The 54,397-nt window shown below is 63.9% G+C and carries 58 protein-coding genes (2 of these 58 only partly in view); 33 read left to right on the top strand and 25 right to left on the bottom strand.

The window, feature by feature from the left end:
* Window positions 1-1,590, top strand: partial view of a phosphoenolpyruvate--protein phosphotransferase gene (ptsP, locus tag FIU81_RS11615; protein ID WP_124111321.1) — the 3' portion only. The gene continues 675 nt to the left of window position 1, outside the view; the window shows 1,590 of its 2,265 coding nt (coding positions 676-2,265); its start codon lies beyond the left edge, outside the window; the stop codon is at window positions 1,588-1,590.
* Here ptsP and FIU81_RS11620 read toward each other — a convergent pair.
* Together FIU81_RS11620 and FIU81_RS11625 are read right to left on the bottom strand one after the other, a co-directional pair.
* Entirely contained in the window at window positions 1,587-2,360 is a 774-nt protein-coding gene (locus FIU81_RS11620; protein WP_124111320.1) for an EcsC family protein, read from the bottom strand. The two genes, ptsP and FIU81_RS11620, sit on opposite strands and share 4 nt — an antisense overlap.
* A 198-nt stretch (window positions 2,361-2,558) precedes the next feature.
* Complete coding sequence (locus tag FIU81_RS11625) at window positions 2,559-3,035, bottom strand: GNAT family N-acetyltransferase (RefSeq protein WP_124111319.1); 477 nt, start codon at window positions 3,033-3,035, stop codon at window positions 2,559-2,561.
* 67 nt (window positions 3,036-3,102) lie between these two features.
* On the opposite strand from FIU81_RS11625, the gene FIU81_RS11630 reads away from it, so the two are divergent.
* From FIU81_RS11630 to FIU81_RS11645, 4 genes are all read left to right on the top strand, one after another.
* A complete protein-coding gene (locus FIU81_RS11630; RefSeq protein WP_124111318.1) occupies window positions 3,103-3,708 on the top strand; it encodes a flavin reductase family protein in 606 nt (201 codons plus the stop codon).
* A gap of 105 nt (window positions 3,709-3,813) precedes the next feature.
* Window positions 3,814-4,467: a CatB-related O-acetyltransferase gene (locus tag FIU81_RS11635; RefSeq protein WP_124111317.1), complete on the top strand. Its 654-nt coding sequence runs from the start codon at window positions 3,814-3,816 to the stop codon at window positions 4,465-4,467.
* An 89-nt stretch (window positions 4,468-4,556) separates the two neighbouring features.
* On the top strand, window positions 4,557-5,564 hold the full coding sequence (locus FIU81_RS11640) for a zinc-dependent alcohol dehydrogenase family protein (RefSeq protein ID WP_124111316.1): 1,008 nt from the start codon (window positions 4,557-4,559) through the stop codon (window positions 5,562-5,564).
* A 94-nt stretch (window positions 5,565-5,658) separates the two neighbouring features.
* Window positions 5,659-6,078 (top strand): PA2169 family four-helix-bundle protein, encoded by a 420-nt coding sequence (locus tag FIU81_RS11645; RefSeq protein WP_124111315.1) that lies wholly within the window; start codon window positions 5,659-5,661, stop codon window positions 6,076-6,078.
* A 341-nt stretch (window positions 6,079-6,419) separates the two neighbouring features.
* Here the strand turns inward: FIU81_RS11645 and FIU81_RS11650 are convergent, their stop codons facing one another.
* The gene (locus FIU81_RS11650; RefSeq protein WP_124111314.1) at window positions 6,420-8,042 is read right to left on the bottom strand and encodes a SulP family inorganic anion transporter; all 1,623 of its coding nucleotides are present in this window, start codon (window positions 8,040-8,042) and stop codon (window positions 6,420-6,422) included.
* A gap of 435 nt (window positions 8,043-8,477) precedes the next feature.
* Here FIU81_RS11650 and FIU81_RS11655 point away from each other — a divergent pair, with 435 nt between their 5' ends.
* The 5 genes from FIU81_RS11655 (at window position 8,478) to FIU81_RS11675 (ending at window position 13,460) form a co-directional block, all read left to right on the top strand.
* The gene (locus FIU81_RS11655) at window positions 8,478-9,350 is read left to right on the top strand and encodes an S-methyl-5'-thioadenosine phosphorylase (RefSeq protein WP_124111313.1); all 873 of its coding nucleotides are present in this window, start codon (window positions 8,478-8,480) and stop codon (window positions 9,348-9,350) included.
* 175 nt (window positions 9,351-9,525) lie between these two features.
* On the top strand, window positions 9,526-10,077 hold the full coding sequence (locus tag FIU81_RS11660) for an adenine phosphoribosyltransferase (RefSeq protein ID WP_124111312.1): 552 nt from the start codon (window positions 9,526-9,528) through the stop codon (window positions 10,075-10,077).
* A gap of 7 nt (window positions 10,078-10,084) precedes the next feature.
* A complete protein-coding gene (locus tag FIU81_RS11665) occupies window positions 10,085-10,780 on the top strand; it encodes a type 1 glutamine amidotransferase (RefSeq protein WP_124111311.1) in 696 nt (231 codons plus the stop codon).
* Window positions 10,765-12,120: a glutamine synthetase family protein gene (locus tag FIU81_RS11670; protein WP_124111310.1), complete on the top strand. Its 1,356-nt coding sequence runs from the start codon at window positions 10,765-10,767 to the stop codon at window positions 12,118-12,120. The genes FIU81_RS11665 and FIU81_RS11670 overlap by 16 nt, the downstream gene beginning before the upstream one ends.
* A gap of 104 nt (window positions 12,121-12,224) precedes the next feature.
* Window positions 12,225-13,460, top strand: a complete 1,236-nt coding sequence (locus FIU81_RS11675) for a multidrug effflux MFS transporter (protein WP_216644253.1) — start codon at window positions 12,225-12,227, stop codon at window positions 13,458-13,460.
* Here the strand turns inward: FIU81_RS11675 and phaR are convergent.
* The 3 genes from phaR to FIU81_RS11690 form a co-directional block, all read right to left on the bottom strand.
* Entirely contained in the window at window positions 13,457-14,008 is a 552-nt protein-coding gene (gene phaR / locus FIU81_RS11680; protein ID WP_124111309.1) for a polyhydroxyalkanoate synthesis repressor PhaR, read from the bottom strand. The two genes, FIU81_RS11675 and phaR, sit on opposite strands and share 4 nt — an antisense overlap.
* A gap of 141 nt (window positions 14,009-14,149) precedes the next feature.
* A complete protein-coding gene (locus FIU81_RS11685) occupies window positions 14,150-14,602 on the bottom strand; it encodes a phasin family protein (RefSeq protein WP_124111308.1) in 453 nt (150 codons plus the stop codon).
* Window positions 14,603-14,877: 275 nt separating this feature from the next.
* Entirely contained in the window at window positions 14,878-16,680 is a 1,803-nt protein-coding gene (locus FIU81_RS11690) for a PHA/PHB synthase family protein (RefSeq protein ID WP_124111307.1), read from the bottom strand.
* A gap of 141 nt (window positions 16,681-16,821) precedes the next feature.
* On the opposite strand from FIU81_RS11690, the gene phaZ reads away from it, so the two are divergent.
* Complete coding sequence (gene phaZ, locus FIU81_RS11695; RefSeq protein WP_124111306.1) at window positions 16,822-18,150, top strand: polyhydroxyalkanoate depolymerase; 1,329 nt, start codon at window positions 16,822-16,824, stop codon at window positions 18,148-18,150.
* 223 nt (window positions 18,151-18,373) lie between these two features.
* On the opposite strand, the gene FIU81_RS11700 is transcribed toward phaZ, so the two are convergent.
* From FIU81_RS11700 to FIU81_RS11710, 3 genes are read right to left on the bottom strand one after another with little or no spacing between them, the layout of a single operon-like run.
* Window positions 18,374-19,348 carry an alpha/beta hydrolase gene (locus FIU81_RS11700; protein WP_124111305.1) on the bottom strand — a complete coding sequence of 325 codons (975 nt, stop codon included), beginning with the start codon at window positions 19,346-19,348 and terminating at the stop codon, window positions 18,374-18,376.
* A complete protein-coding gene (locus FIU81_RS11705) occupies window positions 19,336-20,073 on the bottom strand; it encodes an alpha/beta hydrolase (protein ID WP_124111304.1) in 738 nt (245 codons plus the stop codon). Before FIU81_RS11705 ends, FIU81_RS11700 begins: the two co-directional genes overlap by 13 nt.
* 17 nt (window positions 20,074-20,090) lie before the next feature.
* Window positions 20,091-21,365 (bottom strand): MFS transporter, encoded by a 1,275-nt coding sequence (locus FIU81_RS11710; protein WP_124111303.1) that lies wholly within the window; start codon window positions 21,363-21,365, stop codon window positions 20,091-20,093.
* Between the two features lie 122 nt (window positions 21,366-21,487).
* Here FIU81_RS11710 and FIU81_RS11715 point away from each other — a divergent pair, with 122 nt between their 5' ends.
* From FIU81_RS11715 to thrS, 3 genes are all read left to right on the top strand, one after another.
* Entirely contained in the window at window positions 21,488-22,246 is a 759-nt protein-coding gene (locus FIU81_RS11715) for an ArsR/SmtB family transcription factor (protein WP_124111302.1), read from the top strand.
* Window positions 22,243-22,641, top strand: a complete 399-nt coding sequence (locus FIU81_RS11720; RefSeq protein WP_124111301.1) for an MAPEG family protein — start codon at window positions 22,243-22,245, stop codon at window positions 22,639-22,641. Before FIU81_RS11715 ends, FIU81_RS11720 begins: the two co-directional genes overlap by 4 nt.
* Window positions 22,642-22,792: 151 nt before the next feature.
* Complete coding sequence (gene thrS, locus FIU81_RS11725) at window positions 22,793-24,739, top strand: threonine--tRNA ligase (RefSeq protein WP_124111300.1); 1,947 nt, start codon at window positions 22,793-22,795, stop codon at window positions 24,737-24,739.
* 180 nt (window positions 24,740-24,919) lie between these two features.
* Here the strand turns inward: thrS and FIU81_RS11730 are convergent, their stop codons facing one another.
* Window positions 24,920-25,249: an arsenate reductase family protein gene (locus FIU81_RS11730; protein WP_124111299.1), complete on the bottom strand. Its 330-nt coding sequence runs from the start codon at window positions 25,247-25,249 to the stop codon at window positions 24,920-24,922.
* Between the two features lie 144 nt (window positions 25,250-25,393).
* Here FIU81_RS11730 and FIU81_RS11735 point away from each other — a divergent pair, with 144 nt between their 5' ends.
* A complete protein-coding gene (locus FIU81_RS11735) occupies window positions 25,394-25,600 on the top strand; it encodes a cold-shock protein (RefSeq protein ID WP_124111298.1) in 207 nt (68 codons plus the stop codon).
* A gap of 42 nt (window positions 25,601-25,642) precedes the next feature.
* Here the strand turns inward: FIU81_RS11735 and FIU81_RS11740 are convergent, their stop codons facing one another.
* The 4 genes from FIU81_RS11740 to thyX form a co-directional block, all read right to left on the bottom strand.
* Entirely contained in the window at window positions 25,643-25,957 is a 315-nt protein-coding gene (locus FIU81_RS11740; protein WP_124111297.1) for a hypothetical protein, read from the bottom strand.
* Window positions 25,958-26,168: 211 nt separating this feature from the next.
* Window positions 26,169-26,561, bottom strand: a complete 393-nt coding sequence (locus tag FIU81_RS11745; protein ID WP_254695907.1) for a DUF2177 family protein — start codon at window positions 26,559-26,561, stop codon at window positions 26,169-26,171.
* 199 nt (window positions 26,562-26,760) lie between these two features.
* Complete coding sequence (locus tag FIU81_RS11750) at window positions 26,761-27,603, bottom strand: DUF3800 domain-containing protein (RefSeq protein WP_124111295.1); 843 nt, start codon at window positions 27,601-27,603, stop codon at window positions 26,761-26,763.
* Complete coding sequence (thyX, locus tag FIU81_RS11755; protein WP_124111294.1) at window positions 27,600-28,505, bottom strand: FAD-dependent thymidylate synthase; 906 nt, start codon at window positions 28,503-28,505, stop codon at window positions 27,600-27,602. The genes FIU81_RS11750 and thyX overlap by 4 nt, the downstream gene beginning before the upstream one ends.
* Before the next feature lie 124 nt (window positions 28,506-28,629).
* Between thyX and FIU81_RS11760 the strand changes: the two genes are divergently transcribed.
* The 3 genes from FIU81_RS11760 to FIU81_RS11770 are packed head-to-tail and all read left to right on the top strand — an operon-like array spanning window position 28,630 to window position 30,421.
* Window positions 28,630-29,064: a VOC family protein gene (locus tag FIU81_RS11760; protein WP_124111355.1), complete on the top strand. Its 435-nt coding sequence runs from the start codon at window positions 28,630-28,632 to the stop codon at window positions 29,062-29,064.
* Window positions 29,031-29,732 (top strand): DUF1194 domain-containing protein, encoded by a 702-nt coding sequence (locus tag FIU81_RS11765; RefSeq protein ID WP_413816207.1) that lies wholly within the window; start codon window positions 29,031-29,033, stop codon window positions 29,730-29,732. The genes FIU81_RS11760 and FIU81_RS11765 overlap by 34 nt, the downstream gene beginning before the upstream one ends.
* Window positions 29,729-30,421: a DUF1194 domain-containing protein gene (locus tag FIU81_RS11770; RefSeq protein WP_124111293.1), complete on the top strand. Its 693-nt coding sequence runs from the start codon at window positions 29,729-29,731 to the stop codon at window positions 30,419-30,421. The genes FIU81_RS11765 and FIU81_RS11770 overlap by 4 nt, the downstream gene beginning before the upstream one ends.
* On the opposite strand, the gene FIU81_RS11775 is transcribed toward FIU81_RS11770, so the two are convergent.
* The 3 genes from FIU81_RS11775 to FIU81_RS11785 form a co-directional block, all read right to left on the bottom strand.
* Window positions 30,415-30,912, bottom strand: coding sequence for a MarR family winged helix-turn-helix transcriptional regulator (locus tag FIU81_RS11775; RefSeq protein ID WP_124111292.1), 498 nt, complete (start codon window positions 30,910-30,912; stop codon window positions 30,415-30,417). The genes FIU81_RS11770 and FIU81_RS11775 overlap by 7 nt on opposite strands.
* A gap of 62 nt (window positions 30,913-30,974) precedes the next feature.
* Window positions 30,975-31,214: a succinate dehydrogenase assembly factor 2 gene (locus FIU81_RS11780; RefSeq protein ID WP_413816208.1), complete on the bottom strand. Its 240-nt coding sequence runs from the start codon at window positions 31,212-31,214 to the stop codon at window positions 30,975-30,977.
* A gap of 47 nt (window positions 31,215-31,261) precedes the next feature.
* Entirely contained in the window at window positions 31,262-31,648 is a 387-nt protein-coding gene (locus FIU81_RS11785; protein WP_124111290.1) for a helix-turn-helix domain-containing protein, read from the bottom strand.
* Between the two features lie 109 nt (window positions 31,649-31,757).
* Between FIU81_RS11785 and FIU81_RS11790 the strand changes: the two genes are divergently transcribed.
* Entirely contained in the window at window positions 31,758-32,162 is a 405-nt protein-coding gene (locus FIU81_RS11790; protein ID WP_124111289.1) for a hypothetical protein, read from the top strand.
* Between the two features lie 2 nt (window positions 32,163-32,164).
* Here FIU81_RS11790 and FIU81_RS11795 read toward each other — a convergent pair whose 3' ends face one another.
* On the bottom strand, window positions 32,165-32,992 hold the full coding sequence (locus tag FIU81_RS11795) for a DUF4198 domain-containing protein (protein WP_254695908.1): 828 nt from the start codon (window positions 32,990-32,992) through the stop codon (window positions 32,165-32,167).
* A 135-nt stretch (window positions 32,993-33,127) separates the two neighbouring features.
* Between FIU81_RS11795 and FIU81_RS11800 the strand changes: the two genes are divergently transcribed.
* On the top strand, window positions 33,128-34,348 hold the full coding sequence (locus FIU81_RS11800; protein ID WP_254695909.1) for a HupE/UreJ family protein: 1,221 nt from the start codon (window positions 33,128-33,130) through the stop codon (window positions 34,346-34,348).
* 77 nt (window positions 34,349-34,425) lie between these two features.
* On the opposite strand, the gene FIU81_RS11805 is transcribed toward FIU81_RS11800, so the two are convergent.
* Window positions 34,426-35,364 (bottom strand): UTP--glucose-1-phosphate uridylyltransferase, encoded by a 939-nt coding sequence (locus FIU81_RS11805; RefSeq protein WP_124111288.1) that lies wholly within the window; start codon window positions 35,362-35,364, stop codon window positions 34,426-34,428.
* 172 nt (window positions 35,365-35,536) lie between these two features.
* Between FIU81_RS11805 and FIU81_RS11810 the strand changes: the two genes are divergently transcribed.
* The 7 genes from FIU81_RS11810 (at window position 35,537) to FIU81_RS11840 (ending at window position 42,402) form a co-directional block, all read left to right on the top strand.
* Window positions 35,537-36,652 carry an NAD(P)H-dependent glycerol-3-phosphate dehydrogenase gene (locus FIU81_RS11810; protein WP_124111287.1) on the top strand — a complete coding sequence of 372 codons (1,116 nt, stop codon included), beginning with the start codon at window positions 35,537-35,539 and terminating at the stop codon, window positions 36,650-36,652.
* Complete coding sequence (locus tag FIU81_RS11815; protein WP_124111286.1) at window positions 36,649-37,428, top strand: HAD-IIB family hydrolase; 780 nt, start codon at window positions 36,649-36,651, stop codon at window positions 37,426-37,428. Before FIU81_RS11810 ends, FIU81_RS11815 begins: the two co-directional genes overlap by 4 nt.
* Window positions 37,429-37,455: 27 nt before the next feature.
* A complete protein-coding gene (gene ggpS, locus FIU81_RS11820; RefSeq protein WP_124111285.1) occupies window positions 37,456-38,940 on the top strand; it encodes a glucosylglycerol-phosphate synthase in 1,485 nt (494 codons plus the stop codon).
* A 110-nt stretch (window positions 38,941-39,050) separates the two neighbouring features.
* Window positions 39,051-40,286 (top strand): putative DNA modification/repair radical SAM protein, encoded by a 1,236-nt coding sequence (locus tag FIU81_RS11825; RefSeq protein ID WP_124111284.1) that lies wholly within the window; start codon window positions 39,051-39,053, stop codon window positions 40,284-40,286.
* Complete coding sequence (locus FIU81_RS11830; protein ID WP_124111283.1) at window positions 40,286-41,725, top strand: UdgX family uracil-DNA binding protein; 1,440 nt, start codon at window positions 40,286-40,288, stop codon at window positions 41,723-41,725. Before FIU81_RS11825 ends, FIU81_RS11830 begins: the two co-directional genes overlap by 1 nt.
* Window positions 41,722-41,991 carry an acylphosphatase gene (locus tag FIU81_RS11835; RefSeq protein ID WP_124111282.1) on the top strand — a complete coding sequence of 90 codons (270 nt, stop codon included), beginning with the start codon at window positions 41,722-41,724 and terminating at the stop codon, window positions 41,989-41,991. The genes FIU81_RS11830 and FIU81_RS11835 overlap by 4 nt, the downstream gene beginning before the upstream one ends.
* A gap of 111 nt (window positions 41,992-42,102) precedes the next feature.
* Window positions 42,103-42,402 (top strand): hypothetical protein, encoded by a 300-nt coding sequence (locus tag FIU81_RS11840; RefSeq protein ID WP_124111281.1) that lies wholly within the window; start codon window positions 42,103-42,105, stop codon window positions 42,400-42,402.
* Here FIU81_RS11840 and FIU81_RS11845 read toward each other — a convergent pair.
* Window positions 42,390-42,833, bottom strand: coding sequence for a low molecular weight protein-tyrosine-phosphatase (locus FIU81_RS11845; RefSeq protein ID WP_124111280.1), 444 nt, complete (start codon window positions 42,831-42,833; stop codon window positions 42,390-42,392). The two genes, FIU81_RS11840 and FIU81_RS11845, sit on opposite strands and share 13 nt — an antisense overlap.
* Window positions 42,834-42,875: 42 nt before the next feature.
* Between FIU81_RS11845 and FIU81_RS11850 the strand changes: the two genes are divergently transcribed.
* On the top strand, window positions 42,876-43,550 hold the full coding sequence (locus FIU81_RS11850; protein ID WP_124111279.1) for an NAD-dependent deacylase: 675 nt from the start codon (window positions 42,876-42,878) through the stop codon (window positions 43,548-43,550).
* A gap of 56 nt (window positions 43,551-43,606) precedes the next feature.
* On the opposite strand, the gene rpmB is transcribed toward FIU81_RS11850, so the two are convergent.
* A complete protein-coding gene (rpmB, locus tag FIU81_RS11855; protein ID WP_124111278.1) occupies window positions 43,607-43,894 on the bottom strand; it encodes a 50S ribosomal protein L28 in 288 nt (95 codons plus the stop codon).
* Window positions 43,895-44,001: 107 nt separating this feature from the next.
* Window positions 44,002-44,991 (bottom strand): methylmalonyl Co-A mutase-associated GTPase MeaB, encoded by a 990-nt coding sequence (meaB, locus tag FIU81_RS11860; RefSeq protein WP_124111277.1) that lies wholly within the window; start codon window positions 44,989-44,991, stop codon window positions 44,002-44,004.
* A 60-nt stretch (window positions 44,992-45,051) separates the two neighbouring features.
* Between meaB and hrpB the strand changes: the two genes are divergently transcribed.
* Entirely contained in the window at window positions 45,052-47,439 is a 2,388-nt protein-coding gene (gene hrpB / locus FIU81_RS11865) for an ATP-dependent helicase HrpB (RefSeq protein WP_124111276.1), read from the top strand.
* A gap of 2 nt (window positions 47,440-47,441) precedes the next feature.
* The gene (locus tag FIU81_RS11870; RefSeq protein ID WP_124111275.1) at window positions 47,442-47,642 is read left to right on the top strand and encodes a hypothetical protein; all 201 of its coding nucleotides are present in this window, start codon (window positions 47,442-47,444) and stop codon (window positions 47,640-47,642) included.
* Window positions 47,643-47,701: 59 nt separating this feature from the next.
* Here the strand turns inward: FIU81_RS11870 and FIU81_RS11875 are convergent, their stop codons facing one another.
* On the bottom strand, window positions 47,702-48,475 hold the full coding sequence (locus FIU81_RS11875; protein WP_124111274.1) for an ion transporter: 774 nt from the start codon (window positions 48,473-48,475) through the stop codon (window positions 47,702-47,704).
* A gap of 102 nt (window positions 48,476-48,577) precedes the next feature.
* Between FIU81_RS11875 and murJ the strand changes: the two genes are divergently transcribed.
* On the top strand, window positions 48,578-50,116 hold the full coding sequence (gene murJ / locus FIU81_RS11880; RefSeq protein ID WP_124111273.1) for a murein biosynthesis integral membrane protein MurJ: 1,539 nt from the start codon (window positions 48,578-48,580) through the stop codon (window positions 50,114-50,116).
* Here the strand turns inward: murJ and FIU81_RS11885 are convergent.
* A complete protein-coding gene (locus FIU81_RS11885; RefSeq protein WP_124111352.1) occupies window positions 50,113-50,796 on the bottom strand; it encodes a rhomboid family intramembrane serine protease in 684 nt (227 codons plus the stop codon). The genes murJ and FIU81_RS11885 overlap by 4 nt on opposite strands.
* Before the next feature lie 75 nt (window positions 50,797-50,871).
* On the opposite strand from FIU81_RS11885, the gene trpS reads away from it, so the two are divergent.
* The gene (gene trpS / locus FIU81_RS11890) at window positions 50,872-51,891 is read left to right on the top strand and encodes a tryptophan--tRNA ligase (protein ID WP_124111272.1); all 1,020 of its coding nucleotides are present in this window, start codon (window positions 50,872-50,874) and stop codon (window positions 51,889-51,891) included.
* Window positions 51,892-52,245: a cupin domain-containing protein gene (locus tag FIU81_RS11895; protein ID WP_124111271.1), complete on the top strand. Its 354-nt coding sequence runs from the start codon at window positions 51,892-51,894 to the stop codon at window positions 52,243-52,245.
* A 7-nt stretch (window positions 52,246-52,252) separates the two neighbouring features.
* On the opposite strand, the gene treY is transcribed toward FIU81_RS11895, so the two are convergent.
* Window positions 52,253-54,397: the 3' portion of a malto-oligosyltrehalose synthase gene (gene treY, locus FIU81_RS11900; RefSeq protein ID WP_124111270.1), read on the bottom strand. It continues 63 nt past the right edge of the window; 2,145 of the gene's 2,208 nt are visible here — the last part of the coding sequence; the start codon falls outside the window, past its right edge; it ends in the stop codon at window positions 52,253-52,255.

Here is a 54,397-nt window from a genome sequence, read left to right on the forward strand (position 1 = left end):
AAACAGCTGCAGGTCAGCGTCGATGACATGCTCGACGGCGCCGGTATCGCCGACAAGGACCAGCGCGATGTGCTGGAAACCTACCGGATGTTCGCCCACTCGCGCGGCTGGCTGCGCCGTATGGAAGAAAACATCGACCGCGGCCTGTCGGCAGAAGCCGCCGTCGAGAAAGAGCAATCCGCCGCGCGCACCCGCCTGCAATCCGCTCCCGATCTTTATATCCGAGAGCGGATGCACGATCTGGACGACCTGTCGCGCCGCCTGCTGCGCATCTTGACGGGGCAAGGCAAGGAAACGGGGGCAGAGATGCCCGGCGACCCCATCCTCGTCGCCCGCGATATCGGACCGGGCGATCTGCTGGACTACGGGCGGTCGCTTCGTGGCATCGTGCTGGAAGGCGGATCGGTCGGCAGCCATGCCGCCATCGTCGCACGCGCACTGGCGATCCCGCTGGTGATCCACGCCCGCGCTATCACGACAGAGGCGCTGAACGGCGACCAGATCCTGGTGGATGGCGAACAGGGCATCGTGCACCTGCGGCCAGAGGACAACATCATCTCTGCCTTCAACGACAAGATCGCGATGCAGGCCAAGGCGCAGGAACGCTATGCCGACCTGCGCGACCAGCCCGCGCGGACGTTGGACGGCACCACCATCGCGCTGACGATGAACGCTGGCCTGATGGCCGATCTGCCCTCGCTGGAAGGCTCCGGGGCCGAGGGTGTCGGCCTGTTTCGGACCGAATTGCAGTTTCTCGCCAACCGCAACGTTCCCAAGCGCGGGCATCTGGCGCAGCTTTATGGCCGGGTCATGGATGCGGCGAAAGGCAAGCCCGTCGTGTTCCGCACGCTCGACATCGGGTCCGACAAGGTCCTGCCCTACATGAAGCGCCCCGAAGAACCGAACCCGGCGCTGGGGTGGCGCGCGATCCGGGTCGGATTGGATCGGCCCGGCGTGATGCGCATGCAGCTGCAGGCCCTGATCCGCGCCGCCAATGGGCGCCCCCTGCACGTGATGTTCCCCTTCATCGCGCAGCTGGACGAATACCGCACCGCCCGCGCATTGCTGGAAGACGAGATCGAGCGCGAGCGGCGTCTTGGCCGCGTGCTTCCCGAAAGCGTGAAGATCGGGTCGATGCTAGAGACGCCGTCCATGGCCTTCGCGCCCAGCGCTTTCTTTCGCGAGACGGATTTCATCTCTATCGGCGGCAACGATCTCAAACAGTTCTTCTTCGCGGCGGACCGCGAGAACGAGCAAGTGCGGATGCGCTACGACACGCTGAACGTGTCGTTCCTGAACATGCTACAGATGATCGTGAACCGATGCGCCGAAACCGAAACGCCCGTCAGCTTCTGCGGAGAAGACGCTGGCCGCCCGATCGAGGCTTTGTGCATGTGTGCCATCGGCCTGCGCGCCCTGTCGATGCGCCCGGCCTCTATCGGCCCGGTCAAGCATCTGTTGCGCCGTGTTGATCTGGCGGGTGTCCGCGCAGCCATTGATGAGGCACGCGATTCAGGTCAGCAGAGCGTGCGTGAGACCGTGAAAGCCCATTTGCAGGAGCAGTTGGCAGGGCAAACTGGCGCTGTCTAGAGGATGCGTTTCGGTGGATCGATCCGCAGACGGAACTCTCGCAGCAGCACTTCAACGTCCGTGCCGCTGTCGCGCGCCAGTGCCCGTAGGCCGAAATAGACCCGCGCCATCTCCTGGTAGTAGCTGGTGAAGGCGTAATTCGTCGCCGCGCCCGCCGCCGCACCGATCACCGGCACCGCCTGCGCGGCCAGCTTCTGGCCCAAGACGGTCGCCAGACGCGGCGCGACCTTCGCGATGATGCCGTGGACGGCGGGGCCGCTGAGGGTGATGCGCGTCGACAGGAACGCCATATCCGTGCCGTCGTCGCGCGACAGCGGTCCAGCGGCGGCGAACACCTGCAGACACTGCGCCCGCACAGTTCGGTCAGTCACATCGAAGCCTTCGTCGGCGGCGATACCCTGAATGGCCCGCAGGAGTACCGTTGTCGTGACGGGCAGTTCCGCCATCGCCGTCGACAAGCCACCGGCACCACCCACGGCACCCATCGCCGTCGTCGCCACGGTATTAAGCCAGTCGGGCCGGTCGCGCAGCCGCCCGCGAGAGACGCTTGCGGCATCGAAGGCCACCTCCAGAGCGCGCTTTGTGGCCGTGTCCAAGCCTTGCCTTACCGACATGGGAAGACGTCCCAGCAGGTCTTCGGCCTGCCCGCCGATCAGCCCAAGAACCTGCATGCCCACGCCATCCGCAGTGCGGAACCGGTCCGCGAGCGCGTCCAGCGCGGCAGAGGTTTCGGGCGACAGATCTTCGGTCTCTACGGGTGTTTGTGCCATGGGGTTGAAGATGGGGCGCGGCGATTGGTTTGCCAAGATGCGTTACGCTGGACGTCGGACAGACCATGAGGCCTTGGCGTTAACATCTTTTTTTCGTAGCTGAAAAACTCAGCTACGAAAAAAAGATGTTGCCAGATCAAATAAGATTGGTTTTTCAATAGCCTAAGCAGCATCCGAAACGACCCTGCGATCTTCAATTCATCCCGCGCGCGTCACCGCCCCTGCAACGCCATCCCAAGCACCCGGCACCAGCGCGATGCCCAGCACACGCTCGGGATTCGTTGGCGGCGGCATCTCTACACCGACCAAACGCGTAAAACCGAACCGCCCGTAGTAGGGCTCATCCCCCACCAGCATCACGCGCGGATGGCCCAGCGCGGCAGCCCGCGACAGGCTGTCTTGCATCAGGAACGCGCCCAGCCCCTCGCCCTGCCGTGTCGGGTGCACCGCGACCGGCCCCAGCAACAAGGCGTCCACGCCGCCCACACGCACCGGCCAGTAGCGGATCGCCCCACCGATCACCCCATCCTCGCGCGACACAAGGCACAGCTCCGGCACCGGCGCCACGCCGTCGCGCAGCCGGTAGGACGACAGCAGCTCGCGGCCCGGCGCAAAGCTCAGGTCGTACAGGGCCTCGACTTCCCAGATGTCCTGCGGCGTCTCGGTGCCCAGCATGTCCCCTCCACGGCTGGCGCGCCGCCTAGCACGCCGCTAGGGTCCGGGCAAATACGAAGGAGCCTGCATGTTCTACCGCCCCGAAGACGGCCACGGCCTGCCGCACAACCCGTTCAATGCAATCGTCGCGCCTCGCCCCATTGGCTGGATCTCGACGCGCGGCTCTGACGAATCAGAGAACCTTGCCCCCTATTCCTTCTTCAACGCGGTGGCCTACACACCGCCGCAGGTGGTCTTCGCCTCGACCTCGACCAAGCCAGACCGCGATGGCACCAAGGACACGGTCGCCAACATCCGCGACACCGGCGTGTTCTGCTGCAACGTGGTGTCGGACGCGCTGAAAGACCCAATGAACGAAAGTTCCGGTCCGTGGGACAAGGACACCGACGAGTTCGCGCACACGGGGCTGGACCGTTCCGAGTGCCAGACGATCCCTTGCTCGTTCGTCACGGCCGCCCCCGCCGCGCTGGAATGCCGAATGACCCAGATCGTGACGTTGGAAGGAGAGGCGAACTTCCTCGTCATTGCCACCGTCACCGGCATCCATATCCGTGACGATGCGCTGAAGGACGGCCTGTTCGACTACATGGCCTTTGGCCCGGTCGCGCGCATGGGCTATCGCGACTTCACGACCGTGCGGGACAAATACGCGATGCCGCGTCCGGGCGAGTAGCCCGGTGCCGCAAAAGCTGCTAATGTCGGAGAACAAGCGATGGAGGAACCGGTGAACAAAGCTCTTTGAACCCTGAAACACAGTTCAAAGACGAAAGGGCCAAGCATGCCCCGTTTCCCCGATCCCACTCGCCTGCATCCCATCACCCTACCCGACGGCACGCCGCACGAAGGCACGATCAACCTGTCCGTTGCGCTTGCGGATCATCCAAATATCCACGCTGGCGACTACAGCTACTACTCCGACCCGCATCCGCCGTCCGACGTTGGCGACTGGGCGGCGCGGCTCGCTCCTTACCTCTACGCGGGCGCCCCCGATCACCTGCACATCGGCCGCTTCTGCCAGATCGCAGCGGGCGTGCGGTTCATCACGGCCTCGGCCAACCATGACGCGCGCGCCCTTTCCACCTTCCCCTTCGCCGTATTCGACCCCGAGCGGATGCGAAGCTTCACCCCCGACATTCGAGACACCACCGTAGGCCACGACGTCTGGATCGGCACTGGCGCGTTGATCTGTCCGGGCGCGCAGATCGGCGATGGGGCTATCATCGGCGCAGGCGCAGTCGTGCGCGGCACAATTCCCGCCTATGCGCTCGTCACTGGCAACCCGGCCCGCGTCGCACGCATGCGGTTCGATGATGCCACGATCGCCAAGCTGCTGACTCTCGCGTGGTGGAACTGGTCAGCGGATCGCATCGCGCAGGCAATACCCGCCCTGATGGCCAACGATATCGACGCCCTGACCCGATGTGCCCCGTAGTGGTCGGGCGAAACACCGACAACGCAGGGTGACGCTTTCCATCCCGCCCCCGCGCCATAGGTGACGGCTCAACCCAAAGGAGCCATCCCATGAAAGCCATCCACGTTCCCAAGGGCGGCGGTCTCGACAATCTGACCGTCGCCGATATCCCCGACGCCGCCGATCCCGGTCCCGGAGAGATCAGCGTTCGACTCCACGCCTCGTCGCTGAACTTCCATGACTACGGCATCGTGTCCGGCAACATGCCGACAGAGGACAACCGCATTCCCATGGCCGACGGCGCCGGAGAAGTCACGGCGATCGGCGACGGTGTCACCGAATTCGCCACCGGCGATGCGGTCGTCTCGACCTTCTTCCCCGACTGGATCGACGGCCCGCCCCCGCTGGCCGATTTCACCCGCACGCCCGGCGACGGCTTGGACGGCTACGCCCGTGAAGCCGTCACCCTTCCCGCCTCGTGGTTCACCAAAGCTCCCGATGGTTGGACCCACGCCGAGGCCGCCACCATCACCACTGCAGGCCTGACCGCTTGGCGTGCTTTGGTCGTCGACGGCGGCCTGAAGGCGGGCGACGATGTGCTGGTCCTCGGCACTGGCGGCGTATCGATCTACGCGCTGCAGATCGCGCTGGCCATGGGCGCGCGTGTCTTCGCCACCTCATCCTCGGACGCCAAGCTGGAACGCCTTGCGGACATGGGCGCCTCCGGCACCGTCAACTACAAGACCGACACCGACTGGGGCAGCACCATCGCCAAGATGACCGACGGACGCGGCGTCGATCACGTGGTCGAGGTCGGCGGCCCCGCGACCCTGCAGCAATCCATCAAGGCCTGCCGCATCGGCGGTCATATGGCCCTGATCGGCGTGCTGACGGGCCGTTCGGGCGACATCCCCACCGCCGCGATGATGGCCAAGCACCAGCGGCTGCAAGGCCTGATCGTCGGCTCCCGCAACATGCAGAAGGACATGGTTCGCGCCATGGAAACGACGGGCCTGCGCCCCGTGCTCGACAAGGAGTTCCCGCTCGACCAGATCGCCGACGCCTTCCGGCACGAAGAATCAGGCGACCATTTCGGCAAGATCACGCTGTCGATCTGACCCCCAAGCCCCGTCGCCCCCCGGTCCGTTTGTCGCGGAACCTCCGGGCCCCGCACGCGCGTTGGTGGGGCGACACGTAACAAGGACCAGTTCAATGAGTAACAAGACCGACGCCCTCAAGACCCTGCACACCCACCTGATCGACAGCGTCGACGGTTACCAGCAGGCCCACGACAATATGAACGGCGAGCACAAGGCCTTCATCGAGCGCTGCCTGTCCGAGCGCCGCGGCTTCCACGACACGCTGCATACGCAACTCGCACAGGACGGTATCGAGACGGACGAATCCGGCTCCACCGCCGCAGCCGCGCACCGCGTCATCTTCAACATACGCGATGCGATCTCGTCCGGCGACGCCGGCATCATGGCCGAGTGCGCGCGGGGCGACAGCCATCTGAAGTCCGCCTACGACGACGCCATCGACCAGACGAAGGGTGAGCCCGGCTACGACTTCCTGACCGAGCAACGCGCCAAGGTCGAAGCCGCCGTCAAGGAAGCTGAGACGCTCAGCTAAGCTTGTCGAGGGGGCGCTGAGCTATCTAAAACAGGCAAACGCCCACGCAGACGTCTGCGTGGGCGTTCTCGTTCAGGCTGACATCTGCGCAGACGTCCACATCGCCCGGCCCGATCTGTGAAAAGTCCGCTTTCGCCAGAAGTCGCTGTAGCTGCAGGCCGCGGTTCGGATTGGCGTTCTGGACCCATTCAATCTTGCCTGTGCTCAGGACCCTTTGATCTGCTTGAGGCTAAGGCCATCGCCACCACCCATAACGCAAGATAGGGCAACGCTATCCAGCGCCACCCCTTCTTTGTTTTCCCAAATACTCAGACCACGCCGACAACAGGCGCTCCATTCGCTTAGTGTCCGCCACCCACCATGCCGGTGCGCACACCGTAATCGACAGCTACGCCATATTCCGGATCGTCCTCGTCCTCTGTTACCAGCTGCCCAGCGCGCCGCAGCAAACGGTGGCAGTCCTTGGACAGATGCCGCAGCTCCAGCGTCTTGCCTGCGTCCTGATACTTGCTGGCGACCGTCTCGATCGCCGTCAGCGCGGACTGATCGGCCACACGGCTGCCCGCGAAGTCGACGATAACCAGCGATGGGTCCTGCGCCGGGTCGAACAGCTCGACGAAGCCCTCGGCCGAACCGAAGAACAGCGGCCCCTGCACCGAATAGACCTTGGCTCCTTCCGGCGTGGTGTGCGTCCGCGCGAAGATACGCGTCGCGTTCTGCCACGAATAGGCCAGCGCCGAGACGATAACGCCTACGACCACGGCCGTCGCCAGATCGAAGGCCACGGTCACACCCGTCACCAGCACGATGACGAAGGCATCCACCAGCGGCACGCGGAACAGAATCTTCAACGAGTTCCAGGCGAACGTCCCGATAACCACCATGAACATCACGCCCACCAAGGCTGCCAGCGGAACCAGCTCGATCACCGGAGCCGCCACAAGGATGAACGCCAGCAGGAACAGCGCTGCTGAAATCCCCGACAGTCGCGTCCGCCCACCGGACTTCACGTTGATCATCGACTGGCCGATCATAGCACAGCCGCCCATGCCCCCGAAGAAGCCCGTCACGGTGTTCGCCGCGCCCTGCGCCAGACATTCCTTCGACGCGCCGCCCTTCTCACCCGTGATCTCTCCCACAAGGTTCAGGGTCAGCAGGCTTTCGATCAACCCGATCGCAGCCAAAATGACGGCGTAGGGCAGGATGATCTGCAACGTCTCAAGCGTGAACGGCACCATCGGAATGTGGAACGGCGGAAGCCCACCCTCGATAGAGGCCAGATCGCCGACCAGCGGCGTATCAAGCCCAAGGCCCAGCACCAGCGCCGCTGTCACGCCGATCCCGGCAAGCGGTGCGGGCACGATGTTGGTCACGCGCGGAAGCAGCCAGATGATCAGCATGGTCACGCCCACAAGCCCCAGCATCAGGCCCAGAGCCTGCGGCGGCAGCCAGTCGCCACCGGCCATACCGTGACCGGTAATCTCTGCCGATCCGGGCACCTGGAATTGCGACAGTTGCGCCAGGAAGATGACGATGGCCAGACCGTTGACGAAGCCCAGCATCACCGGATGCGGCACCAGCCGCATGAACTTGCCCCAGCGCAGGATACCGACGACGATCTGGATCAGCCCCATCAGCACCACGGTCGCGAACAGATACTCCACCCCGTGCTCGGCCACGAGGCTGACCATGACGACTGCCAGCGCCCCGGTCGCGCCAGAGATCATGCCCGGCCGCCCGCCGAAGATCGCTGTGATCAAACCTACGATGAACGCAGCATATAGGCCCACCAGCGGATCGACCCCCGCCACGAAGGCGAACGCCACCGCTTCAGGCACCAGCGCCAGCGCCACCGTCAGACCCGACAGCAGCTCTGTCTTCATCTGCCGCGGATCGCCGGCCCCGCCCTTGCGGCTGCGCACGCTGATCGCGTCCGCCAGGTTTGCCATCAATGCTCTTGCCATACCCGCATCCTTCGCCCATCACGCGTCGCGGTCCGGTTGGCTGAAAGGCTACCGGCACAGAGGCGACGCGACTGTAAGATTTGCGGCGGCTCTGGCACGCGCCCCCCCGAAAAGCAACCCCACAGCCCTTGCGTAAACCGTCGCCAAGTATCAGCCCCCATGCCCATCAACCGAACGGAGTCGGAGACCTCCGACTGAAACGTAGCAGCCCTCGACTTCGCGTGGCGGTTAGAGATGGTGGGTATGCGCGCTTGCGCTGACCCGGTCGGCGCTCGGGTGGCTTCACACCCCGCTGTCACAGGTCTTGTCCAGCGCGACTAGGCTTGCACGCGCGCCCGACAGAAGTCCGACACTCTGCCGTCGCCGCGCAGACCACCCTTTTCGCGCCCCGCAAGCCCCGCTACCGTCACGCGAAACGGCACTAAGGAGCATCCCATGGGCAGACTGGCGATCATCGGCGGATCGGGCATCTACGACATCGACGGCCTTGAAGGGGCTGAATGGCAGACGGTCGACACCCCTTGGGGCACCCCGTCCGACGCCATTCTGACGGGCACATTGGGCGGTACCGAAATGGCCTTTCTGCCCCGCCACGGACGCGGCCACGTCCACTCTCCCACCACCGTCCCCTACCGCGCCAACATCGACGCGCTGAAGCGGTTGGGAGTGACGGATGCCATCAGCGTCTCGGCCTGTGGAAGCTTCCGCGAAGAGATGGCTCCGGGCGATTTTGTCATGGTGGATCAATTCGTTGACCGCACTTTCGCACGTGAGAAGTCCTTCTTCGGAACCGGCTGCGTCGCCCATGTCTCGGTCGCGCACCCGGTCTGCGAACGCCTACGCCAAGTCGCGCTGGATGCCGGTCGCGCCGCCGGGATCACCATGCACGACGGAGGCACCTACCTAGCGATGGAGGGACCGCAGTTTTCGACCGCCGCGGAGTCAAAGCTGTACCGCGACGTCTGGAATTGCGACGTGATCGGCATGACCAACATGCCCGAAGCCAAACTCGCCCGAGAGGCCGAAATCTGCTACGCGAGCGTCGCCATGATCACAGACTACGACAGCTGGCACCCCGACCACGGCAGCGTCGACATCACCGACATCATCGCCACGCTGAAAGGCAACGGAGCCAAAGCCCGTGACCTTGTGACGGGGATAGCCAAAGTCCTGAAAACAGACAGGGATCCGTGCGAGCACGGCTGCGACAGGGCGTTGGAATACGCCATCATGACCGGCCCCGACGCCCGCGATCCGGATGTCGTCGCGAAACTTGATGCCGTGGCCGGTCGGGTCTTGGGCAATTAACGGAAAGTTAGAGATTTCGGCGTAGACCGAAGGGCGTCATGTCAGGCTCTCCACCGACCGGGCCGTGTCAGCAAGAACGGGGTTGTTCGCGCAGGCACGGCCCACCGCTTCCCCTTGGCCCCCCTGCCCCAAGGCGCTAGGTGTGCGGACGGATGCAGCCCAAAGGGACAAGGCCATGACGCAGAGCAAGACGGCGCGCAAAAGCGTTCGCGACTACATCCGCACAATTCCCGATTTCCCGGAACCGGGCATCATGTTCCGCGACGTGACGACCCTGTTCGCCGATCCGCGCGGCTTCCGCATCTGCATCGACCAGCTGCTCGATCCCTTCGCCGACCAACGCTTCGACAAGGTCGCGGCCCTGGAAGCACGCGGCTTCATCATGGGCGGGGCCATCGCGCACCAGTTGAACGTGGGCTTCGTGCCGATCCGCAAGAAGGGCAAGCTGCCCGGCGACACGCTGTCCGAAGACTACAAACTGGAGTACGGCGAGGCCACGATGGAGGTCCACAACGACGCTCTGGAAGCAGGCGAGAAGGTGCTGCTGGTCGATGACCTGCTGGCCACCGGCGGCACGGCAGAGGCAGGCGTGAAGCTGTGCGAGCGCTTGGGCGCTGAAATCGTCGGCTGCGCCTTCATCATCGACCTGCCGGATCTGGGCGGGCGCAAACGCCTTGAAGGTTTGGGCCTGCGCGTCGAAGCGCTTTGCGCGTTCGAGGGCGACTGACACCCCCATGTCCGACCGCCCCACCATCGGCTTGCTTCAATGCGGGGATGTGCGCGCTCCGCTTAGCGACACGCACGGCGATTACCCGGAACTCTATGTACGACTTCTTGGACCGGGGTTCGATTGGCGGGTCTTCCGTGTCCACGATGGCGACATTCCGGACGATCCGACCACTTGCGACGGCTGGCTGGTCTCTGGTTCTCGCCACGGCGCCTACGAGGATCACGATTGGATCGCCCCGCTGGAAACGCTGATCCGCTCCATCCACGGCACGCGACCGCTGATCGGTATCTGTTTCGGCCACCAGATCATTGCGCAGGCCTTGGGTGGGCGGGTTCAGAAATACAGCGGCGGCTGGGCAGTTGGGCGTCGCGCCTATGATTGGGCCGGGCGCACGGTGCATCTGAACGCGTGGCATCAGGATCAGGTCGTGATGCCTCCGCCGGGGGCGACCACGATCCTGACCAACCCCTTCACCATCCACGCCGGTCTTGCCATGGGCGACACCCTGACGCTGCAACCGCACCCAGAGTTTCCGCCTGCCCTTATCGCTGACATGATCCCCGCCGTCGGGCGCGGCACCGTGCCCGACGACCTGCTAACGCAGGCCAGCGCCGATCTGCCGCTGCCGGTGGACAATGCCTTAACCGGCGACGCGCTCGCCGCCCATTTCCGAAGGACGATCCCATGGCCGACTGGCTGACCCACGCACCGCAAGCCGCCCGCGATTATCTGGATGGGCGTGCGCCGGAAGAGATCGAGTGCATCGTCTCGGACCTGCCCGGCATCGCGCGGGGCAAGGCGATGCCCGGCCCGAAGTTCGCGCGCCAGTCCCGGTTCTTCCTGCCGCGCACGATCTTTCATCAGACGATCACCGGCGGTTGGGCCAGCGTTCCCGTGCCCGAGAGTGCCACGGAACCGGACATGATCCTGACGCCGGACTATGGGACAGCCACCGCAGCGCCTTGGACTGCCGACCGAACGCTTCAGGTCATCCACGACATGGAGCTGCAACAGGGCGGCCCCGTCCCGGCGGCCCCGCGCAACGTGCTGAAGCGCGTCATCGCCGCCTATGCAGAGCTTGGGCTGACCCCTGTCGTCGCGCCGGAAATGGAATTCTACCTTGTCGCCCGCAACACCGATCCCGGTCAGGCCATCGTGCCGATGATCGGACGCACGGGCCGCCAAGCGGCGGCACGGCAGGCCTATTCCCTGTCGGCGGTCGATGAATATGGCCCCGTCATCGACGACATCTACGACTTCGCCGAAGCGCAGGGGTTCGAGATCGACGGCATCACCCAAGAAGGCGGCGCGGGGCAGCTGGAAATCAACCTGCGCCACGGCAACCCCATCAAGCTGGCAGACGAGGTCTTCTTCTTCAAACGTCTAATCCGCGAAGCCGCCCTGCGGCACGGGTGCTTCGCTACCTTCATGGCCAAACCGATCGAGCGTGAGCCGGGATCGTCGATGCATATCCATCACTCGGTTCTGGACGCCGATGGCCGCAACATCTTCTCGAACGATGACGATAGCGAAAGCGACGCGTTCCGGCACTTCATCGGCGGCTTGCAGGAACACCTACCCTCGGCCCTCGCCCTTCTCGCGCCCTACGTGAACAGTTACCGCCGCTACGTGAAAGACTTTGCCGCGCCGGTGAATCTGGAATGGGGCCGCGACAACCGCACCGCTGGATTACGCATCCCCGTAGCCGACGCGCAGGCGCGGCGGGTGGAAAATCGGATCGCGGGCATGGATTGCAATCCGTATCTGGGGATTGCAGCCTCACTGGCCTGCGGCCTACTGGGATTGCGCAACAAGCTGGAGCCGCGCGCCGAACGGACCGGCACCGCCTACGGCGAAGAGCAAGGCGTGCCCCGCGGCCTGTTCGACGCGCTGGAGTTGTTCGACGGGGCGACCGAGTTGCACGACGTGCTCAGCCCCGAGTTCGCGCAGGTCTATTCCTTCGTAAAGCGCGAGGAATACGACGAATACCTGCAAGTGATTTCTCCGTGGGAGCGGGAGCATCTGCTGATCAACGTCTAAGGGGGCTTCGGTGCGGTGGCGCAGGGCGGTGTGTGCGTTGCGGGCCTTGCAACGCTGCACCGCAGCGTCAAGTTAGAGCGGGTTGCCCGCCCGGAGACTCCGCCATGACTAGCCCGACTGAAACCCACATGCCCCCCGGCGCGCGTGCCGCGTTGGGGCGTCGTGAATTCGTGGCTTTGGTGGCCTTCGTCATGGCGCTGAACTCGGCGGCCATCGACGTGTTCATCCCCGGTCTGCGCGACATCGCGGCAGAGTTCGGCGTGGAATCGAACGCCCGCCAGTTGGTCATCACCGCCTATGTGGTGGGCTTCGGCGCGGCGCAGTTGATCTATGGCCCCCTGGCCGACCGCTACGGGCGGCGACCCATCCTGCTGGTCGGACTTGCTATTTACCTAGCCGGGTCCGTCGCGTCGATCTTCGCCCCCAGCTTTGGCGCGCTTCTGTTCCTTCGGTTCGTGCAAGGTGTGGGGGCCGCGGCCACGCGCGTCGTCGCGACCGCCCTGGTGCGCGACCGGTTCGAAGGCGCGGCAATGGCGAATGTCATGTCGCTGATCATGATGGTCTTCATGATCATGCCGGTTCTTGCGCCGAACCTGGGATCGCTGGTGCTGCTGTTCGCCGACTGGCACGGGCTGGGCGGTGTGATGGCACTGGTCGGGCTGATCGCGCTGGTCTGGGTCCTGCTTCGCCTACCAGAGACGCTTGCGCCCGAAAACCGCCGCCCTCTGACCGGCGCGCGGCTGGCAGAAGCGTTCCGCATCGTCGCCAGCAACAGGATTGCTGCGTTCTACACCTTGGCGCAGGCGGCATTCTTCGGTGTGCTGCTGGCCTTCGTTAACATGGCCGAACAGATCTTTACCGAGACCTATGATCTTGGCCGCGCTTTCACCCTGATCTTCGCGGTGATGGCGACCTTCATGGCCGCCTCGTCCTTCGCCAACTCGCGGCTGGTCGAGCGTCTGGGCACCCGACGGCTTAGCCACACCGCATTGGTCGCCTACCTGATCGTCGTGGCGATCCATCTGGTGCTGGCGGCCATCTACGGCGGCATCACGCCTTTCTGGATGTTCCTGATCCTGTTCTCGGCCAGCCTGTGCTGTTTCGGCTTCGTGCCGCCGAACTTCAACGCCATCGCTATGGAGCCGATGGGCCACGTCGCGGGTGTTGCTTCGGCTGTGCTCGGCGCGTCGCAAATGGTGATCGGCGGCGCTTTGGGGGCGGCCATCGCGTTCTTCTATGACGGCTCGCTTTACGCGCTGTTGGCCGGATCGGTCGGGTTGGCCGTCGTGTCGCTGGGCATGGTCGCCATCGCTGAGCGCGGGCGACTGTTCACCAGCTAGCCGTTCAGCTTGTTCAGCGCGTCCTGCATCTGCTTCAGCTGTTTGCGGATCTCGTCCATCTCGGTGGTGTCAGCCTTTGGCGCGTCGGCCTTCGGCTCGGGCTCGTCGCTGGTATCGGTCCCAACGGACCAGCCACCGCCGGTCATAGCCTTCAGGAAGGCTTCCTGTTGTTTCTGCATCACCTCGAAGCCCGGCACGACGGTCATCGGGGTCATCATCTTCTGCTGGCTCTGGCGCAGCATGTCGAAGCTCATCTTCAGGAACTCCGGCACGACGGAATTCGCCTGCGTGGTGTAGGACCGCACAAGATCGGTCAGCACGTCTAGGGGCAGGACGCTTTGGCCCTTCGATTCGTTTTCGGCGACGATCTGCAGAAGATACTGGCGGGTCAGGTCATCGCCCGACTTGAGGTCGACGATCTGCACCTCGCGGCCATCGCGGATAAAGCCCGAAATATCGTCTAGCGTCACGTAATCGCTGGTCTCCGTGTTGTAGAGACGGCGCGACGCGTAGCGTTTGATCAGAAGCGGTTTGATTGTGTCGGCCATAGTCTGTTCCCGGATCAGCAGAATGCTGGATCACCTTGCTGCACTGCGGAACAAAACGCAAAAAGAAAGGGCGAGCCGAAGCTCGCCCAGTCACAACGCCGCCAGGGAGGAGAAGACGACGTATTCTTTAAGCTGTCGCGATTACTTCGCGCCGGCGGTCTTCTTGGCGGCGGAGGAAGCCGAGTCGGTGGCCTTCTTGGCGGCGGCGGTCATGTCCTCGGACACGTCCTTGCCAGCGGCCAGCATCAGCTCGACGGTCTCCATCTGGACCTTCTTCGCGATCTCGGCGAACTGCGCCATGGTTTCGGACGTCATCTCGGCCTGAGCGGAGGCGAAGTCGGTCATGGCCTTCGAGTAGTCGGAGGGCTCATCACGAACGACGGCGATGTCGTTGATCTTGGCCAGCGTGTCCTTGGTCCACTTCGAGGACACTTCGGTCGACTTCTCGGCGGCTTCCAGTGCGACTTTCGACATCTTCTCGCCGAAAGAGGCGTAGCTCTTGAAGCTGTCCTGCATGGCGGACATGTCCGTCGGCATCGACGCCATCATCTCTTGCATCATCTTGGTGAAGTCGGGGGTTTCGGTCTTGGCCATGATAGCTCTCCTAGCTTCGGTTGCGGGTGGGGCGGTCCAGTTGCTTGGGCCGATCCCCGTGATTGCGATGACACACACATAATGCCGCATCGCAGCATTGCAAGAGGCATTCTGCATTGCAGCATGAAAACTCACGCAGCCGCAGCATGGCCCGAAGAGCGCGCCAAGGCATTGACTTGCAATATGAATCTTCAAAAATCCGCGGCAGCCTGGTACTGACAGGCAGCGCCGCTACGCGAAAAAGTTTCCCCTAGGGCACGCCGCAGGTGCGAAACTTACCCGTCGGGACTTTCTGTGACGTAAGTGCCGGGCGCATCGCCCAATGTCTTGCGACCGCCGCCGGGTTTGCGCGCCTTCACCTTGTCCCCGGATCGCCCGGCCAGCCAATCGCCCCAGCGCATCCACCAGGTACCCTCGTGGAAGTCCGCAGCCGTCTGCCAGTCTTCGGGCGTGCCGGACCAATCGCCGTTCACGTAGTGCCCGTACTTCTTCTTCGACGGCGGATTGACGATGCCCGCGATGTGACCAGATTCAGACAGCACGAACGTCTTGTCGTCCGAACCCATCTTCTGAACACCGCGGAACGACGATTTCCAGGCGGCGATGTGATCGGTCTCGCAGGCGACCGCCATCAGAGGCACGGTCACTTCGTCCAGCGTCACCGTCTCTCCGAGGATTGGAAAGCCGTCGGTCGCCAGCTTATCGCCTTGGCACAAGCCCCGCAGATACTCGACCGCCATGTCGCGCGGCAGGTTGGTGCCGTCGCCGTTCCAGTAAAGAAGATCGAAGGCGGGCGGCGCCTCCCCCAGCATGTAGTTGCGCACGGCAGGACGGTAGACGAGATCGTTGGACCGTAGGAAAGAGAACGTCCGGCTCATGTAAAGCGAGTCGAGATACCCGTTGCGCTGCACCTCTTCCTCGATCCCGTCGACGAAATCGTCGTTCAGGAAGACGCCGACCTCACCCTGATCGGAGAAATCGGTAAGCGTGGTAAAGAACGTGGCCGCGTTGACGCTGTCATCGCCGCGTTTCTTCAACAAGGCCAGCGTCATCGACAACGTGGTGCCCGCGATGCAGTAGCCAACGGCGTTCACCTTGTCTTGCTTGATGATCGTCTTGACCTGGCCGATGGCCTCCAGAAAGCCTTCCTCGACATACTGGTCCATGCCGACATCGGCGTATTCGGCGTTCGGGTTCTTCCAGCTGACGACGAACAGGGTGAAGCCCTGATCGACGATCCAGCGGATCAGGCTGTTCTTCTCTTTGAGATCCAGAATGTAGAATTTGTTGATCCAGGGCGGGAAGATGATCAGAGGTGTCGCGTGGACCTGATCGGTCGTGGGCGCGTATTGGATCAGCTCCATCATGCGGTTGCGGAAGACAACCTTGCCCGGCGTGGTCGCGAGGTTCTCGCCCACCTTGAAGGCGTCAGGATCGGCGAGCGTGACGACAAGCTCGCCGTTGTTACGCTCCAGATCGCGCACCAGGTTCTCCAGCCCATCCACAAGGCTTTTGCCTTCGGTCTCGACCGCGCGTGCCAAGGCCTCCGGGTTGGTACCCAGGAAGTTCGTTGGACTCATCATGTCGACGATCTGTTGACTGAAGTGCTGCAGGCGCGACTTGTCCTTGGGGTCAAGACCGTCGATGTCAGAGACGGCCCTGCTGACCAGCTCGGCGTTCATCAGGTACTGCTGCTTCAGGTAATTGAACATCGGATGGGTCTGCCAGACTTCGTTATCGAAGCGACTGTCATCCTTCACCTTTGACTCCGGTGGCGTCAGATCGCCTGCCATCAGCTTCTTCTGCGCCTCGACGTAGTGGCCAAGCGTTTTCCCCCAGTAGTCGATCTGCGTCTGCATGATCTTGGTAGGGTTATCCATCATCTCGCGCATGAAGGCGGTGCCGGCCTTGGCGTAAAGTTCCGGCGAGGGGCCCTGTAGCGATGCGGGCACCTGCTTTTTGCGGGACATGACCGTGGCCAGCCGCTCTGACAATTGCTCCATCCGGGCGAGGTTTTGCGACATCTCTTCCGAATAATCGCCCAGCACATCAGTGCTTTTTTCTTCTGTAGTTGCCATCTTAACTTCCCCTCCCTACGCTGCAGGGCAGAATTTGCGCTGCGCGTGCACAGGAACCTGAAGGGTTCCACCGGTCGTTGTAATACTAGCGGAACGGGGCGTGATGTGTAGCCCGAACGACGTGACGAGGAAGGACGAATTATGCGAGCGATGATGTCTTACGACTGGATGGAGACGATGCGCGTCACCAGCCAATGGATGGGTGCATCGGCGCAGGCCATGGGCTCTTATCCGGTGAACGGTCTCGCGCCGAACCCGTACTTCCAGATGCTGTCCGCTTGGGGCGACGTGACAGAGCGCAGCTTCAGCCGGATGGTCGTCAAGCCCGACTGGGGCATAGAAGCCATCGTCGCCGAGGATGGGCGCGACCATATCGTGACGCCGGAAGTCGATCTGGAACAGGATTTCGGAGACCTCGTGCGTTTTCGCGTTCAGGGTCGCCCAGAGAAGAAACGAAAGATCCTGCTGGCCGCGCCGATGTCAGGCCACTACGCGACACTCCTGCGTTCGACCGTGCAGTCGCTGCTGCCCGACGCCGAAGTGTGGATCACCGACTGGAAGAACGCCCGCGACATTCCCGTCTCGGCCGGAAAGTTTGATGTTGAAGATTACACCAAGTATCTGGTGTCCTTCATGCAGCATCTTGGCCCCGACACCAACCTCGTCGCTGTTTGCCAGCCTGTTCCGCTTGCGCTGGTCGCGACCGGATGGCTTGCGCAGAACGATCCTGACAGCCAGCCCGCATCGCTTACCCTGATCGGCGGCCCGGTCGATCCCGACGCCGCCGCGACCGATGTGACGGACTTCGGCCGCCGCGTGACGATGGGTCAGCTGGAACGCGCCGTTATTCAGCGCGTCGGGTTCAAGTACGCCGGTGCAGGACGGATGGTTTATCCGGGATTGCTGCAGTTGGCGTCCTTCATTTCGATGAACGCCGAGACCCACGCAAAGTCTTTCTCGGAACAGATCATGCGTGCCGCCAAGGGCGAAGCGGGCGACCACGACCGTCACAACAAATTCTACGACGAATATCTGGCTGTCATGGACATGACGGCAGAGTTCTATCTTTCGACGGTCGAGCGCATCTTCAAGGATCGTGAGATCGCGCATAACGCATTTCACATCGACGGTACCGCCGTCGACATGACGAAAATCACAAGCGTGCCGACGATGATCGTAGAGGGCGAGAACGATGATATCTCCGCCCCCGGACAATGCATCGCTGCGCTGGACATCTTGACCGAGTTGCCGAAGGACAAGACCCGCGCGCACCTGGAGCCGGGAGCCGGTCATTACGGCATCTTCGCAGGCAAAAGCTGGCGCAACAACATTCGGCCGCTTGTGCTGGAGTTCATCGACCAAGCCGCGCAAGGCGGGTCCGTTGCGACACCTGCGAACGATAAGAAAGCGCCGGGCCGACGCAAGAATCTGAAGACGGGTACGGATGGAGATGGCCCCATGCCCGTTTGAAGCGGGTGAACTCGGGGCAGCAGGCTTCCGAAGCTTCCTTGCGGTCAGTCCATGAAGACGGAACGCACTTGGCGGTTGCCGCCAAGTCGCGCCAACCATTGGCGCAATGTCTCGACTTTCTCCATCTTGCGTGCTTCCTCTACCAAGGCCGCTGCATGCCGTATCAGCTACGGCACATATCTAATCCTCGGTCCGAAGCCGAAAAGGCGAGTGCTTCGAAAGATCAGGGCGCCGACAGGCGCGACATCCAGCCAAGGATCAAGTCCGTCACCGGATCGGTCAGTGCGGGACTTAAGATATCACCCGCAAGCACGTGGTTCGAGGGGTCGACCCCCTCGCCCGCGCCGAATTCGACGAACTCTTTCGCCCCGCCCCACAGCGCCATGCCATTGCGTGTCGCTTCGGGTTTCACGACCGTGTCCGCGCTGGAATAAATGACCAAGGCGGGCTGGTCCGCGCGTCCCAAGTCAGCGCTTTGCAGACGATCCACGCTGGCCTGCATCGGGATCGCCGCGATGGTCGGATAGCGTTCCGTCCAGAACTCGGCCTGCCGTTCGTTATGCGGTTCCCATGACCGGGTCTCTCCCGCCAACACGGGCACCCAGGTTTCGGCGAACGGCCAGGTTAGCAAGAAAGCCGCCGGGTTTTGCGGGGCAAAGTTGGGCGAGATCAGCACAACGGCATCAATGGCTTCCGCGGTGGCAGGATCGCTGGCCGCGATCGCTGTCATCGTCCCACCGGTCGAGGTTCCGATGACCAGCACCCGATCACCAATGCGCTGTGCTATGGCCAGTGCCTCGGCCGTATCGCGCGCCCAAGCGTCGGCGGTTGCTTCGGCCATTGCCGCACTGTCGCGCGCGTGGCCGGTATAGCGGGTATAGAACAGGTTGGCTTGCAGGCCCTCGGCGACGCGTTCGGGCACGGGGCGGATCTCTTCGGAACTGGCCGAAAAGCCGTGCAGATAGACCACCGCCCAATCCGTCGTGCCCCCCGCCTCGCCTGCCCAGACGATCCGCTTTTCGGTGCCCGGCACGATATCGTCGTACGCGGCTTCCTGCTCGGACAGCCAAGCGTTGAGATCATCGCCAAGCGCCACATCTGACGGGGCGGGCATCGCCGACATGGTCGCGCGCGGCCCGAAGACCCACAGCGCGCCGAGCACAAGCGCGATGAAAATCGCCCACCTTACGACACGCATGTCAGCACCTCTTCTATCGCCGTCTCGATCAGCGACAGACACGCAGGGTCAGAAAAGCGATGATCGGCGCCTTTTACCAGCGTCAGCCGCACATCGCCTTTTAGATGATCCAACAGCCGCAGCGCCGTCTCGCGGCTCACGTCGGCATCTTCTGTGCCCTGCAATAGGCGGACCGGGCCAAACGCCGCCACGGGATCGCGCAGCACCAAGTGGTTGCGCCCATCCTCGATCAGGCGGCGCGTGATGATGTAGGGATCGCCATACTCCGACGGCAGCGCCACGCGGCCCTCGGACTTCAAGGTCGCCCGCTGGTCTCCGTCGAAACCAGCCCACATGGAATCTTCGGTGAAATCCGGCGCCGCCGCGATGCCGACCAATCCGGCCACACGCGCCACGCGCCGCTGCACCAGCAGGGATATCCAACCGCCCATGGACGACCCGACAAGCACCACCGGCCCCTCGGTCAGCGTCTCGATCGCGGCCACCGCGTCTTCGGTCCAATCGCCGATGGCGCCATCCTCGAACGCGCCAGAGCTTTCGCCGTGGCCCGAGTAGTCGAACCGCAGGAACGCTTGGCCACGGGCTTTTGCCCACGTCTCTAGATGCACCGCCTTGGTGCCGCCCATATCGGACTTGAACCCGCCCAGAAAGACGATCCACGGCCCCTGCCCCGGCGTCTTGTGGTAGGCGATCCGGCGGCCCTGCTGCGTATCGAGAAACTTCATACCTCAACGTCCCTGCCTTATTCCACTTCGTCAAGCCGCAACGCGACCACCGCCGCCAGCGCCGACATGCCGGCAAACAACGCCAGCGTGACCCAGGCCCCCGCTAGTGACGCCAGCGCGCCGAACACGCCCGAGCCTAGAAGCACTACGCCAATCACTGTATTCGACACCGCCGTGTAGGCCGAGCGTTGGCCGTCAGGCGCCATGTCCACCAAGTAGGTCGACCGCCCTTGCCGGACGCCGTGGTAGGCGATCATTAGGATGAACAGTGTCAGCGGCAGCGCCCACCATGTATCCGCAACGCCCACCGCCGCCAGAAGAAGCGCCAACGCCAGCGCCAACGCGCCCAGCACACCGCAGGCCATCAGCACCTTGCGGGACGAGCGGTCCGCTAAGCGCCCCCAGACGTAGGACGACAGGAACGACGCCGCCGAGGATGCCAGCAAAAGCGCACCCAGCCGATCGAAGGTGCCGCCATTTGCACCCAGCAGGATCAGGTATGGCGGCGCAAGGGCGGTCGCGGTCAGCAGGCCGCGCACCCAGATGAACAGGCGCAATTGCGGATCGTCGCGCAACAACCCCAGTTGCGCCCATGGCGTGCCGTGCGCCTCGCCCGGATCAGCTTCTTCCTGCAGGGTCGAGAAGATCGCCCCCGCCACGACCCATAGAACAGCGGCAAGGCCCAACGCCGCGATCACCAGCCCGAGCCGCTGCCCGCCGCCGATTACCAGAAATAGCGCGAAGGTAATCACGCCGATGCTTGCGGCACTGGCTGCGAACCCCGTCGCCGACCCGCGGCGAGAGGCACCGACGGTCTTGCCCAGCACATCCTTGTAGCTGACCGAACAGACCGACCGCGCCAACGCCAGCACCGCCAGCAGAACACAGATCGCGATACCGGCCGCGTTCCCGTCCAGCGTCAGCGCCGCCAGAACGATCCCCCCGCAGGCCAGCCCCTGCGCCACTGATCCACCGGCCCATGCCCATTTGCGCCGGCCCATCGCCTGTATCCGCGGAGCGGTCAGCAATTGCGGCAACAGCGCCAACGACTCGCGGATCGGCACCAGAAGTCCGACGAACACCGACGCCGCGCCCAGATGAGCGACCAACCACGACAGCACCAGCTTGGGCGACAGCAAGCCGTCCGCAAGCTTCGACATCGAGAGGGCCCCCGCGTGCCGCAGGAACGATCCGGCCTCGTGCGTTGCCGCAGCGTCGCTTAATCCGCCCTGCCCCGACGTATCGTCGGTCAGTGCCTCAAACACCGTTTCCTCGAAACTTGTCTCGCTCATCTCGAACCCTCCAGCGGCGCATCACATAGCGCTCGCGGTGCGATTTGTCTGCCCAAGTTCACTATCCGCACCAACAGGTGACTATATTGACACCTTTATAATATGTGATCTATGGGTCACCTATGGATCAAGTCTTTAAAGCTCTGGCAGACCCGACGCGTCGCGCCCTTCTCGACACGCTGCGCAATCGCGACGGACAAACCCTGACCCAGCTGTGCCGCAGCGCAGAAATGACCCGCTTCGGCGTCATGAAGCACCTGGCACAGCTGGAAGAGGCAGGGCTTGTGATCCCCATAAAGAAGGGTCGCTTCAAGCATCACTATCTGAATGCGGCGCCACTCCAGCAGGCCATCGACCAGTACATCGACCCCTATCGAAAGCCCGCTGCCCGCGGGCTTCTGGACTTGAAGGCGAACCTTGAAATGGAGGCCGAAATGGCAAACGATACCCCTGATTTCGTGATGTCTACCTACATCGCCTGCTCGCGTGATGCGCTGTGGGACGCCCTGACCGACCCGGTAAAGATGGGCCGCTATCACTTCATGGCCGAACGCGTAGAGGTCGAGGGCGACGCCCACGTCTTCTACTTGCCGGGCGGCAACAGGATGCTGACCAACCGGACAATCCTGGCCGAGCCAAAATCGCGACTGGAAGCCACCTTCGAGCCACACTGGGAAGAGGTCGCTCCATCACGCCAGGTCTTTCTGATCGCCACCGAGGGGAGCCACTGTCGCCTTACGGTCGAGCACTACGGGCTGACCCACGCCGTCGTTCCGGGCGCAGGCGTCGCAGATGGCTGGGCGCGCTGGGCCGCGGGTCTCAAGACCTTCCTTGAAACCGGCGAGACCGCGCGCTTCGCTCATGCGGAGGAATCCGCATGACCCCGACTCTTTTCTGGCTGGCCATGGTCGGCTTTCTGGCGGCATCGCTCTGGATACCGCAGGTGGTCGGCGTAAACATCACGCCCGTCACCTATCCACCAGACAACCGCCCGCCATCGCCCACCGATCTGGTCCCGTGGGTCCACAGGGCCTTCCGTGCCCATCAGAACCTGCTGGAGCAGGCGATGCCGTTCGGCCTTCTGACGATCATCGCGCATCTTGCGGATGCGACGGGCCCCGCCACGGCCTTGATCGCAGCGGTCTTCTTCGCGCTCAGGTTGGCCCACGCCGCTTGGATGATCTCTGGCCGCACTGTCCTGCCGACGCGCCCGATCATCTTCACCGCCGGTTGGCTATGCTGCATGGCAATGGGAGTCCTTGCGCTGATGGGCTGATGTCTCCACCCCCACCGCTCCGAAAATGCACATGTCGACCGGCCCGCCCCAAGCGCGCCGGTTGACACCGCCTCCCCCCTCGGTCACATCCGCGAAACCAGTACTTGCAACCGGGCGTTCCGTGGGCGCCGAACCGACGAGGAGGCCCACGATGGCCCAGATCTCCCTGACCTTTCCCGATGGCAACGCACGCGACTATGACGCAGGCATCACGCCCGCAGAAGTTGCGGCCTCGATTTCCAAGTCATTGGCGAAGAAAGCGATCTCTGCCTCCGTCGATGGACGTCACCACGACTTGCAATGGCCTATCGATGCCGACGCGAAGATCGCCATTCACACCATGGACGACGACGCCCCCGCGCATGAGCTGATCCGCCACGACCTGGCGCATATCATGGCCCGCGCCGTGCAGCAGATTTGGCCCGACGTGAAGGTCACCATCGGCCCCGTCATCAACAACGGCTGGTACTACGATTTCGACCGGGCAGAGCCCTTCACCCCCGAAGACCTCGGCCGGATCGAGAAGGTGATGAAAGAGATCATCGCCGCCCGCGATCCCGTCCGTACCGAAGTCTGGGAGCGCGACCGCGCCATCGCCCATTACGAGGCGCAGGGAGAGCCCTACAAGCTCGAGCTGATCGACAGCATTCCCGGCGATGAGCCGTTGCGGATGTACTGGCACGGCGACTGGCAGGACCTGTGCCGCGGGCCGCACCTGCAGCATACCGGCCAGGTGCCCGCCGACGCCTTCAAACTGATGAACGTCGCCGGGGCCTATTGGCGCGGCGATAGCTCGCGACAGATGTTGCAACGCATCTACGGCGTCGCCTTCAAGAACAAGAAGGCGCTGGATGCCCACCTGCACATGCTGGAGGAAGCCGAAAAGCGCGACCACCGACGGCTGGGCCGCGAGATGGACCTGTTCCACATGCAGCCCGAAGCCCCCGGTCAGGTCTTCTGGCATCCCAACGGCTGGAGCATCTACGTCGCCCTGCAAGACTACATGCGCCGCGCCCAACGCCGCGCCGGATATGTCGAGGTGAACACACCGCAGGTCGTGGACCGCAAGCTGTGGGAAGAGTCCGGCCATTGGGACAAGTACCAAGAGCATATGTTCATCGTCGAAGTCGACGAGGATCACGCGCGCGAAAAGGCGGTCAATGCACTCAAGCCCATGAACTGCCCCTGTCATGTGCAGGTCTATAATCAGGGTCTGAAGTCCTACCGCGACCTGCCCCTGCGCATGGCCGAATTCGGATCGTGCAACCGCTATGAGCCGTCCGGCGCGCTGCACGGTATCATGCGCGTGCGCGGCTTCACCCAAGACGACGCCCATATCTTCTGCGAAGAAGGCGACATCGAGGCCGAAACCAAGTCTTTCATCGCCATGCTCGCCGCGATCTACAAGGATCTGGGCTTCGAGCAGTTCCGCGTGAAGTTCTCTGACCGGCCAGAGATGCGCTCCGGGTCTGACGACGTTTGGGACAAGGCCGAGACCGCCCTACGCCAGGCCACCGAAAGCGCGGGCTACGACTTCGAGCTGAACCCCGGCGAAGGCGCCTTCTACGGCCCCAAGCTGGAGTTCGTTCTGACCGACGCGATCGGTCGCGACTGGCAGTGCGGCACCCTACAAGTGGACTTCGTGCTGCCCGAGCGGCTGGACGCCACCTTCATCGGCGCTGACGGGGCCAAGCACCGCCCGGTCATGCTGCACCGCGCGATCCTTGGCAGCTTCGAGCGGTTCATCGGCATGCTGATCGAAAACTACGAGGGCAAGTTCCCCCTCTGGCTCGCCCCCTGCCAGGTGGTCGTGGCGACCATCGTCTCAGACGCCGATGACTACGCAGCCGAGGTGGTCGAAACGCTGCGCAACGCCGGTCTGCGGGTGGAAATCGACGCGCGGAACGAAAAGATCAACTACAAGGTGCGCGAGCACAGCCACGGCAAGGTGCCCGCTATTATAGCCGTTGGCGCCCGCGAAGTCGAGGAGCGCACTGTGTCCATGCGTCGTCTGGGTGAGAAGCATCAGAAGGTTATGTCACTGGACGAAGCCGTTCAGGCTCTGAAGTCAGAGGCGACACCGCCGGACCAACGCTGACCCCAAACATTTCACCCCGTCACGACCGCGCCATTCACGGCGCTGTCAGTGGCCAGCGGCCTGCCCTGCCGCTTGGGTGGGACGGCCGGGCAGGCGTCGACCTCATGCGGCGCTTGCCCGGCCACGATCCGGGCCCCGAGTAACGTGATGCACACTCGGGCGCGGGGCCCGGATCACGACCTAGCCGATCAACTTGGACTGCACGTCGGCGGTCCAGCCAAGATACAGACCGCCCATGTCATCCTCGATCACCGGGCGTTTCATCACAGACGGATGCGCGACGATCAGTGGGACGGCCTCGTCGTCGCGCTCGGCATCCGACAATTCGCGCCACGTGGTCGAGCGGCGGTTGACCAGTTCTTCACCGAACGCGTCGTGGAAACGTTCAACCACCCCCTGCGGCACGCCATCGGCGCGCAGGTCGATGAACTCAACCTCATGCCCCGCATCGCGCAGGGATTTCAGCGCCTTGCGGCAGGTATCGCAGGTCTTCAGCCCGAAAAGTCGCATTCCACGGGGCCTCCTTCATCCAAAGTTCACTTGATTTGTCGCGCGCTTTCGCTTCACGATATCTCCTGTCCTGCCGCCCTTGGGCCTATTTGCGGGGCGCAGTGCAGACCACCGCGGCAGCGCGGTACGATAAGGAGACATGGCATGCCGACCGGCACCGTCAAATGGTTCAACACCACCAAAGGATATGGATTCATCGCACCAGAGGGCGGCGGCAGTGATGTGTTCGTGCACATTTCAGCGGTCGAGCGGGCGGGCCTGACCGGCCTCTCGGACAATCAGAAGGTCCAGTATGAGCTGATTTCGGGCCGGGATGGGCGCGATTCGGCGGGGGATTTGCAGCCCCTGTAGCGCAAAGGGCCCGCACCGGGTCAGGTGCGGGCCACGGCTGTGTCAGTCGATGCCTTTGCCCAGCGGGATGTAACTATCGTTGCCTTTCAAGGGGATAGCGGCACGGCGTGGGGCGTGGCGGACGACGCGCTTCGGAACGTGGCGGCGAACGACCGGGTGGCTAATGGCCTGTTGGTAGGTGATGTGCTGGTTCGGGGTGCCGCAGCAGATCGTGCCGTCCACCGTCACCGGCTGCAGACCGGCGGGGCAGTAGTTTTCGTGCGTCGGGTAAGCGTAGACGTTGGGCGTATACATCTCGGCCAGTGCGGGACCGGCGAAGGCCGTCAGTGCGGCGGCGGCGATGGTCGTGCGGATCATGGGCGTCCCTCCGGGGGGTTGGTGACATCAACTTGGCGTTACGTTAGGCAGCGGACCGCCCCCGGTCAATTCCGCGTGCAGCATCCGTACCGCAGACGTGCAGCTTGAGTGCAGCCGATGTACGCCGCGCGCCCCGCGGATGTGCACCGCGCGTCAGGCGGATGTCGGGCCAGCGTCGGGCCGATGTACAGCCGCGCGTCCCGACAGGGGTTCAGGTGAATCGCATCGTCAGCCAGACCCCGGCCCAAGCCGTGCCGCCGGTCAGGATCGCGCCCCATGCGGTGTCGGTCACGACCATCTGCCACGACCAGTCCTTCATCACGGCCATCGAGGTGAACTCGTAGGTGCCATAGGCCATCGCGCCCAGCACCGCGCCCTGGATCAGCGCCTGCATGGGGTCGCCCGCGCGCAGCGCCGGGAGGGATACGAGGTAGATCAGCCCCGCGACATAGGCGAGGTAGAACCCCGCCGCCGCCCCCAGCAGGGGCGAGTCCCGCATGGCGTCGCCCAGATGGCTTTGGAACAGGGGCTTCATGACAAGGGTGAGGACGACGGCGTCGATCACCAGAAAGAGCGTGGCGGTGATGAGGTAGAGGAGGATCATGGCGAGGCCCCTGCGTTGTGCTGCACATGATCTAGCCTGCCTCACGTCCACGGCCATCGCGCAGTTCAGAGGGCAGCCCCCGACCGCGGGTGGGGGTGAAGCCCCCGCCGTCGTGCCGCAGGCACGCCTTTGGCGTGACGGGGGCGGTCGGGAGCTGCCCGGCGATGCCGGGCAACGAAGGGAACCGATGGAGTTTTAACTACCTCCACCTTTCTGAACTTTTGCAGTAAGGCTTATCCATTTGGGGGAGAGGAGTGCCCATATTTCGTTCCACGTAATAAGCATCACCTAAAATCCAGTGGTACAAATTCCTGTAGCGAAGAGAAGGGTGAATTTTCAAACCTACACCACCTTTGACGCCGCGCGAACTCTCCGGAAATAATGGAACAATTTTTTCGAAATGTTTATCTGCATACCCTGAAGAATGCGAGACCTTTGAAGTTGTTATAGAAACAACCAAATCCGCGAGCTGCAAGATTCTAGATCGCGACGCCTCTTGAGAAAATGGCGCCTGCGCAAGGTTTTGAAACTTCACGAAAGCGGTCCCAGATTCTTTGAGTTCAACGCACTCACATAAGAATTTATCTGCTTCTTTGTGTCCGCCGCCTGGCCGGGAAACTACGACGAGCCCACTCTCTTTCCCCAAATAGGTGCTGAATCGCTCTAAAGCCAGAAGTGTTGCGTCCATCTCGTGATTAGAAGCCTCATCAGTTGCCATACTGAGCGTCGGATCACATATAGCAACTAATGTTTGGCAATCATGCTGTGCCGCAATATCTAAAAACTTTCCGTAGAGGTCTTGTCGTTGCTCTCCTGATAAATTTTTTCGTAGCCAAGACTTTTTCGTTGGCGACCATTTTACATTCTCGCGTGATGGAATCTGATAGTCTTGACTTGCGCATAATTCTTGTAGCTCATTCTCGAGACTACAAACAGCGTCTGCGTCGACTACAACGCCTCCAACAGATACTAAGTCGTTCATTTTCTCACGTGGATGTGGAGATGCGGAGACTTTAGAATCGTCTGCGAAGAATACCTTCACCCAATCACCCCCATCACTTCACTCCATTCCCGCTTCGTCAGGCCGCTGGTCTCCTGTGTGACCTCTTCCCCGGCGAGCATCCTTCGCACCACCTGCACTGCCGTGGCCGAGAGTTGCGCGCCGCCGAGGCGGTATTCCTCGAACGCGGCATAGGCCAAGGGCACCCAGTCCTTGACGATCCGGCACATGGCGTCGGCGTAGACGCGGATCTCGTATTGGGCGTGGGGGTCGGCGCGCAGGCGCAGGAAGTGGAAGAGGTTGTGCAGGTCCACCTTCCAGTACCATTGCGTGTAGATGTTCGCGGGCAGGTTCATGCGGGCGAGTTCGCGGGCCAGGCCCTGTTGGCCATCGTCGGACAGCATCGCCTCGTAGTGATCATAGGCGCGGTTGGAATCGCCCCGCAGCATGTCCAGCACGCGCTGCGCCTCTGCCCCTTCCAGCACGGCCCCCCTGCCCTGATTGTTCTGCGACGACTGCGCGGCCAGATGTTCGGGCGCGGGGATGTAGAATTCGCGGTCCAGCACCGAATAGCGGGCAGAGTATTCGTTCACGTTCGCCGTGCGGTGGCGAATCCACTGGCGGGCGACGAAGACCGGCAGCTTTACGTGCAACTTGATCTCGCACATCTCGAACGGGGTCGAGTGCCAGTGGCGCATGAGGTAGCGGATCAGCCCCTCGTCATTGCTGACCGCCTTGGTCCCGCGCCCGTAGCTGACGCGGGCGGCCTGACAGATCGCGGCGTCGTCGCCCATGTAGTCGATGACGCGCACGAGGCCGTGATCCAGCACTTCATGCGCGGTATAGAGGTGCTGCTCCATCCCTGGGCTTGTGGCACGGCGGGTGGTCGCGGTCTGGGCGCGCTGGTCCTCGATCTCGGCCAGTTGTTCGGGGGTCAGGGGCATGACGCGTCCTTCGGGCTTGGGAATCGGCTGGTGGCAACTTGCCGGGGGCCGCGGGGAAGCGCCACCGCTTTACGCCCACGGCCCCGGCGCTAGGTGCCTGACGGACACAGAAATGGAGGCCGCAATGGCGATCGAATACCTGCACACGATGGTGCGCGCGAAGGATCTGGACGCGACGATGGCGTTCTTCGAAATGCTGGGGCTGCAAGAGCGTCAGCGCAAGGAAAGCGAAGAGGGCCGCTTTACGCTGGTCTTCATGTGCCCGCCCGACCAGAACGATGGGCGCGCGGATGTGGAAATCACCTATAACTGGGATGGCGACGACAAGCTGCCCGACGACAGCCGCCACTTCGGGCACCTCGCCTATCGCGTGGACGATATCTACGACATGTGCGCCAAGCTGCAGGACGCGGGCGTGACGATCAACCGCCCCCCGCGCGATGGTCATATGGCGTTCGTGCGCTCGCCTGATAACATCTCGGTCGAGTTGTTGCAGCGGGGCGACGCGAAGGAGCCGGCAGAACCGTGGTCGTCGATGGAAAACACCGGACACTGGTAAGGCTGGCGGCGCTCGCGTGGCTTCTCTGCGCGGGCGCGGCCTCGGCGCAGTGCCGGCTGGCGCTGGTGCTGGGGCTCGACATTTCCTCTTCCGTGGATGCGGAGGAGGATGCGTTGCAGCGGCAGGGGCTGGCGCGAGCGTTGGTGGCGCCGGAAGTGATCCGGGCCGCGTTGGCGCTGCCGGACGAGCCTGTGGCCCTGGCCGTGTTCGAATGGTCGGGGCGCTGGCAGCAGGACATGATCCTGGACTGGGTGCTGTTGCGGGATGAAACGACCATTCGCGCGGCGGCGGGGGTTATCGCCGGTTCGACGCGGTCGTATGCCGACTTCCCGACAGCGGCGGGCTATGCGCTTGGCTACGCGACCCAAGTGTTTCAGTCCGCCCCGCCCTGCCTGTTCCGCACGCTGGATATCTCTGGCGACGGGATCAGCAACGAGGGGTTTCCACCGACGCTGGCGTACCGTGAGTTTCCGTTCGACGACATTACGGTCAACGGCTTGCCGATCACCGGCCATGACGACGCTGTTGTGACCTTTTACCGAGACCAGATGATACATGGCCCGGGCGCATTCCTAGAGATTGCGGACGGGTTCGAGGATTTCGAACGCGCGATGCGGCGCAAGCTGGAGCGTGAGATGGGCGTGTTGAGCCTGGGCGCGCTGGAATGAAACGGCTTCTCGCGGCGCTGTACCTGTCAGCCGGTTTGGCGCAAGCGGAGTGTCGGCAGGCTTTGGCGCTGGGGCTGGATATTTCGGGGTCGGTGGATGCGGCCGAGTATCGGCTTCAGTTGGATGGTTTGGCGACCGCACTGGACAGTGAAGCGGTGCGCGATGCTTTGTTCGCGATGCCGGGCACATGGGTGGAACTGGCGGTTTTCGAATGGTCCGGGCCGGGGGATGTTCGGTTGACGGTGCCTGTTACCCCAGTGGCGGGGCCGGACGCACTGGATCGGGTGATCTTCGCGCTGAAATCAGCAGAGCGCCCTTCTGGCGATCCCTCTACGGCGCTGGGTGCGGCGATGCGGTATGGCGCGGCGCTTCTGGCCGGTCAAAACTGCTGGCGACGCACGCTCGACATTTCCGGCGATGGCCGGGCGAACACCGGGCCGCGCCCGCGGTCGGTTCGATCCGAGCTTGGCGATATCACCGTCAATGCGCTGGCCATCGGGGCCGATGACGCACAGGGCGGCGACCGGCGGGCCGTGGGTATTGCCGAGTTATCCGCCTATTTCCGGGCCGAAGTGATCCATGGGCCGGGGGCCTTCGTCGAGACGGCGCTTGGCTTTCAGGATTACGCTCGCGCGATGGAGCGCAAGCTGGTCCGTGAATTGGCCGTCGTCGTTATCGGGCGTCAGTAGATGTAGCGGATCTGGTCGCCCCAGTAGCGCTCGACGCGGCGCAGGGTCGAATTGATCGTCATGATCTGATCCAGATCGAGCACGTTCTTCTGCTGCATCCCCTGCGCGTGACGGGCGAACAGGCGGGCGACGTTCTGGTGCACTTCCCGCCCCGTGTCCGTCAGGCTGACACGCACGGCGCGGCGATCAATTTCGCAGCGTTTGTGGTGCATGAAACCCATTTCGACCAGCTTCTTCAGATTGTAGGACACATTCGAGCCCTGGTAGTAGCCACGCGTCTTCAGCTCGCCTGCGGTCACTTCCTTGTCGCCGATGTTGAATAGCAAAAGGGCCTGGACTGGATTGACCTCCAGCGTGCCGACGCGTTCGAATTCGTCCTTCACCACATCGAGCAAAAGCCGATGCAGTCGTTCGACAAGCGACAGGCTGTCCAAATATTCGGCGGCGAAACTGCGATCCGCCGCCGTTGTCGTATCGGTAAGCATGTTCATGGCACTCTCCGCCCCAAATCTTTCAGACAGAGCGGTTCTGGCGCATAAACCCTAAGAATTCGTCAAATACGCCCGGTTCTTAGACGAATTGAACGATCTTTTGTGACGGCGGCGATATCGGCGATCAGCGCTGCATAGTCATCGGGCGCATCCTCTTGCCCCGACACCCAGCGATACAGAAGCTGATCGTTCTCGCTCAGCATCGTCTCGTAGTGGTGCAAGGCCTCGGCATCCATGTCGCCCAGACGCTCATCCGCGAAGGTCGACAGGATCAGATCCATCTCTTTGATGCCCCGCCGCATGGATCGCATACGCAGTCGGCGGCGAGCGGTTTCAAGTGTATCTTCGGTCATACGGCGGCCTGTCGCAGGCGCTTTTCCAAGACGGCCAAACGCTCTGATGCGCGGTGAATTTCGCCGCTGAGCTTGCGCATGTCCCGCAGAATGTCGCCGACGCCTTCGGGCAGTTCGTCGTCGGACGGGGTTGGCAGATCGTCGCCTTCCCCGGTCAAAAGCCAGCGCAGCGTGACGTTCAGGATGCCGGCCATGATGCTTAGGCGGTTGGCGCGCGGCTCTGCCTTATCGTTCTCCCACGCTTCGATCGTGGTCAGCTTGACGCCCAGCTTCTGCGCCAGGTCCTTTTGCGTCATCTTCGCGGCCTCGCGTGCCGCAGCGAGGCGATCACCGAAGGTTGCGGTTTCTTCGGAATACCAATCATCGGCGCTGATATCGCTCATGGGGGGCTCCTCTTGTCTGACTGTTGGGCGGACCTTAAGACGGCAGCGGGCGCATGGCTACATCAGCGCGACCATCCCGCGACACTGTGCGACACCGAAAGGGAACGAAATGGCCGCCGAACTTCCCGGATACTTTTTTCGTACGCGCGAAAATGGGGCATTCGTCTTCAAGGTCGAGCAGGAAACGCGTCTGCGCCGGATCGAGATGGACCAGATCGCCGTCGTCAACATCCGCAACGGTGAGATCAAGCCCCACGGCGACCGGGTTCTGGACGACGAGGATGTGGCGGCGATCCGGGACTGGATGGAGGCCCGTCGCGCGGTCATCGCAGAGCGCGTGATCGACGATATCCGCCGCACCGTCGATCACCTGAACCAAGTGTCGCACTGGATACAGTCGAAGGCCTCGGACGACGAAGTCGACGCCGTGACCGACGATCTGCTGCTGTCCATGCACGATCTTCGACAGGTGCTGGTGCGCCGCCGGGCCGAGCGTATCCAGAAGTCTGGCTAGGCCTAGTTCATCGCCGCGCCGGGCGTGTGGAAGGTCAGGCTGGCCCAGAGCGTTTCCCACTGCGGAGCAAAATCCGGGTTCAGATCGTCCGCAGGTTCCCGGAAGACCACCGAGTCGAGCAGGTATTCCGTGTCTGGAGCGACGTCGATCGTCGCCACGCCATCGGCGTTCGTGCGCGTGGTGGTGATCGTCACTTCGTCGGTCGCGTTGCGGGCAAAGATCTCGACCTGCTCATCCGCGCGGGGTGCGCCGTCATAGAGCACGCGGATATCGAAGCCGTCCGACAGATCGCCGGTGTACGGGTTTTCCAGCGCGACGATCTCTGTCGTCAGCCCGTACTCCTGATCCTGCCCTGCGCCCTCGCCGACCGCTACCAGAGACTTGCCGTAGCGCGAATAGACTTCGCGCACGCCGTCGGCCTCTTCGTACTGCGCGCGGTGGGTGTCCAGAACACCCGCGCCGTCCTTGTGATCGACGAAATCCTCGAACTTCTGCCACGTCTCCCATGTCAACTCATAGTCTCGGGTGACATGGATCAGCGTGGTCAGGCCCGGCTCTTCCACCGGCACCTGAACGGCGGGGCGGTCGCCGATCCGGCCCGGCACCGGCGCGGTCTCTCCGCCGGTGGTCAGATCGAAGCGGCGGAAGTTGGTGGGCAGGTACGCATAGGAAGAGCCTTCGAACTCTGTGCCGACCTTGATCGTCGCTTCCAGCGTGTCGCCGGGTGACAGCATGTAGCCCAGCGGCTCTATCCAGAACTCATGGGCACTGGACGGGGCAGCGAGGGCGCTAAATGACATGGCGACGCAGACAAACGGGAGTTTCAGCACGTGGCAATCCTTCAATCGAATTCCGGCAACAGGGTGACTTCGGGCCTTCGGGTGTCAAGCTTGACGGCTGTTCTGATCTGCGCCCTCGCGATGTTGTCATCTCCGACGAGCGCGCACGAAGTGCAGCCATCCGTCATGGACATCACGCTATCGCCCACGGCAGCCGACCTTGAGGTTGCCGCAACGGTCGAGCCGTTCCTGGCCGGGATCGACCTTGACGGGCTGAACGACACCAATGCCAGCGACCGCTCGGACGAAAATGACCGCCTGCGCGCACTACCGCCGGCAGAGTTGGAAGCCGCGTTCCGCGACGCTTGGCCCGATCTGCAATCAGAGATCGGCCTTCGCGTCGATGGGCAAGATATCCCGCTGGAACTAGGCGACGTTTCCGTGCCGGAGGTCGGCAACGTCGAGTTGCCCCGCACGACGACCTTCACCGCAACGGCGCAATTGCCCGAAGGCGACGCGCCGGTCGTCGTGACATGGGACAGCCGTCTTGGCGGCGTCGCGGTGCGTCAGCAGGGGTTGAAGCAAGAGGGCTACACAGCCTACCTCTCCTCTGGCGGTGAAACGGCGGAAATCCCGCGTGAGGGCGCACGCGACGAGAACTGGGCGCTGTCGTTGCTGACCTATATCCCCGTGGGCTTCGAGCATATCGTGCCGCTGGGACTGGATCACATCCTGTTCGTGCTGGGCCTGTTCTTCCTATCCACCCAGTTGCGCCCCCTGCTGTGGCAGGTCACGGCCTTCACTGCCGCACATACGGTCACCCTGGCGCTGGCCGCGCTTGGGATCGTGACCGTGCCAGCAGCCGTGGTCGAGCCGCTGATCGCGGCCTCGATCGTCTATGTCGGGGTCGAGAACGTGCTGTCGCGGGGGCTGTCGCCGTGGCGGCCCTTCATCGTGCTGTTGTTCGGTCTGCTGCACGGATTGGGCTTTGCGAGCGTTCTGGCCGAATACGGTCTGGGATCGCAGAACTTCGTGGCCAAGCTGATCGGCTTCAACCTGGGGGTCGAGATCGGGCAACTGGCAGTCATTGCGGTGGGATTCATCCTCGTCTTCGCAGCCATGCGCGAATTCGGGCGGGCCGCTGAGCAGCGGGGCCGCGCGGCGATCTATCTGGCGCTTGCGTTCATCGTGGTGCCCGCCGTCTTCGGCCTGTTCGCGACGTTCGGCATTACTCTGGACGGTGGTTTGCTGCCTCTGGCGGCCTTGGTCGCCGTGCTGCTGGGCCTGACCGGCGCGGCGCTGGCATCTGAGGGTGACGAAAGCTACCGCCAGAACGTCGCCAATCCGGCCTCTATCCTGATCGCGCTGGTCGGTGCGTATTGGTTCGTGGAACGCGTCTTCCTGTAGCGAAGCCAAGACGCAAAATGCCGGTCCCGTTTTAGCGGGACCGGCAGGCGGGATCGTGGGGAAACACGTTAGAAAGATCAGGCGGCGACGGTGACTTTCGCCGCTGACATCGGGGCCGCGACGGACGCCAACACATCGGCGAACTCATCGTCCTGCTGCGCCCGGTGAAGGGTCGCCGCCAGCATTCCAGCCTTGGACCCGCAGTCGAACCGCGTGCCGGAGAAGGCGAAACCGGCCAGACCCAGACGCGCGGCCCCGGCGGCTATGGCGTCGGTCAGTTGATATTCGCCGCCTGCACCGGGCTCTATCCGGTCGAGATCGGAGAAGATCGACCCATCCAGCACGTAGCGGCCAACGACGGCCTGGCGCGACGGAGCATCCGTCGCATCGGGCTTTTCGACCATGCCGCGGGCGCGGATGATCTGGCCATTGGTCTCGATGGGATCGAGGATACCGTAGGACGACACCTTATCGGACGCGACCTGCATGGAAGCGACCATGTGGCCCACACCGGCGGTTTGATAAGCATCGACCATTTCCTTGATGCAGCCTTTGCCAAGGATCAGGTCATCCGGCAGGATTACGGCAACCGCACCGGGCAGCGCGTGGGCGGCGGCGCAGTTGACGGCGTGGCCAAGGCCCAGCGGCTCGTCCTGCATGACGAAGACGATATCGTGCTCGCACTCGCTGAGCGCCGCCTCTTCCAGCTTGCGCGCGATCTGGTTCTTGCCTTTGCGGCGCAACTGGCGGGCCAGGTTGGCATCTTGGCGTACGTGCCGTTCGATCGACGCCTTCGAGGGGTGGGACACGAAGATGAAGCGTTCGATACCGGCGGCGCGCGCCTCGTCGATGGCGAACTGGATCAGCGGCGTGTCGATGACCGGCAACAGCTCTTTCGGGGTCGCCTTGGTGGCCGGCAGGAAACGGGTGCCAAGACCGGCGACCGGGAAAATTGCCGTGCGAACGGGCTGCGGAGCATGGGTGGCGCGGCTGGCTTGAGCGGAAATATCGAACATCATCTGCCTCCTTGATCGGGTGCGAGACTGGCTCGCTTGCGTTGTCGACAGGTATCAAGGGTAAACCGGGCGCGATTTAGGCAAATCAAAGGAATTTATTAACTACGATTGATCGTACGCCTTTCCGCATCTCCCCCTTGCCGTTGCCTCTAACACCCACAGGTTAGGCGCCATGGGATTGACCAAGACAGAAGCACGCGCGCTTTCGGCTGACGCCGAACCTTACCAACGCATCGCGGTGATCGGCAGCGGCTCGTGGGGGACGGCGCTGGCGTCGGTCGCACGGCGTGCGGGGCGCGAGGTCGTGATCTGGGGCCGTGATCCACAGACCATCGCCGCTATCCGCGATGATGGCCGCAACCCGAAATACCTTGGCGATGTCGCCTTGCCCGACGGGATCGAGGCCACGACGGACATGGCCGAGGCCCTGGAGCGGGCAGAGGCCGTGCTGATCGTCACGCCGTCGAAGACCTTGCGCGAGGTCTGCGCCAAGATGCGCCCGCATCTGCAGCCCGGCGTACCAGTTGCCCTATGCGCCAAAGGGATCGAGGCCAAGACAGGCCTTCTGCTGGGAGAGGTCGCCGCCAGCGAGTTGCCCGGCCACCCCATCGGCGCGCTGTCTGGCCCTACCTTCGCGCGTGAAACGGTTCTGGCGCACCCCACCGCCGCCACCGTGGCCTTCGATTTCACCTACCGGGACCGGCTGGAGCCGTCGCAGAGTCCAGCCGCGCGTCTGGCCCTGTCGATGTCGTCCGATAGTTTCCGGCCTTATATCTCCGACGATCTGGTGGGTGTAGAGATCGGCGGCGCAGTCAAGAACGTCATCGCCATCGCATGTGGCATGATGTCGGGCGCCGGTTTTGCCGAAAACACCCGCGCCGCCCTGATCACGCGCGGCATGGACGAGATGAAGACGCTGGCCGAGAACCTTGGCGGTCGCCGCGAAACGGTGACGGGCCTGTCGGGTGCGGGCGATCTGACGCTGACGTGTTCTTCCACCACCTCGCGTAACATGAGCCTTGGCACGCAGCTGGGCAGTGGCCTCAAAAGGTCCGAATGCTTCGACGGCAAGCCCGTCGTGGTTGAGGGCGAGGTCAATTCCATTTCCGTCATCGACTTGGCCGAGCGCATCGGTGTGACGCTGCCGATCTGTGCGGCGGTCCATGCGGTTCTGCACGACGGCGCAGATATCACGCAGACGTTCCGCGATCTGTGGTCCCAGCCCATCGAAGCCGAGCCCAAGGGCATGGCGATTCGCTTCCAGCATCCCTTCGGAGACCGCGCATGACCGAGACACTGCCAACAGACCGCGATATCGCCGGGTGCCGCTTCGTGCTGGCGACCGATCTTGACGGAACCTTCCTTGGCGGTAGCGAGGCCGATAGACAGGTCCTTTACGATTGGATCGAGGCGAACCGCGACACCGTCGGCCTGATCTTCGTGACCGGGCGCGACCCCGCCTTCATCGCCGAGCTGTGCGACGGTGGCGTTCCCTGGCCCGAATACGTCATCGGCGATGTGGGCACGACGATCGCAAAGGTCCACTCCGGCGATATCCGACCCATCGAGTCTTTGGAGAAGGACATCGCGGAGCTGTGGAACGACTCCGGCGACCGCGTCCGCGAGGCGCTTGACGGCGTGTCGGGCCTGACGCTTCAAGAGACCGAATTTCGCTATCGCGTCAGCTATCACCTTCGGCCCGACCTTCTGGACAAGGAAACCGTGCGGCAGGTCGAGGATATGGGGTTCGACTGGATCGCCTCTGACGGGAAGTACTTCGACGTGCTGCCCAAGGGTATCAGCAAAGGCCCGTCCTTGAAAAAGCTGGTGTCGCACCTGGCCATTTCGCCGAACGCCGTATTGGCGGCGGGCGATACGTTGAACGACCTGTCGATGCTGGAATGCGGATTGCCCGCCGTCGCAGTCGGCGGATCGGAAGACGCTTTGGTCGAACGCGTCGAACCCCTGCCCCACGTCTATATCGCGCAGGCGATCGGTGCCGCCGGTATTTCCGAGGCAATCGCCGCGCGCGATATGCACGACACACCACCCAACCACGACTGACGCCCAACCTCGCCACAAGGAAGCCCCATGTCTTCGGATCTTGTCATCGTCTACCACCGCCAACCCTATGAAGAGGTCGAGCGCGACGGAGAGATCGTGCGCATCGAAAACAAAAGCCCCAACGGCATCGTCCCGACGCTCAAAGGGTTCTTCGGGCGGGTGGACAAAGGGGCGTGGGTGGCCTGGAAACTGTCCGAGACACCGTCGAACCCCGATTTCGAGCGCGTCATCGAGATCGAGGACAGCTACGGCAAGTACTCCGTCAGCCGCCTGCCGCTGACCGAGGCGCAGGTCAAATCGTTCTATCACGTCACCTCGAAAGAGGCATTCTGGCCGATTCTGCACTCCTTCAAAGAAAAGTACGACTACGACCCCGTCGACTGGCCGACGTTCCGCGAGGTCAACTGGGCCTTCGCCGAGGCCGCGGCGAACGAGGCCGCGCAGGGGGCCGTTGTCTGGGTTCACGATTACAACCTGTGGCTTGTGCCCGGTTACCTGCGCAAGCTGCGTCCCGACCTGCGGATCAGCTTCTTCCACCACACGCCCTTCCCATCGGCAGACATGTTCAACGTGCTGCCGTGGCGGCGCGAAATTGTGGAATCGCTTCTTGCCTGTGATGTCGTCGGCTTCCACATCCCGCGCTATGCGGCGAACTTCGTGGGCGTTGCCGAAAGTCTGTTCGACATCGAAACAGGCCCGCGCGAGCCTGTGAACCCCGATTTCGTCAAGGAAGGCGTGGCTTTGAACGAACGCCGCGTGGCGGAGGTTCTGACCTTCCGCGACCACAAGGTGCGCGTTCTCGCCTCGCCGGTGGGGGTCGACATGGACTTCATCGAAGAGAAAGCCGCGCTGGAGGATACGCAGATCCGCGCGCGTGAGATCCGCTCTGAGGCGGCTGGCAGCCAGTTCGTACTGTCGGTCGGGCGGACCGATTACACCAAGGGCGGCACCGACCAGCTGATGAGCTTCGAGCGCGTGCTGGACGAACACCCCGAGCTGCACGGCAAGGTGCGGCTGATGCACGTGTCTGTCAGCGCGAACCGCAACATGACGGTCTATGAGGGCATCCAGAACGAGATCGAAGCCACGGTCGGGCGGATCAACGGTCGTTTCGGCTCTTTCGACTGGACGCCCGTAACCTTGATGAGCCGCGCGATCCCGTTCGACGATCTGGTCAGCTATTACCGCGCCGCAGATGTATGTTGGATCACGCCGCTGGCGGATGGCATGAACCTTGTCGCCAAAGAGTTCGCGGCCTGCCGCTCTGACCTGCGCGGCGCGCTGGTCCTTTCGGAATATGCGGGTGCCGCGGTCGAGATGGGATCGGCGATCCTGGCCAATCCGTTCAGCCACAAGTCCATGGACAAGGCGCTTTTGCAGGCGTTGCACATGCCAGAGAACGAACAGGAAGATCGTATGCGCCACATGCGCGACACGATCCGAAAGTACGATATCTCCGCATGGGCGGAAGATCAGATGGCCGGATTTGCAGGCTTCGACGACCCTGCCTGAGAAGAGCACGCCACCGATGGTGGCGTGCAATGCTAAAACGTCTGACACCTGAAGACTCTGTGACTCCATGTCCCCTAGTAACGTGCGCTTTGTGAACATATAGTGAACGAATGGCGCGATTCACACTCGACGAAAAACTGGCGATCCTGTCCGATGCCGCGAAATACGATGCGTCCTGCGCCTCGTCCGGCACATCGCGACGCGATTCCCGCAAGGGCGATGGCTTGGGGTCCACCGAAGGATCGGGCATCTGCCACGCCTACGCACCGGACGGGCGGTGCATCAGCCTGCTGAAAATTCTGCTGACCAACTTCTGCATCTACGACTGCGCGTATTGCATCAACCGCGTGTCATCGAACGTCACGCGGGCGCGGTTCACGGTGGATGAGGTCGTGACGCTGACGACCGAATTCTACCGGCGCAATTACATCGAAGGGCTGTTCCTGTCGTCGGGGATCGTGCGCTCGCCAGATGAGACGATGCTCGAAATGGTACAAATTGCGCGCAAATTGCGGGTGGAGCATCGGTTCAAAGGGTATATCCACCTTAAAACCATCCCTGACGCCGACCCCGATCTGATCGCCGAGGCGGGCGCGCTAGCGGACCGTCTGTCCATCAACGTCGAACTGCCCACGGACGCCAGCGTGAAGGCCTATGCGCCCGAAAAGCACCCCGAAACCATCCGCAAGGCGATGGCGGATGTGCGGTTGCGCAAGGACGCGACCAAGGACCGGTCGCACACCGGCAAGCGGCCCCCGAAGTTCGCGCCCGCAGGCCAGTCCACGCAGATGATCGTGGGGGCCGATGGGTCCAACGATGCTGCTATTCTTGGGCAGTCGACGCGCCTTTACTCCAGCTACAAGCTGAAACGCGTCTACTATTCCGCCTTTTCGCCCATTCCCGACGCGACCGCCAAACTGCCGCTGATCCGTCCGCCGTTGGAGCGTGAGCATCGCTTGTATCAGGCCGACTGGCTGCTGCGATTCTACGGCTTCGGGTTGGACGAGATCACCGGCACGACCGCGGACGGTAACCTTGATCTGCAGATCGACCCGAAGCTGGCGTGGGCCTTGCAGAACCGCCATCACTTCCCGCTGGATGTGAACCGCGCCACGCGTGAGATGCTGCTGCGCGTTCCGGGCTTCGGCGTGAAGACGGTGAACCGCATCCTGACCTCTCGCCGGCACAGAAACTTGCGATATGAGGACCTTAACCGCATGGGGGCCAGTCTGAAGAAAGCGCGCGCCTTCATCACGGCGCAGGGCTGGTCGCCCGGCGCGCTGACCGACACGGCTGACCTGCGCGCGCGCTTCGCGCCGCCGCCCGAGCAGTTGAGCCTGTTCTGATGCCCACGATCCGGGTCCCCACGCGGAACACCGCGCAGGCTTGGAGAGACGCGGCGCGGGGGTTGGTGGCCGGTGGTGTGCCGCCAGAGGACGTGATCTGGCAGTATGGTGAATGCGCAGATGACCTGTTCGCCGAAGCGCCCACCGTCCCGCCAACGGGTGATTTGCGCGTACCGAAATCCTTCGTCGAGCTGACCCAGAACGTGTGCTGGCATGCCGATCCGGAACGGTTCGCCCGGCTGTATGCGCTGCTTTGGCGGCTGCGCGATACGCCCGGACTGATGTCCGACCGAGGGGATGCTGGGTTGGCAAAGCTGCGTGAGATGGAAAAGTCGGTCAATCGCGACAAGCACAAGATGAAAGCGTTCCTGCGCTTTCGCGAGATCGACGCGCTGAACGACACCCGCCGCCGCTTCGCCGCTTGGTTCGAGCCGTCGCACCATATCGTCGAGCCGCTGGCGGGCTTCTTCATGCGCCGGTTCGGAGACATGGATTGGGTGATCGTCACGCCCGATCTGACCGCGACGTTCACGGATGGGGACGTTGTCTTCTCGGACGGCCAGCCAAAGCCGCCCCTGCCCGAGGATGCGACGGAAGAGCTTTGGTCCACCTATTTCCGGAACATCTTCAATCCCGCGCGCCTGAAGATAAAGGCGATGCAGGCGGAGATGCCGAAGAAATACTGGAAGAACATGCCCGAAGCCGCGCTGATCCCGGAACTCATCGCCAGCGCAGAGACGCGGGTGCGGCAGATGCAGGCCAGCGCGCCGACGCTGCCGCCTGTGCGGGCCGCGAAGATTACGGAGCGACTGATGATGGACCAAGAAATGCCGCCCCCCGCCACCGATCTTGAGGCTTTGCGCCGCGATGCGGGCGGATGCACGCGCTGCCCGCTGTATTCGGATGCGACGCAGGTGGTGATGGGCGAAGGACCGTTGGACGCGCCGCTGATGATCGTCGGCGAACAGCCCGGCGATCAGGAGGATCTGGCGGGACGCCCCTTCGTCGGCCCTGCCGGGCAGCTCTTCGATCAGATCGCGGCAGAGGTTGGCCTGCCGCGTGACCGGGCCTTCGTGACGAACGCCGTCAAACATTTCAAATTCACCGCGCGCGGCAAGCGGCGCATCCACCAGAAGCCTGACGCTGGCGAAGTGCAGGCCTGCCGCTGGTGGCTCGACGCGGAACGCCAGCTGGTGAAACCCGGCTTGATTTTGGCGATGGGCGCGACGGCTGCAGGCGCGCTGACCGGGCGCGCGGCGGGCATCATGAACCGCCGCGGCACGTTCGAGGAAACGCCGGACGGCACGCCGGTCCTGCTGACACTGCACCCGTCCTACCTGCTGCGCGTCCCCAATGCCCAAGCGAAAGAAGCCGCTACCCGCGGCTTCCGCGCCGATCTGGCGCAGGCTGCCGATTGGTTGAAGGAGCATGCCGCATGACCGATGCAATCCACGTCACTGTTCAGGGCCGCGTTCAAGGCGTCGGCTTTCGCGCCTGGACGCAACGCACGGCCCGCGATCTTGGCCTGACGGGATGGGTGCGCAATCGCGACGACGGCAGCGTCGAGGCGGTTTTCGAAGGCGATAGCGAATCGCTGCGCAAGATGCAGGAGGCGCTGCGTAAAGGCCCCGCGCCGTCCAAGGTCGCTGACGTGTCGGCACGCGATACCGAAACCGCGGGCGCTGTGGATTTTCAGATACGCTAGCCGCGCCCGGCGATTTCGTGATTTGGGCCGCGCGCTACCTCGTGTTAACTAGTTGTGGGCAGAATGACCGGGATAACCCGGCGCCGAACCATCAAGCTACGAGGCATAGCGATGACAAAATTTATCACCCTGACACTGACCGGGATTCTTCTGGCAGGCACCGTTCACGCTGGCGCCATCGAGCGTGCGTGCAAGCGATCCGACCGCGCGGCGGGCAAGCAGGCGCTGTGCAGCTGCATTCAGCAGGTCGCGGACGTGACGCTGGACCGTCGCGATCAGCGGCTGGCGGCCAAGTTCTTCCGCGATCCACACATGGCGCAGGAAATTCGCCAGTCCGACCGCTCGAACCATGAAGTGTTCTGGAAGAAGTACCGCGCCTTCGGCAGCGCCGCAGAGAATTACTGCAGCTGATCCAGCAGCCCATCGGCAGCGCGTTCGATCAGCCGCAGTGCGCCGTCGAAATCGCGGGTGTGATAGGGGTCGGGCACGTCTTGCCCTGCATCCCCCGCGAACGGCGCAAGCAGGCGCACCGGGGTCTTGTTCCCGGTCGGGCGCAGCGCCTCTACATCCCGCTGGTTCTGTCGATCCGTCACGAGGATAAGGTCGAACCGCGCGAAGTCATCCGGGCCAACCTGCCGCGCGCGCAGATCGGACAGGTCATATCCGGCCTCCCGCGCCGCCGCGATCATCGGACCGTAGGGCGGATTGCCGATATGCCAGTCGCCCGTTCCAGCGCTATCGATCTGCCAATCCAACCCACGCGATTCGGCCTTCGCGCGCAGCACGGCTTCGGCGCTGGGTGAGCGGCAGATGTTTCCAAGACAGACGACGAGGATACGCATGACCTGGAACCTAGCCGATCAACTACCGCAGTCGAGCCGCGAATGATCTTCGTTCTGACCGGTGCGGGTCTGTCTGCCGAAAGCGGCCTTGGCACCTTTCGCGACGAAGGCGGGCTGTGGACGCAGTACGATCTGTCAGAGGTGGCGACGCCCGAAGGCTTCGCCGCCGATCCCGAAAAGGTGTTGGCGTTCTACAACGCACGCCGCGCCAATGCCGACAGCGCGACGCCCAACGCAGCGCACACCGCTCTCGCACGGTTGTCCCAGCAGACGCAGACCGCGCTGGTCACACAGAACGTCGATAGCCTGCTGGAAGCGGCGGGTGCGCGCGACGTAATCCACATGCACGGCCAGCTTGACTGGGCGCTGTGTGCGGGATGCGGTGCACGATGGGACGCACCTGCGGTGATGCAGGTCAGCGATCCCTGCCCCGCATGCGCAGCCAAAGCGACCCGGCCCGATGTCGTCTGGTTCGGGGAAATGCCCTACCACATGGACCGGATCGAAAACGCCTTGTCGGCTGCCGATCTCTTCGTCGCCATCGGCACAAGCGGAACGGTCTATCCCGCTGCAGGCTTCGTAGAGATGGCGCGCGCTTATGGCATCGAGACGCTGGAACTGAACCTGGAGCCCAGCGGCGGGCGGTTCGACGATGGCCTCTACGGCCCCGCAACCGACATCGTGCCAGATTGGGTGGATCGCGTACTCACGGCCTGAAAACGCCGAAAGCCCCGCTGACAGCGAGGCTTCGGCAATACGTCACATCAAGGCGATCAGGCTGCGGTTGCAGCTTTCTCGATCTCTTTCTTGATCTTCAGCGCACGCGCGCTCAGCTCGTCGGCCTTGGCTTTCGCCATGAAGCCGTCAAGGCCACCGCGGTGATCCACGGTGCGCAGGGCAGCGGCGGAAATCCGCAGCTTCACGGTGCGGCCCAGCACTTCCGACATCAGCGTGACGTCGTTCAGGTTGGGCAGATAGCGACGCCGCGTCTTATTGTTGGCGTGGCTTACGTTGTTGCCCGTCATGGGGCCTTTGCCGGTCAGTTCGCAAACGCGCGACATGGGCTGATCCTCGCAGTCATGTCCGGGCGAAAGTCGCCGGGACGGGAATGGGTTTGAGTTGACGCGCGATAAGGTATGAGACGCGGGGCGTCAAGCGAAGCCGGGCGTCAATCGCGTTGTTCGGGGAACAGTCTCGCCAGCATCTCTGCCGCAGCGGCGGCAGGCGCGGTCTCTCCGCGGCCTACTGCATCGCCCAGCCGGTCCATCGCCGCGCGGGTATCCGCATCGGCCGTCAGCCGCCGCATCAGCCCCTGCCGCACGCCATCCTCGAACCAGTGGCGGTTTTGCGCGGCACGGGTACGGTCCCAATGGCCGGTCTTGCGGCGATGGTCCGCAAGCGTGGTCATCGCCTCCCACGCGCCGTCCAGCCCCGCGCCAGACACCGCCGATACCGCGAGCGCCTTGGGAAAATCGTCCGGATCGCCGTCACGCCGCCGCATCAGCCGCAGCGCGCCCTGATAATCCGCGCGCGTGGCCTGCGCGGGGCCGACCATCGCGCCATCGGCCTTGTTTACAAGGATCAGGTCAGCGATCTCCATGATGCCGCGCTTGACGCCCTGCAACTCGTCGCCGCCGCCCGGCGCCAGCAGCAGCACGAAAAGATCGGTCATTTGGGCGACCATCGTCTCTGATTGGCCCACGCCGACGGTTTCCACGATCACCACATCGAACCCCGCCGCTTCGCACAGGGCGATGGCCTCTCGCGTGCGGCGCGCGACGCCGCCGAGTTCGGTCTGGCTTGGAGAGGGGCGGATAAAGGCGTTCGGATCACGCGACAGCAGGTCCATCCGCGTCTTGTCACCCAGAATCGAGCCGCCTGTGCGCGACGAAGACGGGTCCACCGCCAGCACGGCAACCCGCTGACCCGCGCCCGTGCGTTGCAGGCCGAACGCCTCGATGAAGGTCGATTTCCCGACACCCGGCGTTCCCGACAGCCCGATTCGCACGGCCTGCCGGTCGGGATCGGTCACCGCTTCCAACAGCGCGATCGCGTCCGCCCGGTGATCCGCACGCGACGATTCGACCAGCGTGATCCCGCGCGACAGGGCGCGGCGGTCGCCGTTCCTGATCCCCTGTGCCATCGCCTTCATATCCATGCCCGCTTGATGCCCGCGCGGGGCTGGGATTGTCCAGCGCCCGCCTGTAGTTCGGACACCATGGACCTGCCAATCGATGCCGTACTGGACGACCTGCGCGCCGCCGTCGCGGCATCAGGCCGTGCCGTGCTGCAAGCCCCACCCGGTGCGGGCAAGACGACCCGCGTGCCGCTGGCGCTGCTTGGCCAGATCACGGGCCGAATCGTCATGCTGGAGCCGCGCCGTCTTGCCGCCCGCGCCGCCGCCGAGCGCATGGCCGCCACGCTGGGCGAGCCTGTGGGGCAGACGGTCGGTTACGCCGTGCGGGGCGAGCGCGTCGTGTCCGACGCCACGCGGATCGAGGTCGTCACCGAAGGCATCCTGACCCGCCGCCTGCAACGCGACCCTGGATTGGACGGCATCGGCTGCGTGATCTTCGACGAGTTCCACGAGCGCTCCTTGAACGCCGATCTGGGGTTGGCGCTTGTGTGGGAGGTGCGCCAAGCCCTGCGCCCCAATCTGGCGGTGGTGGTCATGTCGGCCACCTTGGATGCAGGGCCGGTGGCCGCATTGCTGGACGACGCGCCCGTGATCACAAGCGCGGGACGCGCCTTTCCTGTGACCCCGCGCTGGCTGGATCGCCCCGTGCCCAAAGCCACTCGGTTCGACGCTGCGATGGCCGATCTGATCGCGCAGGCGGTGGCAGAGGAAGACGGCGGCGTGCTGGCCTTTCTGCCGGGGGAAGGAGAAATCAGGCGTGTCGCATCCCGCCTGAACCTGCCGGGGGTCGAGGTCCGACCGCTTTTCGGCGCGCTCCCCTTCGCCGAGCAACGCGCGGCCATCGCGCCATCGCGGGGGCGCAAGGTCGTTCTGACGACCGCCATCGCGGAAACCTCGCTGACCATCGAGGACGTGCGGATCGTCGTGGACGGCGGTCTGGCCCGCCGCGCGCGGTTCGATCCCGGATCGGGAATGACGCGGCTGGTGACGGAACGGGTCAGCCGGGCAGAGGCGACGCAACGTGCGGGGCGCGCGGGCCGTGTCGCACCCGGAACGGCGTTGAAGCTGTGGACCAAGGGCGAAGACGGCGCTTTGCCCGCCTTCGCCCCGCCGGAGATCGAGGCGGCGGACCTGACCGCGCTGGCCTTGGAACTGGCGCTGTGGGGCGATCCCATGGGCACCGCGTTGCCCTTTCTAACCCCGCTACCAGAGGGCACGCTGGCAGAGGCGCGGGCGCTTCTGACCGATCTGGGTGCCCTGGACGGAGGCGGCATCACCGAGCACGGACGCGCCTTGGTGGCGATGCCGCTGCACCCCCGACTTGCACATATGCTGCAAATCGGAGGGTCTGACGCGGCTGATCTGGCGGCAATCTTGTCAGAACGCGATATTCTTTGGGATCGCGGCGCGGACCTCTCGCTGCGCCTGCGCGCCCTTCGGGACCCCCGCGCCTTCAACGCACCGCAGCCCGCCGTTCAGCGCATCAGGCAAGAGGCCAAACGTCTGCGCCGGTTCGGCAAGGGCGACGGGGCCCTCACCACCGCTCAGCACGCCGCTCTCGCCTATCCCGACCGGATCGGACTGCGGCGCGCGGGTGACGCGCCACGCTGGCTTCTGTCGGGCGGCAAAGGGGCGAAGATGGCCGAGGGCGATCCGATGGCTTCCCGGCGCCTGATCGTTGTGACCGACACCGACGGCCACCCGCGCGAAGCGACGATCCGGCAGGCCATCGCCATATCCGAGACAGAGTTGCGCGCCGTCCATGCGGACCGGATCGGTTGGCATGACGTCTGCGAATGGTCCCGCCGCGACGGGCGCGTGATCGCCCGCCAACAGGAACGGCTGGGTGCCATCGCGCTGGACGACCGCACATGGCCCGACGCGCCGCCCGACGCCATCGCGCGCGCAATGCTGGACGGCGTGCGCGAACAGCCCCTGCCCCTGCCCGCGCCCGTCAAACGCTTCCTGTCCCGTGTCGCACTTCTGGACCTGTTCCCGACCGACGAAGACGCGCTGAAAGACAGCGCCGAAACGTGGCTTCTGCCCTTCCTGACCGGCGTCAAAACCACCGAAGACTGGCGGCGCTTTGACTTGCTGCCTGCCTTGCAGGCCCGCCTGTCTTACGCCGATCAGCGCCGTCTGGAGGACGAAGCCCCCTCTCATCTGCTGACCCCGCTGGGCCGACGCGTGCCCATCGACTACGGCGGAGAGGCGCCGCAGGTCAGCATACGCGTGCAGGAACTCTACGGCATGACCCGCCACCCCACCGTTGCAGGAGCACCGCTGCGGCTGGACCTGCTGTCGCCCGCCAATCGCTCTGTGCAGGTGACGCAGGACTTGCCGGGCTTCTGGACGGGCAGCTATGCCGACGTGGCAAAGGACATGCGCGCGCGCTACCCCCGTCATCCCTGGCCCGACGATCCCACGCAGGCCGATCCCACACTGCGCGCCAAGCGCCGAAAGGACTGAACATGACCCTTCTGGAACAGGTCGCCGACCAACTGGCCCAAGAGACAATCGCGAAGATCGACGCCGGCGCGGAAGAGGAACTGGTGCGCCGCGTGGCCGAGGCCATCGCCAACGCCAGCCAGACGATGGAAGAAGCCTACCTGACCTGCATCCGCATCCGCCGCGCCGAATCTCGCGCCAAGGCCGTGCTCGCAGGCGTCTGACCCTTCATCGTTCTGCAAATACCGCGGGGTGAGGCGCACAGCGCCGAGGGGCAGAGCCCCTAGTCCCGCCGATCCAACCGCCGCTCGATCGCTTCCAGCCGCTCCAGCACCGCATCGCGGTAAGTCTCTGTGGCGGCGACGGATTCCTCTTCATGCGCGGACTGCATCGAATTGACGATCAGACCCACGATCAGGTTCACGACAGCGAAGGTCGTCACCATGATGAAGGGCACGAAAAACGCCCAGGCATAGGGGTAGGCTTCCATCACGGGGCGCACGATGCCCATGGACCATGATTCCAGCGTCATGATCTGGAACAAGGTGTAAGCCGACAGCCCCAGATCGCCGAACCACTCGGGAAACGCCGCGCCGAAGAGCTTGGTGGCGATCACGGCGGCAATGTAGAAGATCAGCGCCATCAGCAGGAAGACGCTGGCCATGCCCGGCAGGGCGGACAGGAAGCCTTCGATCACCCGCCGCAGGCGCGGCGCGTTCGAGACGACGCGCAGCACCCGCAAGATGCGCAGGGCGCGCAGCACCGACAGCCCGCCCGATGACGGGGCCAGCGCAATGCCTACGACGATGAAATCGAAGATGTTCCAGCCCGACCGGAAGAACGCCAGCCGGTAGGCATACAGCTTCGCCGCCAATTCAACGACGAAGATCGATAAGCAGACGGTGTCCAGCGCGACGATCAGCGTGCCGAAACGGGCCATCAGCGCGGGCGACGTCTCCATCCCCAGAAGCACCGCATTCACCACGATCACGGCGGTGATCGCGTTGCGCGTGGTGTCACGGTCGAGGATGGATTTGATGCGATCGCGCAGGGTCATAAGGTGCGGTTTAGCCAAGCGCGCGCTGTCGTCAACGCGTGTCGGCTTGCACGCCGATCAAGCTGACGACATAGCTGCACGCGAACCGCGAAGGAACGCACCATGGCCCGCCCCGTCCGCCTGATCTCCGGCTTCGTGACCGTCGGCGCCTGGACCTTCCTGTCGCGCATCTTCGGTTTCGCCCGCGACATCCTGATCGCTGCCTTCTTGGGCGCGGGGCCGGTGGCAGAAGCGTTCCTTGTGGCCTTCGCCCTGCCCAACATGTTCCGCCGTTTCTTTGCGGAAGGTGCGTTCAACACCGCCTTCGTGCCGATGTTTTCGAAACGGCTGGAATCGGGCGAGAATCCGCAGGGTTTTGCACAGGACGCCTTTGCCGGGCTGGCGACGGTGCTGATCGTCTTCACCGTCATCGCGCAAGTGGCTATGCCCGCGCTGGTCTTCGCAATGGCGTCGGGCTTTGCGGAGGATAATCGCTTCGACCTAGCGGTTCTGTATGGGCGCATCTGTTTTCCCTATATCGTGCTGATCTCTCTGGCGGCCTTGCTGTCGGGCGTGCTGAACGCGGCGGGGCGTTTCGTGGCCGCCGCCGCCGCGCCGGTTCTGTTGAACATCGCGCTGGTCGGTGCGCTGCTGCTGGGCGACGCGGTGGGCTGGCCGCCTGGCCTGACGCTGGTGTGGACGGTGCCTGTCGGCGGCATCCTGCAACTGGCCGTGGTGTGGATCGCAGCATCCCGCGCGGGCTTCACGCTGATCCCCCGCCTGCCCCGCCTGACGCCAGAGATGAAGCGGTTGGGCACCATCATGGGCCCCGCGATGCTGGCGGGCGGCGTCGTGCAAGTGAACCTGCTGGTGGGCCGTCAGGTCGCGTCCTTCTTCGACGGGGCCATCGCGTGGCTGTCCTACGCGGACCGTCTGTATCAACTGCCGCTCGGCGTTGTCGGCATCGCCATCGGCGTGGTGCTGTTGCCCGACCTGTCCCGCCGCCTGCGCGCATCGGACGATGCTGGCGGGCGCGATGCGCTGTCCCGCGCGGCAGAGTTCGCGCTGGTGCTGACGGTGCCCTGCACCATCGCCTTCCTCGTGATCCCCATGCCGCTGGTCGCGACACTCTTCCAGCGCGGTGCCTTCGATGCCGACGATACCGCCGCCACCGCGCTGGTGCTGGCCGTCTACGGGTTGGGCCTGCCCGCCTTCGTGCTGCAGAAGGTCTGGCAGCCGCTTTACTTCGCCCGCGAAGACACCCGCACGCCGTTCCGCTTCGCGCTGGTGGCCTTGGTCGTGAACGCCGTCGTTGCCATAGCCCTTGCCCCGGTGATCGGCTTCATCGCCGCCGCCCTAGGCACGACCGTGGCCGCGTGGTTCATGGCGATTCAATTGATCCTTGGCGCGCGCCGCATGGGAGAAGTCGCCAGCCCCGACGACCGCTTTCGCCGCCGCTGGCCCCGCATCGTCGCGGCATCGGTGCTGATGGGCGTGGTGGTCTGGGTCGCGAACGTGGCTCTGGCCCCGCTGTTCGTGGACGGTTGGAAGTTCCTCGCCCTCGCGATCCTTGTCGCGACCGGCATCGTATCGTTCTTCGGCGCGGGGCAGTTGCTGGGCGCGGTGTCGTTCCGCGAACTGCGCGGAACGGTCCGCCGCTAGCGATTGCGCAGCTTTTGAAGCACCCGACTCCACCCGCCCGGCGACACGACGAAGGACAGAAGGAAGCCCGCCGCGAAGCCAGCGATATCGGCGATCCAGTCCAGCCCGCCGCCGAACAGCAAGCCGAACGCAAGCTGGATGCCCAGCAGGAACGCGATCAGCGTGAAGGCCCGGATGCGCTGTTCACCCATGGCGCCAAGACCGGTCCACAGCAGGAACGTATAGGCGCCGATCAGCCCGTAGACTGCCGGGTAGCCGCCCACCAAGGCGGTGCGCACGCCGGGAATCGCGCCGTAGACCAGTGCGCCGGTCACCGCGGACACGACCCAGATCGCCAGCACGGGCAGCGGGCCGAAAGACTCTGACACCATCTTGCCCAGCGCCAGCAGGAACACCGCGACGAAAAGCAGGTGCGTGAAGCCCAAGTGGACGAACGAGTAGCTGACCAGCCGCAGCAACTCGCGCGGCGGGAACTGACCGGTGTCCCACATCCGCTCCCACAGTTGCGGCGAGAAGGCGAAAGCGTTGAGCGCGTCGATCCGCAGGCCCACGCCGCTCGCGCCCCCGATGATCCCGACGCGACCCGCTTGGAAGATCAGTTCGATGGCGCAGATGGCAATCGTCAGCGCGACCACCACGGGGGGCAGCGCGTTGAAGGGAGAGGCATTGTGGTCGTGCATCGACATGGGGCTTCCTTGACGGGTTACGGCCCCCTCGGTAAGCGAGCGCAACCACCGATGAAAGCCCCGATCCCCATGCCTGAAGCCAAGTTCACCCCCCGCGTCTTCTCTGGCATCCAGCCGTCCGGCCACCTGACGCTGGGCAATTACCTTGGCGCGATCCGCCGTTTCGTGGACATGCAGGATCAGGGCAGCTTCCAGAACATCTACTGCATGGTCGACCTGCACGCGATCACCGTCTGGCAGGACCCAGCGGACCTTGCGCGCAATACCCGAGAGCTTGCGGCGGGCTTCATCGCGTCCGGCATCGACCCCGAGAAGTCCATCCTTATCAACCAATCGCAGGTGCCGGAGCACGCGCAGCTTGCGTGGATCTTCAACTGCGTGGCGCGCATGGGCTGGATGGGCCGGATGACCCAGTGGAAGGACAAGGCCGGCAAGAACGCCGAGGCTGCATCATTGGGCCTGTTCGCCTACCCTGCCCTGATGGCCGCGGACATCCTGCTGTACCACGCGACCCACGTGCCCGTGGGCGAGGACCAGAAGCAGCATCTGGAGCTGACGCGCGACATCGCCGCGAAGTTCAACAACGATTACGGTGTGGACTTCTTCCCGCTGACAGAGCCTGTGATCGAGGGGGCGGCCACCCGCGTCATGTCCCTGCGTGACGGGACCAAGAAGATGTCGAAGTCCGACCCATCGGACGCGTCGCGCATCAACCTGACGGACGACGCCGACACGATCGCCAAGAAAATCCGCAAGGCCAAGACCGACCCTGAACCGCTGCCGTCCGAGTACGACGGCCTGAAGGACCGACCCGAGGCCCGCAACCTTGTGAACATCTACGCTGCCCTGTCGGACCAGACCGTTGAGCAGGTGATGGCCGACCACGGCGGATCGCAATTCGGCCAGTTCAAGCCTGCCTTGGCGGACCTTGCTGTCGCGAAGCTGTCACCCATCACCGAAGAGATGGGCCGCCTGATGCAGGACACGGCAGAGATCGACCGCGTGCTGGCCCGTGGATCGGAACGCGCACGAGAGATCGCGTCGCCGATCCTGGCGAAAACCTATGAGATCGTCGGGATGGTGCGTTAGATGTCGGATGCGGTAAACTTGGCCGACAAGCTGTCGACGTTTGCGAACCATTGGAGCCCGAAGATTGTCGCCGGGTTCAACGGCTGCGACGTGATGGTGGTCAAGGCGCTGGGGGCATTCACCTGGCACAGCCACCCGGACACCGACGATTTCTTTCTGGTCCTCAAGGGCCGCCTGAGGATCGAGATGCGCGACGGCGATGTGACGCTGGGCCCCGGTGAGCTTTATGTCGTGCCGAAAGGCGTCGAGCATCGCCCCGTGGCCGAGGAAGAGGTTCATCTACTGCTGATCGAGCCCGCCGGCACGCCGAACACGGGCGACACCGCCACCGCGGCCCGCAAGGATACAATCTAGCCCCGGCCTAACCCCCGAGCGGCGTAGCGACGATAGACACGGGCCACGGCGCGTCGGTGCCGCTGGTCCACAGGGTCTCCCCCTCAGGCTTGCCCAGACCCACGGCGATGCCGTCGTCCCCTGCGCGTCGGGTCAGCTGCGTGCCGTCCCACGTGGCCGTGCCATGGGCAAAAAGGTCGGGCCTATCACGGCGTAGGGCCAGTAGGGTGCGGATCAGGTCCGCCTTGCGGTCGGCGTGGGTCTCTCCGTTCGGCAGGGCCTTCAGCGCGTCCCAATCGGGCGTGCGGCGGTTGTCGGGGTCGGTGAGTTGCAGCAGCGTGCCCTCTGCGCCCTGATAGATGTCGGGCATGCCCGGCCAGCATAGGCGCAGCGCGGTTTCGGCCAGCGACAGCCCCTCGCCCAGCTTGCACAGGTTCAGCAGCGTATCGGGACGGCGAGAGTCCCAGTCGGCGAGCAAGGCGCGGACGAAGTCTTGTATCCGGCCCTCGCGCTTCTCATCCGGGGCGGTCCAGTAGCTGACCTCTTTCCCCTCACGCAATGCCTTGATCATGTGGTCCGCGACCCGGTCTGCCGCATCGGGTTCGCCCCACAGGCCCAATGACACCTGCGTCGCGTAGAACAGTCGGTTGAGGTCGAGCCCCTGCGCCGCGTCCAGAGCGCAAGCGTCCTGCCAGAGCGATGCCCAATCATCCGGCGCGTGGGTGATCGCGATGAGGCGGGCACGGGTGTCCTCGGACCGTTTCGTGTCGTGGCTGGAGCCGAGCGTCAGGGCGGCGGGCCAGTGCGCCAAGCGGTCGGACAGGTGGGCATTCACCGCGTCCGCATCAGCCGTTGGGTGGTCGGGATCGGCGCCGACCTCGTTCGCGGCAATGTAGCGGTTGAAGCGGAAGCCCGCCGTGTCCTCATGCGCCTTGGCCAGAAGCGCGCCGGTGACCTGTTCGATCCGTGTGCGCAGGCGTTGGGCGGGCGCGGAGTCGGATGAAAGGATGCGGTCAACGATCCAATCCGCCGTGGCGCGATCCCGCATCCGGTCCGACGCGCGGTCCGCGGTGTCGCGCCAGAGAACCGTATCGTCCGTCGCAGGATCGGCGATGTAGGATCGGTAGCGCGGGAAGGCGACCATCAGTTCGGTCAGCGCCTCGCGCAGCATTTCGGGGCCGACGACGTGCGAGTCGTCTTCGGCCAGAGCCTTGGCCATGCCGATCAATTGGCGCAGCTCGGCGGCCAGTTCGTCGGTCAGGATTTCGTACTTCGCTTCGGTCACCGCGTTGTGGAAGTCGCCTTCGATGCCCGTTTGCTCACGCCAAAGGGCATCGATCCGCGCCATGCCGTTCGGGTCCGTCAGAGCCTGCTCGATCATTGTTGCGGCGTCATAGCCGGTGGTGCCGGCGACGGGCCAGTCTGGCAGGTCTTCGCCTGTCACCAATATCTTCTCGACCCAGACCGGCATATCCCCAAGGCGGTCCGTGAGTTGACGAAGGTAGCCGCCCGGATCGACCAGGCCGTCCACGTGATCGACACGTAGCCCGTGGATCAGCCCCTCATTGGCCAGCGCGAAGACACAGGCGTGCGCGGCTTCGAAGACATCCGGGTCTTCGATGCGCACGCCGATGAGGGATGTGACCGAGAAGAACCGGCGATGGGTGATGCTGTCCCGCTCTAGCTGCCACGGCAGAAGCTGCCAGGCTTGCGCGGGCAGGATGGTGTCCAGATCATCGCCCGCAGGCGTGTCGGGGTGCAGCGGCAAGCGCAGGTCGTCGATGGTCAGCCAGTCGCCGTCTCGGCTGATCTCGTCCGCTGCGTGCTCGGCAAGCGGCTTGGGCAACCACGGCAGCGCAAGTGGCCCAGCGGTCCAGTCGATGTCGAAGACCGGCGCATGCGGGCTGGCCTGACCGTGGCGCAGCACGTCTACCAGCCACGGCGTGTCCAACCCGAAGGCCATGTGGTTCGGCACGATATCCAGAACGACGCGCAGCCCGTGGTCTTGGGCTGCTGCGGACAGGGTGCGGAAGCCCTCGATGCCGCCAAGGCTGGCGTCCACTGTTGTGGGATCGGTCACGTCGTAGCCATGGGTCGATCCGGGCGCGGCAGTCAGGATCGGGGACAGGTAGAGGTGGCTGACGCCCAGCGCCGCGATCTGCGGCAGGCGCTG

It is taken from the genome of Palleronia sp. THAF1 (genome assembly GCF_009363795.1).
GTDB lineage: Bacteria > Pseudomonadota > Alphaproteobacteria > Rhodobacterales > Rhodobacteraceae > Palleronia.

What these genes read in the sequence shown, in the direction of transcription:
- thrS (WP_124111300.1), top strand. Translation starts at nt 22,793, where the DNA reads ATGGCCCAGATCTCCCTGACCTTTCCCGATGGCAACGCACGCGACTAT.
- FIU81_RS11850 (WP_124111279.1), top strand. Translation starts at nt 42,876, where the DNA reads ATGATCTTCGTTCTGACCGGTGCGGGTCTGTCTGCCGAAAGCGGCCTT.
- hrpB (WP_124111276.1), top strand. Translation starts at nt 45,052, where the DNA reads ATGGACCTGCCAATCGATGCCGTACTGGACGACCTGCGCGCCGCCGTC.
- FIU81_RS11745 (WP_254695907.1), bottom strand. Translation starts at nt 26,561, where the DNA reads ATGATCCTCCTCTACCTCATCACCGCCACGCTCTTTCTGGTGATCGAC.
- FIU81_RS11665 (WP_124111311.1), top strand. Translation starts at nt 10,085, where the DNA reads ATGTCCGACCGCCCCACCATCGGCTTGCTTCAATGCGGGGATGTGCGC.
- FIU81_RS11840 (WP_124111281.1), top strand. Translation starts at nt 42,103, where the DNA reads ATGACAAAATTTATCACCCTGACACTGACCGGGATTCTTCTGGCAGGC.
- FIU81_RS11650 (WP_124111314.1), bottom strand. Translation starts at nt 8,042, where the DNA reads ATGGCAAGAGCATTGATGGCAAACCTGGCGGACGCGATCAGCGTGCGC.
- FIU81_RS11685 (WP_124111308.1), bottom strand. Translation starts at nt 14,602, where the DNA reads ATGGCCAAGACCGAAACCCCCGACTTCACCAAGATGATGCAAGAGATG.
- FIU81_RS11690 (WP_124111307.1), bottom strand. Translation starts at nt 16,680, where the DNA reads ATGGCAACTACAGAAGAAAAAAGCACTGATGTGCTGGGCGATTATTCG.
- FIU81_RS11620 (WP_124111320.1), bottom strand. Translation starts at nt 2,360, where the DNA reads ATGGCACAAACACCCGTAGAGACCGAAGATCTGTCGCCCGAAACCTCT.
- ggpS (WP_124111285.1), top strand. Translation starts at nt 37,456, where the DNA reads ATGTCTTCGGATCTTGTCATCGTCTACCACCGCCAACCCTATGAAGAG.
- FIU81_RS11730 (WP_124111299.1), bottom strand. Translation starts at nt 25,249, where the DNA reads ATGCGACTTTTCGGGCTGAAGACCTGCGATACCTGCCGCAAGGCGCTG.
- FIU81_RS11660 (WP_124111312.1), top strand. Translation starts at nt 9,526, where the DNA reads ATGACGCAGAGCAAGACGGCGCGCAAAAGCGTTCGCGACTACATCCGC.
- trpS (WP_124111272.1), top strand. Translation starts at nt 50,872, where the DNA reads ATGCCTGAAGCCAAGTTCACCCCCCGCGTCTTCTCTGGCATCCAGCCG.
- FIU81_RS11625 (WP_124111319.1), bottom strand. Translation starts at nt 3,035, where the DNA reads ATGCTGGGCACCGAGACGCCGCAGGACATCTGGGAAGTCGAGGCCCTG.
- phaZ (WP_124111306.1), top strand. Translation starts at nt 16,822, where the DNA reads ATGCGAGCGATGATGTCTTACGACTGGATGGAGACGATGCGCGTCACC.
- FIU81_RS11635 (WP_124111317.1), top strand. Translation starts at nt 3,814, where the DNA reads ATGCCCCGTTTCCCCGATCCCACTCGCCTGCATCCCATCACCCTACCC.
- phaR (WP_124111309.1), bottom strand. Translation starts at nt 14,008, where the DNA reads ATGGCCGACACAATCAAACCGCTTCTGATCAAACGCTACGCGTCGCGC.
- FIU81_RS11760 (WP_124111355.1), top strand. Translation starts at nt 28,630, where the DNA reads ATGGCGATCGAATACCTGCACACGATGGTGCGCGCGAAGGATCTGGAC.
- thyX (WP_124111294.1), bottom strand. Translation starts at nt 28,505, where the DNA reads ATGCCCCTGACCCCCGAACAACTGGCCGAGATCGAGGACCAGCGCGCC.
- FIU81_RS11790 (WP_124111289.1), top strand. Translation starts at nt 31,758, where the DNA reads ATGGCCGCCGAACTTCCCGGATACTTTTTTCGTACGCGCGAAAATGGG.
- FIU81_RS11845 (WP_124111280.1), bottom strand. Translation starts at nt 42,833, where the DNA reads ATGCGTATCCTCGTCGTCTGTCTTGGAAACATCTGCCGCTCACCCAGC.
- FIU81_RS11700 (WP_124111305.1), bottom strand. Translation starts at nt 19,348, where the DNA reads ATGCGTGTCGTAAGGTGGGCGATTTTCATCGCGCTTGTGCTCGGCGCG.
- FIU81_RS11775 (WP_124111292.1), bottom strand. Translation starts at nt 30,912, where the DNA reads ATGAACATGCTTACCGATACGACAACGGCGGCGGATCGCAGTTTCGCC.
- FIU81_RS11825 (WP_124111284.1), top strand. Translation starts at nt 39,051, where the DNA reads ATGGCGCGATTCACACTCGACGAAAAACTGGCGATCCTGTCCGATGCC.
- FIU81_RS11875 (WP_124111274.1), bottom strand. Translation starts at nt 48,475, where the DNA reads ATGACCCTGCGCGATCGCATCAAATCCATCCTCGACCGTGACACCACG.
- FIU81_RS11805 (WP_124111288.1), bottom strand. Translation starts at nt 35,364, where the DNA reads ATGTTCGATATTTCCGCTCAAGCCAGCCGCGCCACCCATGCTCCGCAG.
- FIU81_RS11670 (WP_124111310.1), top strand. Translation starts at nt 10,765, where the DNA reads ATGGCCGACTGGCTGACCCACGCACCGCAAGCCGCCCGCGATTATCTG.
- FIU81_RS11835 (WP_124111282.1), top strand. Translation starts at nt 41,722, where the DNA reads ATGACCGATGCAATCCACGTCACTGTTCAGGGCCGCGTTCAAGGCGTC.
- FIU81_RS11780 (WP_413816208.1), bottom strand. Translation starts at nt 31,214, where the DNA reads ATGCGGCGGGGCATCAAAGAGATGGATCTGATCCTGTCGACCTTCGCG.
- FIU81_RS11710 (WP_124111303.1), bottom strand. Translation starts at nt 21,365, where the DNA reads ATGAGCGAGACAAGTTTCGAGGAAACGGTGTTTGAGGCACTGACCGAC.
- FIU81_RS11800 (WP_254695909.1), top strand. Translation starts at nt 33,128, where the DNA reads ATGGACATCACGCTATCGCCCACGGCAGCCGACCTTGAGGTTGCCGCA.
- FIU81_RS11720 (WP_124111301.1), top strand. Translation starts at nt 22,243, where the DNA reads ATGACCCCGACTCTTTTCTGGCTGGCCATGGTCGGCTTTCTGGCGGCA.
- FIU81_RS11885 (WP_124111352.1), bottom strand. Translation starts at nt 50,796, where the DNA reads ATGCACGACCACAATGCCTCTCCCTTCAACGCGCTGCCCCCCGTGGTG.
- FIU81_RS11870 (WP_124111275.1), top strand. Translation starts at nt 47,442, where the DNA reads ATGACCCTTCTGGAACAGGTCGCCGACCAACTGGCCCAAGAGACAATC.
- FIU81_RS11645 (WP_124111315.1), top strand. Translation starts at nt 5,659, where the DNA reads ATGAGTAACAAGACCGACGCCCTCAAGACCCTGCACACCCACCTGATC.
- FIU81_RS11705 (WP_124111304.1), bottom strand. Translation starts at nt 20,073, where the DNA reads ATGAAGTTTCTCGATACGCAGCAGGGCCGCCGGATCGCCTACCACAAG.
- FIU81_RS11675 (WP_216644253.1), top strand. Translation starts at nt 12,225, where the DNA reads ATGACTAGCCCGACTGAAACCCACATGCCCCCCGGCGCGCGTGCCGCG.
- meaB (WP_124111277.1), bottom strand. Translation starts at nt 44,991, where the DNA reads ATGGATATGAAGGCGATGGCACAGGGGATCAGGAACGGCGACCGCCGC.
- FIU81_RS11715 (WP_124111302.1), top strand. Translation starts at nt 21,488, where the DNA reads ATGGATCAAGTCTTTAAAGCTCTGGCAGACCCGACGCGTCGCGCCCTT.
- FIU81_RS11630 (WP_124111318.1), top strand. Translation starts at nt 3,103, where the DNA reads ATGTTCTACCGCCCCGAAGACGGCCACGGCCTGCCGCACAACCCGTTC.
- FIU81_RS11785 (WP_124111290.1), bottom strand. Translation starts at nt 31,648, where the DNA reads ATGAGCGATATCAGCGCCGATGATTGGTATTCCGAAGAAACCGCAACC.
- FIU81_RS11740 (WP_124111297.1), bottom strand. Translation starts at nt 25,957, where the DNA reads ATGATCCGCACGACCATCGCCGCCGCCGCACTGACGGCCTTCGCCGGT.
- FIU81_RS11830 (WP_124111283.1), top strand. Translation starts at nt 40,286, where the DNA reads ATGCCCACGATCCGGGTCCCCACGCGGAACACCGCGCAGGCTTGGAGA.
- rpmB (WP_124111278.1), bottom strand. Translation starts at nt 43,894, where the DNA reads ATGTCGCGCGTTTGCGAACTGACCGGCAAAGGCCCCATGACGGGCAAC.
- FIU81_RS11810 (WP_124111287.1), top strand. Translation starts at nt 35,537, where the DNA reads ATGGGATTGACCAAGACAGAAGCACGCGCGCTTTCGGCTGACGCCGAA.
- FIU81_RS11895 (WP_124111271.1), top strand. Translation starts at nt 51,892, where the DNA reads ATGTCGGATGCGGTAAACTTGGCCGACAAGCTGTCGACGTTTGCGAAC.
- murJ (WP_124111273.1), top strand. Translation starts at nt 48,578, where the DNA reads ATGGCCCGCCCCGTCCGCCTGATCTCCGGCTTCGTGACCGTCGGCGCC.
- FIU81_RS11815 (WP_124111286.1), top strand. Translation starts at nt 36,649, where the DNA reads ATGACCGAGACACTGCCAACAGACCGCGATATCGCCGGGTGCCGCTTC.
- FIU81_RS11655 (WP_124111313.1), top strand. Translation starts at nt 8,478, where the DNA reads ATGGGCAGACTGGCGATCATCGGCGGATCGGGCATCTACGACATCGAC.
- FIU81_RS11640 (WP_124111316.1), top strand. Translation starts at nt 4,557, where the DNA reads ATGAAAGCCATCCACGTTCCCAAGGGCGGCGGTCTCGACAATCTGACC.
- FIU81_RS11770 (WP_124111293.1), top strand. Translation starts at nt 29,729, where the DNA reads ATGAAACGGCTTCTCGCGGCGCTGTACCTGTCAGCCGGTTTGGCGCAA.
- FIU81_RS11735 (WP_124111298.1), top strand. Translation starts at nt 25,394, where the DNA reads ATGCCGACCGGCACCGTCAAATGGTTCAACACCACCAAAGGATATGGA.